This window comes from Azospirillum halopraeferens DSM 3675, from assembly GCF_000429625.1.
Taxonomy (GTDB): Bacteria; Pseudomonadota; Alphaproteobacteria; order Azospirillales; family Azospirillaceae; genus Azospirillum; species Azospirillum halopraeferens.
This window is the reverse complement of the sequence record NZ_AUCF01000030.1, coordinates 1-56,965: the sequence shown is the minus strand read 5'-3', so window position 1 is coordinate 56,965 and position 56,965 is coordinate 1. Positions and strand designations below refer to the sequence as shown.

The window sequence follows — 56,965 nt, the reverse complement described above, 5'->3', positions numbered from 1 at the left end:
CGACCGCCGCAAGGCCGCCTGGCTCTACGCCCAGTTCACCGTGGCCAAATCGACCTCGCTGAAGAAGACCATGGTCGGTCTGACGCCCATCCGCGAGTCCGACCTGCAGACGCAGGCGATGACCGACATGGCGCCCAGGCTGGGCGGCCTGGTGGAGTTCTACCGCAGCCCGGCCCGCGTGTCCTGGACGCCGACCGGCACCAACGTGCCCGACTATCCCAAGCTGGCGCAGCTCTGGTGGCAGAACGTGGCCGAGGCGGTGACCGGCGAGAAGACGCCCCAGCAGGCCATGGACAGCCTGGCCGAGGCCCAGGACGCCGTGCTGGCCCGCCTGGAGCGCGCCGGCGTGCAGGGCGAGTGCGGACCCAAGCTGAACAAGGTGCAGGACGCGCAGTTCTGGTTCGACCAGCCCGGCGCGCCGAAGCCGAAGCTGGAGAACGAGAAGCCCAAGGGCGAGACCATCGCCTATGATGCGCTGATCCGGGCGTGGAAGGAAGGCCGCGCCCGCTGATCGGTTCGCGGCGCCGATGGAGATCCTTCCCCGACTGACGACTCCGGGGTGGCTTCGGCCACCCCGACTTTCTGCTTGAGAGGCATTCATGACCGGACCGGCGCGCCATCTCCTCGCCATCGACCAGGGCACCACCTCGACCCGCGCCATCGTGTTCGCCGCCGACGGCACGGCGCGCGCCACGGCGCGGCGCGAGTTTCCCCAGCACTATCCCGACGACGGCTGGGTGGAGCACGACGGCGAGGACATCTGGCGCGACACCCTGACGGTGGTCCGCGAGGCACTCGGCACCGCAGGCCTGACCGCCGCCGACGTGGCGGCGCTGGGCATCACCAACCAGCGCGAGACGGCCATCCTGTGGGACCGCGCGACCGGGGAGCCGGTGCACCGGGCCATCGTCTGGCAGGACCGCCGCACCGCGCCCCTGTGCCGGGACCTGCACCGCCGGGGCTGCGAGCCGGAGATCCGCGCCCGCACCGGGCTGGTGATCGACGCCTATTTCTCCGCCTCCAAGCTCGCCTGGCTGCTCGACACCATCCCCGGTGTCCGGGAGCGGGCGGCGCGCGGCGCACTGGCCTTCGGCACCATCGACAGCTTCCTGCTGTACCGCCTGACCGGCGGGCGGGTGCACGCCACCGACGCCACCAACGCGTCGCGCACCATGCTGTTCAACATCCACACCCAGGACTGGGACGAGGAGCTGCTGCGCCTCTTCAACGTGCCGCGCGCCGTCCTGCCGGAGGTGCGCGACAGCAGCGCCGATTACGGCACCACCGACCCCGCGTGGTTCGGCGCTGCCATCCCCATCCGCGGCGTCGCCGGCGACCAGCAGGCGGCCGTGGTGGGCCAGGCGTGCGTGGCGCCGGGCATGGTCAAGTCGACCTACGGCACCGGCTGCTTCGCCCTGCTGAACACCGGCGACCGGGCGGTGGAATCGGCGCACCGCATGCTCACCACCGTCGCCTACCGGCTGAACGGCCGCCCGACCTACGCCCTGGAGGGCTCGATCTTCGTCGCCGGCGCCACGATCAAGTGGCTGCGCGACCGCATGGGGCTGATCGACAGCGCGGCGCACACGGCGGAGCTGGCGGTGACGGTCCCCGACAGCCACGGGGTGGTGCTGGTGCCGGCCTTCGTCGGGCTGGGGGCGCCCCACTGGGACCCCGACGCCCGCGCCTCGATCCAGGGCCTGACCCTGGACGCCGGACCGGAGCACATCGCCCGCGCCGCCCTGGAGGCGGTGGCCTTCCAGACCCGCGACCTGCGCGACGCCATGGCCGCCGACAGCCCGGCGACGCCGCGCACCCTGCGCGTCGACGGCGGCATGGTGGTGAACGACTGGCTGTGCCAGTTCCTGGCGGACATGCTGGACGCCCCGGTCGAACGCCCGGCCGTCACCGAGACGACGGCGCTGGGCGCCGCCCTGCTGGCCGGCCTGCAGGTGGGCTTCTACGACGGGCTGGAGGGGCCGAACGGCCTGGCCGCCACCTGGACCTGCGAGCGCCGCTTCGAGCCGCGCCTCGACCCGGCCCGCCGCGCCACCCTGTACGACGGCTGGCGGCTGGCGGTGGAGCGGGTGCGCTGGCCGGGGGCGGGCGGCGGCGCCTAGCGGCAGCGGTCGTAGAACGCCGCGTAGCCGCCGATGGAGATGCCGAGCCCGATCAGCGTCGAGAACCCTCCCAGCCCCACGAAGTAGGACAGGAACGCCGCCACGCCGCCGCCCAGGAACGTCAGGCGGGCCAGCGTGTCGCAGGACATGTTCGGCCGGCGCGGCGGCGGGGTTCGGCGGAGGCGGTGGATGTCGGCCATGGGCAAGGGCTCGGCGGCGGTTGGGTTCGGCCCGCCCACTATGGTCAGGCCGGGCGGCGGCGGCAAGCGGGGCGATGGGGGAGCGGCAGTGTCTCGGTCTGAATATCGCTGGTGGGCGAACCTTATTCGAAGAGCGTTCTCATCGAGCTGCGGGGCTCCGCAAGCTCGGCGGAAAGCATGGAACGGATTTGGCGTGCATACCCGGGAACAAGGCCGGAAGCGCTCCGACGACGTAACAGGGGCAGACACCTTATGACGACGATCGTCGCCGGGGAAACGTCGCAGACGGCCGGATGCGCGAGGTGACGCCGCCTCGGCCGGCGGCTACAATGCAGGCATGACGCAGTCAGCCTTCCTCTCTTCCAAGCCACGATAGCCCCGGCAGCGCCGCCCACGATCGGGCGAGACGCGCCGGGGCATCGAGCTTGGAGAGGCAAGATGTCCAAAGACATGAAGCGGGCGCGCCGCCGGCATGAACGGTGGCGCATGATCGCAAAGGCTCGCCGGTTTCGCCCTTGTGCCGAAGCTCCCCAGAAGATCGCCGACAATTTGGCGTCGTGCAGTTGTTGGATGTGCGGCAATCCCCGGCGTTACGGAATGGAGCCGACCATGCAGGAGCAACGGCAAGTCATCCGTGAAAGGGATTGGGATCTGTGAAGACGGAGGGGCGATGCGCGGTATCGGCATCGCCCCTCAGATTTCAAACTCGGAGACTCCCCGGGGAAAAGAGGCGCTTGGCCGGCGAGCGGCTTTCGGGTATGGTGCGCGCCATGACGAGCGCGATCCGCATCGTGCCCCTGATGGCACCCCGATACTTTGGCCGCTGGTTTCGACCGGCGGCATAGGTTCGCGCACACCCCGTAGCCGATACCGAAGCCGCCCGATACCGCAGCGGCTTCCATGCGCGACTTCCCTTTCTCGGCATCGGTCCTGTGGTTTCGGGCGGCCTTCCAACCCCAAGGAGGCCAGCATGTTCGATTTCGATGTCGTCACCGGACCCACCCAGCCGCCCCGTCCCGTCACGGACGATCCCGACGAGTCCACCGCCGGGGACCGCGGCGCCGACACGTCGGCCCCCGCCGCCGGCCCGACCGGCGCAGCACCCGCTCCCTGACGGGGCAACCCACACGCATGAGACGAAAACCCTCCATCCGCCGGGTGGAGGGTTTTTCGTATGGTGGAAACCAAAGTGCGACAATCTGCCGCACCTCTCCTCGTGTGCAGGGGGCTTGCCATGGCATCCTGTCCCGCCGGCCCCGTGGCTGCGGGGGCTTTGCGTCCCGGCCCCCCGCGGCCGGGCGGGCGGGGTGGCCGGGAAGCCTGCCCGACCGGGCAGGTTGTTCGTCAGGGAAACCAATTGCCCGGCGACCTTCTCTGGATTAGCCAGGACTTACGAGAAAAAAACACGCATGCGCCGTGTGCGTGTCAGGGAGTCGAGCCGGGAGGACGCCATGCCGATCCACGAACATCCTACCCTTGCCCAATTTCTGCTCCAGGATAAGCGGAGCCGCGGCGCCTTCGGCACCGACCTCGTCCAGCTTCTCCTCGACGTCGCCCAGGCGTGCAAGGCCGTGTCGCGCACCGTTGCCGGGGGGTCGCTGCGCGGCGTCTTCGGTTCGGCCAATGCGGTGAACGTCCAGGGGGAAACCCAGGCGAAGCTGGACGTGCTCGCCGACGAGATCTTCCGCGAGCGCACCGAGTTCGGCGGCCACGTCGCCGCCGTCGCATCGGAGGAACAGGAGGAACCGGTGCCGGTGCCGCAGGACTATCCTCGCGGCGACTTCCTCCTGCTCTACGATCCCCTCGACGGGTCGTCGAACATCGACGTCAACGTCTCCGTCGGTTCCATCTTCTCGGTGCTGCGGGCGCCGCGGCCGGGCGAGCCGGTGGAAGCCGCCGATTTCCTGCAGCCGGGCGCGCGCCAGGTCGCGGCGGGGTACGCCATCTATGGTCCCTCCACCAAGCTGGTGCTGACCGTCGGGTCCGGCGTCCACGGCTTCACCCTGGACCCCGTGCTGGGCGACTTCCGCCTCACCCGGCCCAACATGACCATCCCCGCGGCGACGAAGGAGTTCGCCGTCAACGCCTCGAACAGCCGCTTCTGGGAGGCCCCCGTGAAGCGCTATGTGGAGGAGTGCATGGCCGGGGCCGAGGGGCCGCGCGGCAAGGACTTCAACATGCGCTGGATCGCCTCGATGGTCGCCGAGGTGCACCGCATCCTGGTCCGCGGCGGCGTCTTCCTCTACCCGCGCGACAGCCGCCCGGGGTCCCGCAAGGGCCGCCTGCGCCTGATGTACGAGGGCAACCCCATGTCCATGCTGATCGAGCAGGCGGGCGGCCTCTCCACCACGGGAACCGAACGGGTGCTCGACATCGTGCCGGACGAGCTGCACCAGCGCGTGCCCCTGATCCTCGGCTCCGCCGAGGAGGTGGAGCGCATCCAGGCCTACCACCGTGCCGGTCCGGAGCCGGTCATCGACACCCCCCTGTTCAACGCGCGCGGCCTGTTCCGCACGGCCTGACACCCCGCAAGAAGGTGCACCTCCCATGTCCGAAAAGCACCCCATCATCGCCATCACCGGTTCGTCCGGCGCCGGCACCACCTCGGTGACCCGCACCTTTCAGGAGATCTTCCGGCGCGAAGGCGTGCGGGCGGCGATCATCGAGGGCGACAGCTTCCACCGCTACGATCGCGCCGAGATGAAGCAACAGATGGCCGAGCGGCTGCGCACCGGCGACACGCTGTTCAGCCACTTCGGGCCGGAATCCAACCTGTTCGAGGAGCTGGAGACGCTGTTCCGCACCTACGGTGAATCCGGCACGGGTCTGCGCCGCAAGTACCTGCACGACGAGGAGGAGGCCCGACCCTACGGCCAGCCGCCGGGCACCTTCACGCAGTGGGAGGAACTGCCGGAAAGCGACATGCTGTTCTACGAGGGGCTGCACGGCGCGGTGGCCACCGACACGGTCGACGTGTCCCGCCACCCCGACCTGAAGATCGGCGTCGTACCCGTGGTGAACCTGGAGTGGATCCAGAAGATCCACCGTGACAAGTCCACCCGCGGCTATTCCACCGAGGCGGTGACCGACACCATCCTGCGGCGCATGCACGACTACGTCCACTACATCTGCCCGCAGTTCACCCGCACCCACGTCAATTTCCAGCGCGTGCCGACGGTCGACACCTCCAACCCCTTCGTGGCCCGCCACATCCCGACGGCCGACGAGAGCTTCGTGGTCATCCGCTTCGCCAGCCCCAAGGGGATCGACTTCCCCTACCTGCTCAGCATGATCGACGACAGCTTCATGTCGCGCGCCAACACCATCGTCGTTCCCGGCGGCAAGATGGAGATGGCCATGCAGCTCATCTTCACGCCCTTCATCTGGCGGCTGATGGAGCGGCGCAGCCGGGTGCTGTGAGGACAGGCGACGGCACCGCAGGCCCCGCCGGCCGTTTCAGGAAGACACCGGCACACAACGCAAGGGGTTTTCCATGCCGATCATCCTGTTCCTCATCCTCGTTGTCCTGATTGCCCAGTTCGGCTTCTGGGACACGCTGCAGGGCGTGCTGGGCGCCGTCGGCATGGTCATCCTGCTGCTGGCCCTGCTCGCCGCCGCCGCATGGGCGACCGCCCGCCTGGCCTTCCGTCGCATGCGCGGCGGACGGTAATACCGGGTTCGGTTCGGACGCCATGACGGTCCGAACCCGGCATCACACGGTTTCCGCCTGAAGGCTTCAACCGTATGCCCCTTTCAATGAAGGCCTGCGGCCTTCATCTGTCGGGTTCGACGGCTTCCAACAGATCCTTCGGATCTGCCGGAAGCCTTATCACTCCGCCGCGGCGGTCGGCATGTCGTCGACCGCCAGGTCGAGCAGGGGCAGGAAACTTGCCGGTTCCTGGGCGCCGGACAGCGCGTAGCGGCGATTGAAGATGTAGCAGGGCACCGCCTGAAGGCCGAGCTGGCGGGCCAGCATGTCGGCGCTGCGCACCGCCGTCACCTCCGCGTCGGTGGCCAGCATGGTTTTCACCTCGCGCGGGTCGAGCCCGAGGGTGGCGGCCGTGGCCGCCAGCGCGTCGCGGTCGCCGATGTCCGCCCCGGCCGTGAAATAGGCGTCGAACAGCGCTTCGGCCATGGCGTCGCCCAGGCCGTGGCGGGACGCGTAGCGCACCGTGCGGTGTGCGTCGAAGGTGTTGGGGGTGCGCCGGATGCGGTGGAGATCGATGGGCAGCCCGTCGCGTTCAGCCGTTTCCTCCACCACCGCATAGATCTGCCGCGCCCGCTCCGTCCCGCCGAACTTGGCGGACAGATAGGCGTCGCGGTCCATGCCCGAGCGCGGCATCTCCGGATTGAGCTGGAAGGGTTGCCAGCGCAGCTCCGGCGTCATCCGCGGGCGCATCGCCAGGGCACGCCCCAGACGGTGCTTGCCGATGTAGCACCAGGGGCAGATCAGGTCGGCGAAGGTCTCGATCAACATGACGGGTACTATTCCCCATCCACCCCGCACCGGGCAACACGGGAGATGGGAAACGGTATGTTAACCCTTCCGCCGGACAGTCGGATCGCAGGGGTCCCGGCGCGGCCCCTCCAGAGGAGGCGGACCGCCATGAGCGACTCCTACATCGACACCAAGGTGCGCGAGGCGCTGACCGCCGCGCGCGGCAGCCACGCGGTGGCGCAGAAGATCCTGATCGCCTGGGCGGCGGACGACCACCGCCTGTTGCTCGGTCTGGCGCAGCCCTTCATGAAGGCCATCGCCGGCGCCGCGGTCGACCGGGCCGTGCGGCGCGGCGGCGCACCGCGCCCGCCGCAGGGGCCGGGCCGGTCGCAGACCGGCGGGCGCAGCACCGCGCCGGCCCTGTCGCGCGAGGCGCTGGAACGCGTGCTGAGCCGCATGGGCGACGACTCCGCGCCGGCGGCGCCCGCCGCCGCGGCCGCGGCCCGCCCGTCGGCCGCCGCCATCCTCGGCAAGGGGGCGCCCGCCGCGCCGTCGGGCGGTGCGAGCCACGAGAAATCCATGATGGCGATCGCCAAGGCCTTCGCCGTCAAGAAGATGGGATGATGCTTCCGGTGGACCGCCGGCTGCCGCCGCCCTAGAAAGGCCCGACACGAAGCCTTTGCAGGGAGCATCATTCCATGGCGATCCAGCGTTTCCACACCGGCCCGCGCATGAGCCAGGCGGTCGTGCACGGCGGCACCGTCTATCTGGCCGGCCAGGTCGCCGACGACACCTCCGGCGGGGTCGAGGCGCAGACCCGCAGCATCCTCGGCCAGATCGACCGCCTGCTGGCCGAAGCCGGCAGCGACAAGAGCCGCCTGCTGACCGCCACCATCTACCTGACCGACATCGCCACCTTCGCGGAGATGAACAAGGCCTGGGAAGCCTGGGTCGATCCCGCCAACACGCCCGCCCGCGCCACCGTCGAGGCGAAGCTGGCGGCGCCGCAGTACCTGGTGGAGATCCAGGTCACCGCCGCGCAGTGACCGGCAGCGCCGCGCTGATCGCGGCGCAGTGACCGATACCGCCGCGACGGTCGCGGACGTGCCCGTAACGGGCGCGGCCGCGGCCGGCGGCCTTCGCTTCGCCTGCCATGCCGTGCCTTGTCGAAAATATTAAACGCGTGTTACGGTCTCGCCGACGGTTTACGGCCCGCGGCATTTCGCGCACGATGGGCGACAACAGGGACGCGGCGGCAGGGACAACGGCAAATGGACGGCGGCATTCCCGTGGCGACCGATACGCTCGTACGTTTCGCCGGGGTGCAGAAGACCTACGACGGCGAGCATCTGGTCGTGAGGAACCTCGACCTGGACATCCGCCGGGGGGAATTCCTGACCCTTCTCGGCCCGTCCGGCTCGGGCAAGACCACCACGCTGATGATGCTGGCCGGCTTCGAGGTGCCGACCGAGGGCGAGATCATCCTGGACGGCCGCCCCATCAAGGACATGCCGCCGCACCGGCGCGGCATCGGCATGGTCTTCCAGAACTACGCCCTGTTCCCCCACATGACGGTGGAGGAGAACCTCGCCTTCCCGCTGTCGGTGCGCAAGCTCCCCAAGGCGGAGATCCGCGAGCGCGTCGCCGCCGCACTCGCCATGATCAAGTTGGAGCCGCTGGCCCGCCGCCGGCCGGGGCAGCTATCGGGCGGTCAGCAGCAGCGGGTGGCGCTGGCCCGCGCGCTGGTCTTCAACCCCCAGCTCGTGCTGATGGACGAGCCGCTGGGCGCCCTCGACAAGCGCCTTCGCGAGCACATGCAGCTCGAGATCAAGCACATCCACGAATCGACCGGCATCACCGTCGTCTACGTCACCCACGACCAGGGCGAGGCGCTGACCATGTCGGACCGCATCGCCGTGTTCAACGACGGCGTCATCCAGCAGATCGACCGCCCGGACGAGCTGTACGAGCGGCCGGTCAACAGCTTCGTCGCCAATTTCATCGGTGAGAACAACGTCCTGTCCGGCACCGTCGAGGCCGCGGGCGAGGGGCTGTGCACGGTCCGCCTGGATGCCGGCGGCGCCGTCACGGCCCTGCCGGTCGCGGTGAACGGGCGGGGTGCCCGCACCGCCCTGTCGGTGCGCCCGGAGCGGGTGCGCCTCTACCGCGAGGGCGAGACGCCGGCCGAGCCCAACGCGCTGCCCGCCACGGTGCTCGACACCATCTATCTCGGCGACCACTCGCTGGCCGTGCTGGAGGCCGCGGGCAATCCGGAATTCATGGTCAAGCTGCCGCCCGGCGTGCGTCTCGATCTGCGGCACGGCCAGCCGGTGACCGTGGCCTTCCGTCCGGAGGACTGCCGGGCGCTCGACCCCATCCGCCAACCATAACCGTACGAGGAACAGGGACCATGTGGACCAGGAGCAAGAGCGCGGGATTCGTGGCGGCGCTGTCCGCCGGTGTCTTCGGGGCCGGCCTTCTCGCCGGTGCGGCGCAGGCCCGCGACCTGACCGTGGTGTCGTGGGGCGGCGCCTACCAGGAGGCGCAGAAGACGGCCTATTTCGGGCCGTTCAAGGCCACCGGCGCCGCGCTGAACGACGAATCCTGGGACGGCGGCATCGGCGTGCTGCGCGCCAGGGTGCAGGGCGGCGCCTCCACCTGGGACGTGGTGCAGGTGGAGAGCGAGGAGCTGGCGCTGGGCTGCGAGGAAGGTCTGTTCGTGCCGCTGGAGTACGGCCGGATCGGCGGCGAGGAGCAGTATTACCGCGAAGCCGTCAACCCCTGCGGCGTCGGGGCCATCGTCTACAACTTCGTGCTCGGCTACGACCGGGACAAGCTGACCACCGCGCCCACCGGCTGGGCCGACTTCTTCGACACGCAGACGTATCCCGGCAAGCGCGCCCTGCGCCAGGGACCGAAGACGACGCTGGAGATCGCGCTGATGGCCGACGGCGTGGCGCCGGCCGACGTCTATACGGTTCTCGGCACCGAGGAGGGCATCGAACGCGCCTTCCGCAAGCTGGACACCATCAAGAAGGACATCGTCTGGTGGAAGGCCGGCGCCCAGCCGCCGCAGCTCCTGGCTTCGGGCGAGGTGGTGATGACTTCGGTCTACAACGGCCGCATCGACGCCGCCAACAAGACCGACAAGAAGAACTTCGGCATGGTGTGGAACGGCTCGCTCTACACCCTGGATAGCTGGGTCATCCTCAAGGGCAGCCCCAACATCGAGGCCGCCTATAGCTTCCTGGACTTCGTCGGCAAGGCGGAGAACCAGGCGAAGCTGTCGGAGAACATCGCCTACGGCACCTCCAACAAGAAGGCGGCGGAACTGGTGCCGGCCGCCGTGCTGGCCGACCTGCCGACGGCGCCCGACAACATGAAGAACGCCATCGAGATCTCCACCGGCTTCTGGCTGGAGAACATCGACCGGCTGACCGAGCGCTTCAACAACTGGGCGGCGAAGTAAGGCACCGAGCCCGTCGCACCGGGCCGCGTCGCCGGCGGCCCGGTGCGACCATGGTCGCATGAGGATTCCGTCATGACCGCCATCGCCGACGCGGGCGAGGTTCCGCTGGCGTTGCGCCTCCGCCGGGCGGAGCGCATGCGCCGCATGAAGGCGCTGGCCCTCGTGGTGCCGCTGCTGCTGTTCCTCCTCTTCACCTTCCTGGTGCCCATCGCCGGCATGCTGTGGCGCAGCGTCGACGACTGGGAGGTGGCGCAGGTGCTGCCGCGCACGGTGGCGGCGCTCGGCGCCTGGGACGGCCGCGACCTGCCGGGGGAGGACGCGTACGCCGCCCTGGCCGCCGACCTCAGGCAGGCGTACGCCGAGCGGACCGTGGCGGTGGCCGCCAAGCGGCTGAACTACGCCGTCAACGGCTTCCGCACGCTGCTGATGTCGACGGCCCGCGCCATCCGCGACGTGCCGGAGCCGGGTGCCGCGCGCGCCACCCTGGCGGCCATCGACCCCGCCTGGGAGCGGCGCGAGACCTGGGCGGCCATCCACGGGGCGCGCGGGCCGGTGACCGATTTCTACCTGCTGGCCGCCCTCGACCTGCGCCGCGACGCCGACGGCGCCGTCATCGGGGCGCCCGCCGACCAGTCCATCTACCGCAGCGTCTTCGCCCGCACCTTCGGCATCGGCCTGGGGGTGACGGCGCTGTGCCTGCTGCTGGGCTTTCCCGTGGCCTATCTGCTGGCGACGCTGCCGGCGCGCACGTCGAACCTCCTGATGATCTTCGTGCTGCTGCCGTTCTGGACGTCGCTGCTGGTGCGCACCTGCGCCTGGATCGTCCTGTTGCAGAGCCAGGGCCTGGTCAACGACGCCCTGCGCTGGACCGGGGCGATCGACGATCCGCTGCGCCTGATCTACAACCGCACCGGGGTCTTCATCGCCATGACCCATGTGCTGCTGCCCTTCATGATCCTGCCGCTCTACAGCGTGATGAAGGCCATCCCGCCCGCCTACATGCGCGCCGCGGCGTCGCTGGGTGCCCCGCCGGCGGTGGCCTTCGTGCGGGTCTACCTGCCGCAGACGGTGCCGGGGGTGGGGGCCGGCTGCCTGCTCGTCTTCATCCTCGCCATCGGCTATTACATCACGCCGGCGCTGGTGGGCGGGGCGGGCGACCAGATGATCAGCTATTTCATCGCCTTCTACACCACCGAGACGGTCAACTGGGGGCTGGCGTCGGCGCTGGGCGCGGTGCTGCTGGCGGCGACGCTGCTGCTGGCCGTCGTCTACGGCCGGCTGGTGCACGGGCCGTCGACCACCGGAGGACTGAAGACGTGAGCGACCACGCCCCCCGCACCGCCGGCCAGCGGATCGCCCGGGCGGTCACGGTGACCGCGGCCGCCCTGGTCCTGGTGTTCCTGATGGCGCCGATCCTGGCGATCATGCCGCTGTCCTTCAGTTCCGGCAGCTATCTCACCTATCCGCTGCCCGGCCTGTCGCTGCGCTGGTACGAGGACTTCCTGGGGTCCGAGCGCTGGATGCGCTCCCTGTGGAACAGCATGGTCATCGGCGTCGCCGCCACCGTCCTGTCCATGGTGCTGGGCACCCTGGCGGCGCTGGGCCTGGCCCAGTGGAAGAGCCGGCTGAAGCCGCTGGTGCTGGCGGTGGTGCTGTCGCCCATGGTGGTGCCGGTGGTCATCACCGCGGTGGGCGTCTATTTCTTCTTCGCGCCGCTGGGGCTGACCGGCAACTTCGCCGGCCTGATCCTGGCGCACACGGCGCTGGCCACGCCCTTCGTGGTGATCACCGTCAGCGCCACGCTCCAGGGCTTCGACACCAACCTGAGCCGCGCCGCGGCGTCCCTGGGGGCGCCGCCGCTGCTGGCGTTCCGCCGCGTCACCCTGCCGCTGATCGCGCCGGGCATGGCGTCGGGCGCCCTGTTCGCCTTCGCCACCTCCTTCGACGAGGTGGTGGTCGTGCTGTTCATGGCGGGGCCGGAGCAGCGCACCCTGCCGCGCGAGATGTTCAGCGGCATCCGCGAGAACATCAGCCCCACCATCACCGCCGCGGCGGTGCTGCTGACCCTGTTCTCGGTGCTGCTGCTGGCCACCCTGGAATGGCTGCGCCGCCGCTCCGAACGGCTGCGCGGCATGGACGGGCGGTGAGCGGTCCGGCCGTTACAGGTACGGCGGCGTGCAGGCGCTGACGATCTCGCACTCCTCGTCGCCGATGTTGCGGAACCGGTGGGGGATGCGGCTGTCGAACAGGTAGGCGTCGCCGGGGCCGAGGATCTCCTTGCGGTCGCCGACGGTCAGCTCGATGCGGCCGCGCAGCACGATGCCGCCCTCCTCGGACTCGTGGCGCAGCATGGTGCGGCCGGTGTCGGCGCCGGGGGCGTAGCGTTCGTGCAGGATTTGCAGCGTGTGGCCGCGCAGGTCGCCGACCTGACGGAACGAGATGGCGCCCGCCGCCCCGGCCAGCGGCTCCGCCAGTTCCACCAGTTCGTCGGGGCGGAAGACGATGCGGTCGGCGGGGGGCAGTTCGGCGGCGAAGAACTCCGCCAGGCTCATGGGGATGCCCTGCAACACCTTGCGCAGGGACGACACCGACGGGCTGCAACGGTTCTGTTCGATCAGCGAGATGGTGCCGTTGGTGACCCCGGCGCGCTGGGCCAGGGCGCGCTGCGACAACCCCTGCTTCTCGCGCACCTGCTTCAGGCGCGCCCCCACATCGAAGTCCATGTGCGCCGATCCCGATGGTGACCGCCCACAGGAGTAGCGCAAAGCGGGCGGGAGCGTCACCCGATTCCCGCCACCTCCCCGGCCAGTGCGGTGAAGGCCCGCACCAGCGGCGAGCGGTCGCCGCGGCGGTGCGCCAGCATCAGCGTGGTGTGGGCCGCCGGCGTGTCGAGGCGGCGGTAGACCACGTCGGCCACCGCCACCTGGCGCAGGTTGGCGGGCAGGATGGACACGCCCAGCCCGGCGGCGATCAGGCCGATGATGGTGAAGGCTTCGCGCGCCTCCTGGGCCACCGCGGGGCGGAAGCCGGCGCCGGCGCACAGGGCCATCACCTGCTCGTGCGTCGCCGTGCCGTACTCGGCGGGGTAGAAGACGAAGGGCTCGCCGGCCAGCGCCGTCAGGGGCACCGGGTCCAGCGCCGCCAGGGGGTGGTCGGCGCGCAGCACCGCCAGCAGCGGTTCGCGCAGGATCGGCCGGAAGCACAGGGCCTCGCCCGGCGGGTTCAGCGGTTCGCGGATGAACCCGATGTCCAGCCGGTTCTCCGCCAGAGCCGCCAGTTGCGGCTTCGACGGCATCTCCACCAGCGTCAGGTGCACGTCGGGCGCGGCGCGGCGGTAGGCGTCGATCAGCCGCGGCACCACCGGCTGGAAGGGGGCGGCGGCGGTGAAGCCGACGCGCAGCTCCCCCACCTCGCCGCGGGCGGCGCGGCGGGTCAGCGTCACCGCCCGTTCCGTGTGCGCCAGGATCGCCCGCGCCTCCGTCAGCAGGGTGTGTCCCGCCGCGGTCAGGGCGACGCGGCGGCGCGTGCGCTCGAACAGGCGCACGCCCAGGTCCGTCTCCAGGGACCGGATCGACTGGCTGAGCGGCGGCTGGCCGATGCCCAGGCGCAGCGCGGCGCGGCTGAAATGCAGCTCTTCGGCGACGGCGACGAAATGGCGGAGGTGGCGGAGATCCATGGCCCCCACTATGCCCGGGCCGGCGGCCGGGTCAACGCGGGGCGTCACGGCTCGCGCTATTGGCAGCATTTCGCGCAAATGCCGATCTTAAGAGATAATTTACCCATTAGCCCTTTCGGTTTCTTGACGCCGCATGGTAGACGCCGCACGCTCCGTCAAGTGCTGCGATGTGCTTTGAAACGCTTTGGTCTTGACATGCCAAAACGCGTGAAGGCTGTCGGCAACAAAAACAACCGCTTTGGGCGGAGGAAATCATGGCGGTGCTTCGGGGTACGAACGGAAATGACGCGATCTCGGGGACGGGATCGGCGGACATCATTTACGGCAACGGCGGCAACGACCGTCTTTGGGGGCTGGGCGGCAACGACACGATCTATGGCGGCGCCGGCAACGACACCATGTACGGTGGTGCGGGCAACGATACCTACTACGTGGGTGAGGCGGGCGACCGGGTGATCGACGACTCCGGGACGGCCGACCGGGTGTTCCTGTTCACGAGCTGGGACCTGCGCAACGCCACCGGCATCGAGCAGGTGCTGCTTCAGGAGGAGGCCGGCCGCGCCACCGTGCTCGGCGCTGCGGCCAACGACTCCATCGTCGGCAATTCCTTCGCCAACCGGCTGGAAGGCGGGGCGGGCAACGACAAGCTGCGCGGCGGCGGCGGCGACGACACCCTGGTCGGCGGCACCGGCAACGACCAGCTCTACGGCGGTGACGGCAACGACCGGCTGGTGTCCGTCAGCGGCCACGACACCCTGCACGGCGGCCCCGGGGCCGACACCTTCTACATCGACCCCATCGACCCCAACGACATCCTCCACATCCATTTCGCCGATTTCCGGCCGGAGGAGGGGGACCGCATCATCATCGACATCGGCGGCGCACCCCACGAGATCTGGCAGGGGTCGAGCACGGACAACGGCCCGCCCGCACCGGGCGAGCCCGTCTCCACCATGATCGAGGCGTACGGCGGCACCGGCACCGTGTTCATGCACTTCGCCGGCCACAGCTACGGCATCGACCCCTACATCGACTGGATCTGATGCGGCCGGGAAGAGATCCTTTCCAATGGCGTCCGGCCGACAGGGTGCTGCCGGGGGGAGCGACTTATATGCGGAACAGATAAGTTTCCCCCCGGAAATGTATTGGACCCATGAAAGCCTCCTGAGCCACTCTGCCGTCACGGTGGCGCCGCCCGGGCGCCGTGATCGCAAAAAGGAGGATGACCGGTGGGGAAGACGGCTGAGACGCGCGCGACGTTCGCCTGGGACGATCCGCTGCTGCTGGACGCGCAGCTCACCGACGACGAGCGCATGATCCGCGACAGCGCGCGCGCCTACTGCCGGGACAGGCTGATGCCGCGGGTGCTGGAGGCCAACCGGCACGAGACCACCGACCCCGCCATCTTCGCCGAGATGGGCGAGCTGGGCTTCCTGGGCGCCACCCTGCCGGAGGAGTACGGCTGCGCCGGCGCCAACTACGTCTCCTACGGCCTGATCGCGCGGGAGGTGGAGCGGGTGGACAGCGGTTACCGCTCGATGATGAGCGTGCAGTCCTCGCTGGTGATGCACCCCATCCACGCCTACGGCACCGAGGAACAGCGCCGCAAGTACCTGCCGAAGCTGGCCACCGGCGCATGGATCGGCTGCTTCGGCCTGACCGAGCCCGACGCCGGCTCCGATCCCGCGGGCATGAAGACGCGGGCGCGCAAGTCCGCCGACGGCTGGGTGATCTCCGGCGCCAAGATGTGGATCACCAACTCCCCCATCGCCGACGTCTTCGTCGTCTGGGCCAGGGATGACGCCGGCGAGATCCGCGGCTTCGTCCTGGAGAAGGGCATGAAGGGCCTGTCGGCCCCGAAGATCGAGGGCAAGTTCTCCCTGCGCGCCTCCATCACCGGCGAGATCGTCATGGACGAGGTGGCGGTGGGCGAGGACGCGCTGCTGCCCAACGTCAAGGGCCTCAAGGGGCCGTTCGGCTGCCTCAACCGTGCCCGCTACGGCATCGCCTGGGGCGCCATGGGGGCGGCGGAGTTCTGTTTCCACGCGGCGCGGCAGTACCAGCTCGACCGCAAGCAGTTCGGCCGGCCGTTGGCCGCCACCCAGCTCTCCCAGCTCAAGTTCGCGGATATGGAGACGGAGATCGCGCTGGGCCTTCAGGGCGCCCTGCGCGTCGGGCGGCTGATGGACGAGGGGCGGGCGGCGCCGGAGATGATCTCGCTGATCAAGCGCAACAACTGCGGCAAGGCGCTGGCCATCGCCCGGGTGGCGCGCGACATGCACGGCGGCAACGGCATCGCCGACGAGTACCACGTCATCCGCCACGCCATGAACCTGGAGGCGGTGAACACCTACGAGGGCACCCACGACATCCACGCCCTGATCCTCGGCCGGGCGATCACCGGCATCCAGGCGTTCACGGGCTGATCGCGCCATGACCGGACCCCTGGCGCATGTGCGCGTGCTGGAGCTGAGCCGCGTCCTGGCCGGCCCCTGGGCCGCCCAGACCCTGGCGGACCTGGGCGCCGACGTCATCAAGGTCGAGCGGCCGGGCAGCGGCGACGACACCCGCACCTGGGGTCCGCCATGGGCGGGCGAGGGGGAGGCGCGGGAATCCGCCTACTTCCTGTCGACCAACCGCGGCAAGCGCTCCGTCACCATCGATTTCGAACAGCCGGAGGGGCGGGACCTGGTGCGCCGCCTCGCCGCCGCGTCCGACGTGGTGATCGAGAACTTCAAGGTCGGCGGGCTGCGCAAGTACGGGCTGGACTACGATAGCCTGCGGGCGGTGAACCCGCGCCTGGTCTATTGCTCCATCACCGGCTTCGGGCAGAGCGGGCCCTACGCGGCGCGCGCCGGCTACGACTTCATGATCCAGGCCATGGGCGGGCTGATGAGCGTCACCGGCCAGCCCGACGGCGAGCCCGGCGGCGGTCCGGTCAAGGTGGGCGTGGCGGTGACCGACCTGTTCACCGGCCTCTACGCCGCCATCGGCGTGCTGGGCGCCCTGGCCCACCGCGACCGCACGGGGGAGGGGCAGTGGGTGGATCTCGCCCTGCTCGACGTGCAGGTGGCGGTGCTGGCCAACCAGGCGATGAACTATCTGGTGTCCGGTGCGGCGCCGCGGCGCCTGGGCAACGCCCACCCCAACATCGTCCCCTACCAGGCGTTCGCCACCGCCGACGGCTACATGATCCTGGCGGTGGGCAACGACGGCCAGTTCGCCAAATACTGCACCGCCGCCGGCCGGCCGGAGCTGGCGCAGGACCCCCGCTTCGCCACCAACCCCGCCCGGGTGGCCAACCGGGCGGAGCTGGTGCCCGTCGTCGACGGGCTGATGCGCACCCGCACCACCGCCGACTGGCTGGCGGTGCTGGAGCCGCTGGGCGTTCCCTGCGGTCCCATCAACGACCTGGCGCAGGTGTTCGCCGATCCCCACGTGATCGCCCGCGGCCTGCGGCGCGACCTGCCGCACCCGGCCCTGGGCAGCGTGCCGACGGTGGCGAGCCCCATCCGCTACTCCGCCACGCCGGTGGAGCACGGCGCGGCGCCGCCGGCGCTGGGCGGCGACACCGACGCGGTCCTGGAGGAGCTGCTGGGCCTATGCGCGGCGGACAGGGAAGCGTTGCGAAGCCGGAACGTGATTTAGCGCGCCCGGCCCGGCATCAAGGTGCCGTCCGCCCGCCCGCGACCGCCTCCCCCACACCCGATGGTGCCCGACATGTCCGACACCCGCCGCGGCATCCTGATGATGCTGGTGGGCATCTCGCTCTTCACCATCAACGACGCCCTCGGGAAATGGCTGGTGACGGAGCACGCGGTGGGGGTGCTGCTCGCCGTGCGCAGCCTGTTCGCCGCCGCCGTGCTGCTGCCGTTCATCCGGCGCCGCGGCTGGCGCACGGTGTTCGCCGTGCGCCGGCTGCCCCTGCATCTGCTGCGCGTGGCCGCCGCCTGCACCGAGATCGCGTGCTTCTACTGGGCGGTGCGCTATCTGCCGCTGGCCGAGGTGATGACCATCTACATGGCCGCACCGCTGATCCTCACGGCACTGTCGGTGCCGCTGCTGGGCGAGCATGTGGGCTGGCGCCGCTGGGCGGCGGTGGTGGTGGGCTTCGCCGGCGTCGTGGTCGTGCTCAACCCCGCCGGCGACTTCGATCCGCTGCCCAGCCTGGTGGCGGTGTTCGGGACGGTGGCCTACGCGCTGAGCATGATCGGCACCCGCTTCCTGCGCGCCGACGGCAACCTGACGCTGGTGTCCTTCAGCACCTTCGGCACCGGGCTGGTGGGCACGGCGACCCTGCCGGTGGTGTGGTCGACGCCGGGACCGCTGGATTTCCTGCTGCTGGGGCTCCTGGGCCTGGTGGCGCTGGCCGGCCACGCCGCCGTCAACCGCTCCCTGCAACTGAGCCCGCCGGTGGTGGTGGCACCGTTCCAGTACGTGTCGATCCTCTTCGCCGTGGTGATCGACGCAGTGATCTGGAACCACATGCCGACGGCGTCGGTGGGCATGGGCGCGGCGCTGATCATCGCCAGCGGCCTGTTCGTCTTCCACCGCGAACAGGTGGTGAAGTCCGGCGCCGCCGCGGCCGCCGGCACCACCATGGGGCCCGGCGAATAGAAATCGGGGTATGGCGATCCGCGCAACCCGTCCGTCCGTTTGACTCCCTGACGGGATTGACGGGGACGGGACGCGCATGGCCGTCGTGAAATGGGTGGGGCTGACTCTTCTCGGGCTGGCGGGGCTGACGGCGGCCGGCATCGGCGTGGCGGCGCTGGTGTGGGACTGGAACGACGCGCGCGGATTTCTGGCCGCCCGGGCCGGCGAGGCGCTGGGCCGCCCGGTGAGCCTGGACGGCGACCTGCACGTCCGCCTCGGCAACCCCGTCCGCATCCGTGCCGAGGGGGTGCGGATCGCCAACGAGCCCTGGGGGCGCGACCCGTGGCTGGCGGACATCCCCGTGCTGGAGGTCGGGCTGCGCCCGTGGCCGCTGCTGCGCGGCGACGTGGAACTGACGGACATGGTGCTGACCGGCCCGGTGGTGAGCCTGGAACGCAGCGAGCAGGGCGAGGACAACTGGGATCTCGGCGCGGAACCGGCCGATGACGGGGCCGGACCCGATCACCGCGGTGAGATGCCCGTGGTGGAGCGGCTGCGCGTCGAGGACGGCCGGTTGCGCTACCGCAACCCGCAGAGCGACGTGGACCTGGACAGCACCATCAGCACCGCCGTGGGGGCGGAGGGGGACGACCGCGTCCACCTGCAGGGGGAGGGGACCTTTGCCGGTGAACCCTTCTCCCTGACCCTGGAGGGCGGGTCGCTGCGCTTCCTGCGCGACACCTCCGCGCCCTATCCGATCCGCGCCGAGGCGGCGGTGGGGCCGACCCGCGGGGTGGTGGAGGGAACGCTGAACGACCCCGTGCGGTTCGAGGGCGTCGACCTGGCGGTGGACCTGAAAGGCGACGACCTCTCCGCCGTCTTCCCCATCTTCGGCATCCCGGCGCCGCAGACCGGCCCCTACGACCTGCGCGGCACCCTGACGCGGGACGGGCCGATGTGGCGGGTCACCGGCCTGACGGGCCGCGTCGGAGGCACCGATCTGGACGGCACCGTCACCATCGACGCCGGCGGCGACCGCACGCGCGTGACGGCCGAACTGGTGTCCGAGCGCCTGGTGCTGGCCGACCTGGCCGGATTCGTCGGCGGCGCGCCGGAGGAGGGGGACGACTATCCGGTCAAGGAGCCGGGCCGCATCCTGCCGGACACACCGGTCAACCTGGACCGCCTGCGCGCCACTGACCTGGAACTGCGCCTGCGCGGGCAACGTGTGGAATCGGCGGCGGCGGCGCTGGACAATTTCGGCATGGTGCTGACGCTGGACAACGGCGTCATCACCGTGGATCCCTTGTCCTTCGGCATGGGTGACGGCCGCATCCTGGGGGCGGTGCGCCTGGACGGGCGCGAGCGAATCCCCGCGGTGGCGGTCGACCTGACCGTGCGTGGCATCCGCCTGCCCGACCTGTTCGCCGGCAGCGGGCTGGAGGACCGGATGGGCGGCGTGGCGACCGGGCGCATCGCGCTGGAGGGGCGCGGCGCCACCCTGGCCGACGCCGCCGCCGTGGCCGACGGCTCGATCGGGCTGGCGGTGGACGGGGGCACCGTCGGCAGCCTGATCGTCCAGGGCCTGCAAACCGACATCGTGGAGACGCTGGGCATCGTCCTGACCGGCGAGGAGCCGGCCCCCTTCAACTGCTTCGTCGTCGATCTCGCGGTCGAGGGCGGGGTGGGGCGGACGCAGGCGATGGTGCTGGACACACCGGAGACGCTTCTGGTCGGCGAGGGGACCATCGACCTGGGTGTGGAGACGCTGGACCTGACCGTGCGCGGCCGGCCCAAGCAGCCGGGCGTGCTGTCCACCGAGGTGCCGGTTCATATCCGGGGCCGCTTCGCGTCGCCCGACGTGTCCCTCGATCCCACCGAAACGGCGGCCCGCGGCGCCGCCGCGGTGGCGCTGGGCGTGCTGCTGACGCCGCTGGCGGGGCTGCTGCCCCTGCTCGACCCCGGCACCGACGAACAGCCCCATTGCGGCACCCTGATCCGCAGCGCGCTCACCCCCGACACCGAAGCCGCGGAACCGGACGGGAACGGAGCGCCGGCCCCGCGCTGAGCCGATCATCACGCGGTTCTCCCATTCAAAAGACGACGGGGTTCATGACGACCGAACAGGTACTCGCCTTCGCCATCATCGGTGCGGTCATCGCGCTGCTGGTGTGGGACCGCTTGCGCTATGACGTGGTCGGGCTGCTGGCCCTGGTCACCGCCATGGCGGTCGGCCTGGTGCCGGAGGAACAGGCGTTCCGCGGCTTCTCCGACGAGATCGTCATCATCGTCGGCGCCGCCCTGGTGGTGAGCGCCGGTGTGGCGCGCTCGGGCGTGGTGGAGGTGGCCATGAAGCCGCTCTCGGCCCGCATGCGCACCCCCGCGATCCAGGTCATGGTGCTGGCCGGCGCGGTGACCGTGCTGTCGGCGGTCGTCAAGAACGTGGGGGCGCTGGCCATGCTGATGCCGGTGGCGGTGCAGATCGCCGCCCGCACCGGCACCCCGGTGTCGCACCTGCTGATGCCCATGGCCTTCGGGTCGCTGCTGGGCGGACTGATGACGCTGGTCGGCACCTCGCCCAACATCATCGTCTCGCGCATGCGCCAGGACATCCTGGGGGAACCGTTCCGCATGTTCGACTTCACGCCGGTGGGGGCGGTGCTGGCGGCGGCGGGCGTGGCGTTCCTGGCGGTGGGCTGGCGGCTGCTGCCGCAGCGCCGCGCCCGCGCCGCGGCGGAGGCGTTCTCCATCGACGACTTCACGGCCGAGGCGCGGCTGCCCGCCGGCTCCCCTTTCGTGGGCCGCACGGTGGCCGAGTTCGAGGAGATGGGCGAGGGCGACGTCACCATCGCCGCCATCGTGCGCGAGCGGCACCATCGCTATGTGCCGTCCGGCCACTGGGTGCTGTACGAGGGCGACCTGCTGGTGCTGGAGTGCGACACCCGGGCGCTGGCCCGCATCGTCCGGAACGCCGGGCTGGAACTGTCCGAAGGCCGCACATCCGACGCCGCGCGGGGCAGCGATGTGCCGACGGTGGTGGAGGCGGTGGTCACCCGGGGCTCGCCGCTGATCGGCCGCACGGTGGAGGATCTGGCCCTGCGCGGGCGTTACGGCGTCAACCTGCTGGCCCTGTCTCGCCGGGGCCAGCCGATCCGCCAGCGGCTGCGGCGCATCCGGTTCCGGTTCGGCGATCTCGTGGTGTTCCAGGTCCGCGCCGACGACGCGCACGAGACCCTGGCGACGCTGGGCTGCCTGCCGCTGGCCGAGCGCGACCTGCCCATCGGGCGGCCGCGCAAGCGGCGCCTCACCGTCGCCATCGTCGGGGTGACGGTGGTCCTGGTGGCCACCGGCACGCTGCACGTCGCGCCCGCCTTCTTCGGCGCCGCCGTGGCCATGCTGCTGTTCGGGGTGCTGACGCCCGGCGAGGCGTACGAGGCGGTGGAATGGCCGGTGCTGGTGCTGTTCGGTGCCCTGATCCCCGTATCGGAAACCCTGCAATCGACCGGCGGGACCGAACTGATCGCCGGCTGGCTGTCGGTCGCCGCCGGCGCCCTGCCGCCGGTGGGGGCGCTGGCGCTGATGATGGTGGCGGCCATGGCGGTGACGCCGTTCCTCAACAACGCGGCCACCGTCCTGGTGATGGCGCCCATCGGCGCCAGCCTCGCCGCCCACCTGGGGCTGCGCCCCGACGCCTTCCTGATGGCGGTCGCCGTGGGGGCGGGGTGCGATTTCCTGACCCCCATCGGCCACCAGTGCAACACCCTGGTGATGGGCCCCGGCGGCTACCGCTTCGCCGACTACTCCCGGCTGGGATTGCCGCTGTCGCTGCTGGTGATCGTCATCGGCACCGCGGCGATCGCGCTGGTGTGGCCGCTGGCGCCGGGGTAGGGCGGTGCGGCGCCCGGGTCGGCGGCGCTCAGCAGGGGGCGTTTCAGGCGGCCGGCGGCGATGTCGGCGCGGATCGTCTCCGGCGACGCCGCGCGGATGCGCTCCAGCTCGGCCCGGTTGGCGGCCAGGAAGGGGTTGGCGTCGCTGCTGTTGAGGGGGCGGGCGTGCTCCAGGTGGAACAGCGGGCCGGGCACCCGCTCCACCCGCTGGCCGAGGCGGCGCATGCGCTCGACGATCTCGTCGTCCTCATAGCCCCAGGACAGGAACCGCTCGTTGTAGCCGCCGGCGGCCAGCAGGGCGGCGCGGTCGAAGAAGGCGCTGCCGCCGGGGGAGTTGCTGTGCATCACCGGGTGGCGGTGGGCGACGGCCAGCAGCGCCGCGCTGGACAGGGTGCGGGCGAACTGCTCCACCGGTGCCTGTCCCATGATCCAGAAGAACAGACCGTTGTAGGGAAAGACCATGGCGGCCCCGGCGCGCACGGCGTCGCGGGCCAGCACGTACTGAACGGGATCGACCACCACGTCGGTGTCGTGCAGGGCCACGACGGGGGTCTGCGCCGCCTCGACCATGCGGTTGATGAGGAACGCCTTGTGGGTGAACGGGGTGGCGTTGCCGGTGAGGTGCAGGTGGCGGCAGCGGGCCGCCAGCTCGGGACCCAGCGCGTCGGCGGCGTCGCCGGGGCCGTCCCTGTCCTCGCCGATCAGCACGGTGGTGTCCGCGTGCTTCAGCAGGTGGCCGACGATCAGGCGCAGGTTGCGGGCGCGGTCGTCGCTGTCCCGGCGGAAGGGCACCAGGACGGTGACGTCCCGCAGATCGTGGCGCCCGTCGGGTCCCGCCGCGTCCAGGATGGTCCGGCGCCGGGCGAACACGGCGAGCTGTTCGGCAAGCTGGTCGCGCGCCGCCGTGTCGCCGGGGTCGAGGGCCACAGCCTCTTCAAGGAAGGCGACCGCCGCGCCGGGCCGGCCCAGCGCCGCCTCGATGGAGCCGCGCTGGCGGCGGGCCCGCTGGTGGTCTGGGTGACGTGCGGTCAGCCTCTCCAGCACCTCCAGCGCCTCGCCGATGCGGCCCATGGCCTGCAACGCCTCGCTGAGGTGGTACTCGGCATCGGGAAAGTCGGGGCGGCGGGCGACGGCGCGGCGGTAGCAGGCGATGGCCTCCTCGGTGCGCAGGACGATGTGGTGCAGGACGCCCAGGTTGAACAGGGCGTCGGGATCGGCGTCGTCGCGCGCCGCGGCGCGGCCGATCAGCGCGGCGGCGGCGGCGGTATCGCCGCGGCGGGCGTGGACGAGGCCCAGGCGGTGGAGCGCCTCCGGCTCCTCCGGCTCGACGTCGAGGATTCGGGTGTAGAGGATCTCCGCCTCGGCGAGACGGCCGGCCCGGAGATGGTCGAGGGCGGCCGCGAGGGCTTCGGCGACGGTGGCCATGGGGGCGGGCTCCGGGTGCTCGTGCCGGGGAGGGGAGAGCCCGAGCCTACAGGAATCCCCTTTGATTTGCCGCCCTTATCGGCGACAGTTTCGCGAACCGAGAACACGCCGGGAGGGATCATCCGCCATGTCCAGCGACACCACACGCAACGATCTTGCTCGCCGTCCCGCCCCCTCCGGGCTGACCCGCCGCCGCTTCGGCCAGGCCGCCGCCGCGGCCGGCGCGCTGGCCGCCTTCGGCACGGCGCCGGCCTTCGCGCAGGCCACCACGCTGAAGGTGGGGGTGCTGCTGCCGCGCTCCGGCCATCTGGCCCAGGCCGGCCAGGCCTGTCAGCGCGGCGCCGACATCGCCCCGGCGGTGCTGCGCGACATGGGCTACGCGGTGGAGATCCTGTCGGCGGACACGGAATCCAACGTGGACGTCGCCCGCTCGCGCACGGAGAAGCTGATCAACGACGGCGCCAACGTCATCGTCGGCGCCTTCGACAGCGGCCAGACCGCCGCGGCCGCCCAGGTGTGCGAGCAGCGCGGCGTGCCGCTGGTGATGAACATCGCCGCCGCCGACCGGCTGACGGAGCAGGGCTATCGCACCGTGTTCCGCAACTTCCCCACCAGCACCATGCTGGTGACCAACGGCCTGGCGCTGATGAAGGAGCTGTTCGCGGTCACCGGCGCCACGCCCAAATCGGCGGTGTTCCTGCACGCCAACGACACCTTCGGCATGGCCAACAAGGCGGCGATGGACGCCCTGTTCCCCAAGCTGGACATGCCCTTCGTCATCGTCGACAGCATCTCCTACGATCCCAAGGCGCAGGATCTGGCGATCGAGGTGACCAAGGCCAAGGCGACCGGTGCCGAACTGGCGATCGTCACCACCCGCGCCACCGACGCCATCATGATGATCAAGGAGATGGTGAAGCAGCGCTGGCAGCCCATGGGCATCGTCTCCCCCGGCTCGCCCGGCCTGTATGACGAGCAGACCTACAAGGTGCTGGGCAAGTACGCCGACTACGCCATCACCAACCTGCCCTGGTACGACCCCAGGGCGGATCTCACCCGCCGCGTCGAGGCCGCCTTCCGCAGCGCCTTCCCCAACGACCGCTTCGAGGGCTACGCCTTCAACGTCGCCTTCACGCTGGAGGCGATCCTGGTCGCCGCCGATGCCTTCAAGCGGGCCGGCACCCCCGAATCGGAGGCGATGCTGCAGGCCCTGCGCACCACGAATCTTCAGGAGAAGATGATGGTCGGTCCGGCCATCACCTTCGACGAGAAGGGGCAGAACGTTAACCTCGCCTCGGCCTGCGTGCAGAACCGCGACGCCCGTCCCACCGTGGTCCTGCCCAAAGGCTCGGCGGAGATGGAGCCGGTGTTCCCGATGCCCGGCTGGCAGAAGCGCACCTGATCCGACAAACGCAGTGAGTGTGGCGCGAAGGGGATCTTCCCCTTCGCGCTTATTTTGTATACGGAATGAGTTGCCTTCCCCCCGGTTGCTCCGGCATCACGGATTCGACCGGCGGTGCCCGACACCGTCCCATGACCGGAAGAGGGGAGAGGCAAGACATGACGGCGTGGCCGAACGATCCGTTGTTCCAATACCAGTGGCACCTGCTGAACCTCGGCCTGTTCGGCGGCGTGCGCGGGGTGGACCTCAACGTCGTCCCGGTCTGGCGGGACTACACCGGGAAGGGCGTCACCATCGGCGTCTATGATTCGGGCGTCGAGTATGACCATCCCGATCTGGCGGGCAATTACAATCCCGGCCTCCACATCGTCCTGCCCGACGAGACGATCCACGACCCCTATCCCACCGGCTACGACGACTGGCGCAACGCCCACGGCACGGAGGTGGCGGGCATCATCGCCGCCACGGGCAACAACGGGGAAGGCGTCATCGGCGTCGCACCCGGTGCCACCCTCACCGGCGTCAACATCCTCGATGCCGGCACCTTCATGACCGACGCGGCCCGCGAGGCCGGCGCCATGTTCCTGGCCATGGCGCAGCAGGCGTCCTTCGACGTGGTGAACCACAGCTGGGGCCCGATCGTGCCCTTCAGCACCTTCACCAACTTCTATTTCGAAGGGCTGTTCAACTTCACCCTTCCCATCCGCTACAGCCTGGAAGAAGGGCGCGGCGGGCTGGGCACCATCATGGTGGTGTCGGCCGGCAACTCGCGCGATGTCGGCGACAACGTCAACTATTCCAACTTCGGCAACGACCCCGGCGTCATCACCGTCGCCGCCGGCACCAACCAGGGCGACATCAACTATTACAGCACGCCCGGCGCCTCGATCCTGGTGACCGCCCCCGTCGACCGGCATCTGGCCGACACGCGACCGGACCTGCCGTTTCCCCGCTGGACCACGACCACCGACTGGATGGGCGGCAACGGCGCCTCGCCGAGCGAGCGCTCCGTCGGCTTCGACGGCGGCGACTACACGGACATGATGAACGGCACCTCGGCCGCGGCCCCCATGGTGTCGGGCGTCGTCGCCCTGATGCTGGAGGCCAACCCCGGCCTCGGCTACCGCGACGTGCAGGAGATCCTGGCGGCGACGGCCCGCGACTTCCGAAGCGGCAAGGGGGAGTTCGAGCTGTATTCCTGGCAGACCAACGGCGCCACGGAATGGAACGGCGGTGGCATGCGCTTCAGCCACGACTACGGCTACGGCTTCGTCGACGCCCGCGCCGCCGTCCGCCTGGCCGAGACCTGGGACCGCCAGTCGACCACGCAGAACGAGGTGTACGCGGAATACACCTCGCCGACGGCGATGGGAGCGGTGATCCCCGACGGGGATGCGAACGGCTGGTCCTATTCCTTCACCCTCGACAACGCCATGGAGGTGGAGTGGGTCGAGCTGGACTTCCACGCCCACCACACCTGGTACGCCGATCTGGTGGTGACGCTGACCTCTCCCCACGGCACCGTCAGCACGCTGGTAAACCGGCCGGGCCTGCCGACGAAATGGGTGACGCCCGACCCGGAGAACCCCGCCTACACCCCCGACGGCTTCGCCGGCGAGGGTGATCTCAGCTACATCTTCTCCTCGGTCGCCCACTGGGGCGAGAACAGTGCCGGGGTGTGGACGGTCACCGTCAAGGATCTCGGGCCCGGCGGCACGGGGTATGTGGACGAGTTCTCGGTGCTGGCCTACGGCCGCCCGCACCGGGACGGCGAGATCTTCGTCTACACCGACGACTATGCGGAACTGCTGATGCAGGACCTGCTGCGCCTGGACATCGTCGGCACCGCCGGCATCGACACGCTGAACGCCGCGGCGGTCTCGTCCAACAGCATCATCGACCTGCGGCCGGGCACCATCTCCAGCCGGATCGACGGCAAGGCCGTGTTGATCGGCACCGGTGGCGGCGTCATCGAGAACGCCTATGGCGGCGACGGCAACGACATCATCATCGGCAACGCCGCGGACAACGTGCTGGCCGGCGGCCGCGGGGCGGACACCCTGACGGGCGGGGCCGGAGCCGACCGTTTCGTGCTCAACCGCTTCACCGACACCGACGTGGTCACCGACTTCAACGCCGCGGAGGGCGACCGAATCCTCGTCGCCGACGGGCTGAGCTGGACCGTGATCGACGCCGGCCGCGGCGCGCTGATCGACGCCGGTTCCGGCAACGCCCTGCTGCTGCTGGGCGTGCCGGCTTCCGGCGTGCGGGACGACTGGTTCCTGGTGGCGTAAGGGTGCTGCCGGCCCGCCGCCGGGCTCTTACCCGGCGGCGGCGGCTTCGCGGCAATAGGCCAGGAGCTGCTCCGCCGACCGGCGGCGGTCGCCGACGGCGGCGAAGCGGTCGCGGGCCGCCGCGGCTTGGGCGGCGTGCAGGGCCGGGTCGGTGGCCAGGGCCCGGGCCCGGTCGAGAAGGGCGGCGTCGTCGGCGACGGTGAAGTCGGGCCCGGCCACGCGGGCGACATCCCCCGCCGCCGGCGTCACCACCGGCAGCCCTTCGGCCAGGGCGAAGGCGGCGCTGCCGCCGCCGCCCTGGCGCCGCGGGTTCAGCAGGGCGGTGGCGATCCGGTAGAGGGCACGGATCGCCTCGACGTGGCCGAGGCTGCGGGCCCGGCCGGCGTTGCGCAGGCCGGCCAGGCGGCCGGGCAGCGTCGTCACCTCACCGGCGAAAGCCACCACCGCGTCGGGCAGCCGGTCGAGCAGCCCGTCGACCAGGGCGAGGAAGGCGTCGTCCACCTCCGCGTCCAGCCGGTTGCCGACCACGACGAACAGGGCGCCGGTGTCCGGCAGGCCCAGCTCACCGCGGCTCAGCACGGCGTCCTCGGGCGGCGGCGTCCAGCCGAAGGCGTGGGGGCGGAAGCGTGCCGCCAGCTCCGCGGGCCAGCCGTCCGGCCGGTCGGCCGCGTCATAGCCCAGCACCAGGTCGGCGTGGCTGTTGGGCACGCCGGAGGAGGTGGGCAGCAGCACCACCGCGCGGGTGTCGGCGAACAGGTCGGCGATGATGTTGGAGCCGCCGAACGCCACGATGGCGTCGGGGTCGAAGCCCTCCACATGGTCGATGATGGCGTGCACCTTCTCCTCGTCGAAGCGCAGGTGCGGGAAGGAGGCCATGCGCACGCGCGCACCGTACGCCTCGATCATCTGAACGCCGCTGTAAGCTTCGGTTACGTTGTACGAGAAGGCGGGGATGAAGCCGTTCTCCGGTGTCGCCGCCATGGTGTTGGCGTTGACGATCAACACCTCGACCCCGCACTCGTCCTGGAGGCGGCGGGCGTAGTCGAAGGCGTCCAGCGTCGGCTGGTGGCCGGCGCCCAGCATCTGGTTGGTGATCAGGGCGACCCGCCGCACCTGCGGGCGCGGTCCGGCCGGGCGCATGCGGGCGGCGGTGGCGTAGCGCAGCGCCGTCTCGTCCACCAGCAGGTCGTAGAGCCGGGCAAGCTCGTCCGCCACGAACTCCGCCAGGGGGCCGGAGCGGGCGGCGCCCACGAACACCTGCATGGAGATGCCCCAGTAGGCGTAGTGCAGCGACGGCACGGTGAAACGCGCCGGCTCCGCCAGGATGGCCCGCACCAGTTCCCGGTAATAGCGGATGTCGCCGGTGAGATAGAAGGGCAGGGACAGCCGGCGCATGACATCACCCAGCGCGTAGTCGCGCGACACGATGTCGGCCGCCGCCCGGCGGCTGTCCGGGTCGTAGCGCTGGATCAGCGCCGACAGGGAATTGATGCTGTTGCCGGGGTTGTCCCCGCTGTTGCACACCAGGACCAGGGCGCGAGCGAAGCTTTCCGCCGCATCGCGCGGGCGCCCCAGGGCGTGCAGGGCGTGGCCCAGGTTGGAGTGGAACACCGGCGACTCCGCGTCGGCGGCGACCGCCCGGGCGATCAGGTCCGCGGCTTCCGCCGGGCGCCCGGCCTGGAGCGACAGCACGCCCAGCAGATGCAGCGCGTCGGGGTGCCCGGGTGAGCGGTCCAGCACCTCCCGGTAGAGCCGCTCCGCCTCGGCGGTACGGCCGGCCTTGTGGTGCTCGGTGGCGACCGCCAGGGTCTGATCGATGGTCTCCATGGCACCTCGTCCCGATCGTCGTATCCGGTTCGTCCTGCGCGCGGCAGTCTACAAGCAACACGGCGGGATTGGCGAACCCTTTTCCGATCGGGCGCACGCCCGGTTTAACCGGCCCTTAGGGGAATTCGCGTTCCCTTGCCGGCCATGGACGCGCGGATCATCGCCCGGTGCCGGCCGCCATGGGGGGCGGCCCTGCTGCTGCTGCTGCTGGCCCTTGCCGCGGCGGGCGGGGTGCTGCGGCCGGCCGCGGCGGCGGAGGTCACGGGCATCACCGTCAGCCTGGCCGACCGCCGGCTCTACGTGCATGAGGCCGGCGGGCCGGTGCGGTCCTATCCGGTGGCCATCGGCCGGCCGGGCGTCGCCACGCCGCTCGGCGACACCGCGGTGGTGCGCAAGCGCCGCAACCCCACCTGGCACCCCACCCCCGCCCAGCGCCGCGCCGACCCGGACCTGCCCCGCTCCGTGCCGCCCGGTCCCGGCAACCCGTTGGGCCGCTATGCCCTCGACCTGGGCTGGCCGACCTACGCCATCCACGGCACCAACCGCCCCGACTCCGTGGGGCAGCGGGCCAGCGGCGGCTGCTTCCGCATGCTGCCCGCCGACATCGAGGCCCTGTTCGACTCGGTCCCCGTCGGCACCCCCGTACGCGTCATCCGAGAGGCGTATACCGCGGCACCCGATCGTCCCGCCACCGTCCCGGTCCGCCTGCCGGTGCCGGTGCCGGAGGCCGCGGCCGCGCAACCTCCTCCGTCGCCGCCTCCACCTTTGCCGTCCGTCGTGCCGGACCCCGGCTGCGCCACGGCCACGGCGCCGCTGCGGCGGATGCTGTGCGACGATCCGGATCTGGCGGTGCTGGACGGCCGGGTCCGCGGCCTGGCGCAGGACCGGCTGGCCCGCCTGCCGGCGGACGCCCGCGCCGCTGCCGCCATCGCCCTTCACCAGGAGGAACGCCGCTTCGCGGAGCGCCTGGGGGCCGTCTGCTGGATACGACGCGGCAGCGAAGCCGACCCCGCCGTCGCCGCCGCCGCCCGCACCTGCCTGCGCGCCGCCCTGACGGCGCGCCTGGACGACGCGGCCCGCTGAGCGCGGCGTGCGGGGCGTGCTGAAGACCGGCGCCATCCGGGTCCCGGCTGCCGGAGGACCAGAGGATATCAATGAGCGTGACGGAAGATCTTGATGGCGGAAACCAGCAGGATCACACCGAGAAGAGTCATCAGCATGTCGGTCGGCACCACCCCCAGCAACAGGCCGCCCAGGGCGGCGCCGAGGATCGAGCCGGCCACCATCCAGCGGAACAGCGATTGCTCCCGTCTCAGGATATGGACGGCATCGGATCGGGTGTAGCGGGCGAAGCCGACGATCATGGTGGGCAGGCTGACCACCAGGGACAGGCTGCCCGCCAGCTTGATGTCCAGGCCGTAGAGAAGCACGATCGCGGGGATCAGCAGTTCGCCGCCGGCCACACCCAGCAGGGCCGCCACGACGCCGATGCCCAGCCCGGCCGCCAGTCCGGCCACCAGGCGCAGCGGCCCGGCGTCGACGATGGCGCCGCCGCCGTCGTGCAAGCCGATCAGGGATTCCGACAGCATCACCAGGGACAGGCCCGCCAGCAGGACCATGATGATCCGGTTGAGCCAGGCCCGTGGCATGGTGAGGGCATGTCCGGCGGCCCACCACGCCCCGACGAGACTGCCGGCGAGCAGGTTCAGCGCAACGTCGAGGTGATCGGTGAGCCGGTCGAACGGAATGGCATTGGCGCGGAAGACCAGGGCCGCGGCCACGACCACCAGGCTCACGGCCTTGTTCAGGATCACCGCTTCCAGGGTGGAGAGCTTGAAAACCCCGACCAGCACCGGAAGGCGGAATTCCGCCCCGCCCAGGCCGATCAGCCCGCCCAGAGTGCCGATCAGCGTTCCGGCGACGAAGCTCTTGCCGTTGCGGCTGCGCATCGTCAGGCGCCCGGCGCTGCGGTTCGGCCGGGAAGCGAATAGCCGTACGTCACCATGACCGCCGGTCCATCGCGGATGGGAGATCAGCCGCCGCGGCAACCGGTCCCGTCTCTACGGCAGTGACGGCGTCCTTCGGTTGGTTGCGGGCGGAGAATGTCATGATGTGAAATCCTTGCAGCCCCGACGCGTCGAAGTCCAGGGGGGATTGTAATCGGCGTTCTGCCTTGTCATCAATCACATTTATCGGATTCAATCATGTAATATTTGCAGAGATGCCGGATGTCAGCGTAAATTACAAAGAGGATGCATATTCCTGCAAATATTCCGTGGTGCACGGAAAGTCGCACCAACCGCCCTGGATTTGCAAATCCCACCGCCGCCGCCATAATGGCGTCCGTCGAGCCCGCCTGTCGGCGGGAACGCCCCCGGAGCCGTGCGATGAGCCAACTGTTGAACACGCGGGAGATCGCGGACTACCTGCGCCTCAAGCAGCGCAAGGTCTACGATCTCGTGCAGCGGGGCGAGATCCCCTGCACCCGCGTCGGCGGCAAGTGGCTTTTTCCCAAGGATCAGATCGACCGCTGGCTGTCCACGCGCAGCGGCGCGGAGTCGGTCGTCTCACCCGTTGCCCGACCGGCCGCCGCGGCGCCTCCGGTGATCGCCGGCAGCCATGATCCCCTGCTGGAATGGTGCGTCGCGGAATCGGGATGCAGGCTGGCCCTCATGGGCGGGGGGAGCCTGAGCGGGTTGGATCGCTTTGCCGAAGGGGCGGCACTGGCCTGCGGCCTGCACGTCCTGGACGAGGTGAGCGGTGAGCACAACGTCCCCTTCGTCCGGCGATGCCTCGGCGACCGTGATGTGGTGGTGATCGAATGGGCGCAGCGGGAGCAGGGATTGGTCGTCGCCTCCGGGAACCCCCTGAGCATCCGCACCGTCGCCGATTTGCCGGCGGTGCGCGCCCGCATCGTGCGACGGCAGCCCGAGGCCGGTGCGCAACGTCTGTTCGATCACCTCATTGCCCGGGCCGGGCTGCGCTGGGATGACCTGGCCACGCTCGACCGCCCGGTGCAGGCTGAAATGGACGTCGGGCTGGCGGTGCTCGGCGGGCAGGCCGATGCAGGACTCGCCGTCCGGGCCGTCGCGCATCAGTTGCGGCTGGATTTCGTGCCATTGCACCGGGAGCGCTACGATCTGATCATGCACCGCCGCGACTTCTTCGAACCGCCGTTGCAGAGGCTGTTCCGATTCGCCGCCTCCGCGGCGGCATCGGCCAAGGCGGCGGACCTTCGGGGCTATGATCTTGCCGGGCTCGGCACCGTCCATTTCAACGGTCCGTAGGGTGGTCGTGACGAGGCGTCCGGCATGGTGCGGGTCCGCATGGGGTATCGTCGCGGACCGCAGTGGCCGCCACGCCCATTGCCTGCGGCGGATCTTTCTTGCCCGAGCCGGGCCGGGCTGCTAACCCGGCAGGCGGAGCCTTGCGGATTGACCGGACATGCCTCTGGACGTCTATCTCAACATCGTCGCGTCCGGTCTGCTGACCGGGCTGGTGTACGGGCTGGCGGCGCTCGGGCTGTCGGTGATCTTCGGCGTGGTGCGCGTCGTCAACTTCGCCCACGGCGAGATGATGGTGGCCGGCATGTACGGCGCCGTGCTGCTGTTCGCCGCCTTCGGGCTCGACCCCGTGTTGTCGGCGCCGCTGGTGGCGGCGGTGCTGTTCGCCTTCGGCTACGCCTTGCAGCGCGGCCTGGTGAACCGCTTCGTGGAGCGGCCGGAGCACATGCAGTTCATCCTGCTGCTGGGCGTGGCGACCATCCTGCTGAACGCGCTGCTGATGATCTTCGGACCGGATTCCCGCGGCGTCCACGTGGATTACGCCTTCGACGCGGTGGAGATCGGGCCGCTGATGCTGGACGCCGTGCGCGTCCACGCCGGCATCGGCGCCGTGGTCGTGGCGGCGGCCCTGTTCGCCTTCTTCCGCTACAGCCGCACCGGCAAGGCGATCCGCGCCTGCGCCGACAACCCGCTGGGGGCGCGGGTGGTCGGGCTGAACCTGGACGGGCTGTACGCCTTCACCTTCGGCATCGGCGCCGCCGTGGTCGGCATCGCCGGCACGCTGATGACGCTGATCGTCGAGGTGCGGCCGCAGGCGGCGCCGGAATACACGCTCCTGTCCTTCATCATCGTCATCGTCGGCGGCCTGGGCAGCCTGCCCGGCGCCCTGCTGGGCGGCGTGCTGATCGGGGTGACCGAGGCGCTGGCCGGCTTCCTGCTGGTGCCCTCCATGAAGACGCTGGTCAGCTACGCCGTCCTGATCCTGATCCTGTTGCTGCGCCCGCAGGGGCTGCTGGGGAGGCGCTCGTGACCCGCCGCGGCGCGCTGCTGTTCGTCCTGTTCGTGGCGGCGTTGCTGGCGGTGCCGCTGGTCGCCGACCGCTATGTGGTCAGCGTGCTGACCACGGTGCTGTGGTTCGCCTATGTCGGGCAGGCGTGGAACGTGATGATGGGCTTCTCCGGCCTGCTGTCGCTGGGGCATGCCCTGTACGTCGGGCTGGGGGCCTACGTCAGCGCCGCCCTGTTCGTGCATTTCGGCATCGGGCCGTGGCTGGGCTTGTGGGCGGCCATGGCGGTGGCGGTGGCGGCCGGCGCCTTCATCGGCTTCCTCGGTTTCCGCTTCGGCGTGCGCGGGGTGCATTTCGCCCTGCTGACCATCGCCTTCGCCGAGGTGGCGCGCATCGCCTTCGATCATCTCGCCTGGACCGGCGGCTCGGGCGGCTTCTTCATCCCCGTCGATGCCGCGGGCGGCGACGACCTGCTGAACCTGCGGGGCTCGCCGACCCTGTTCTACTATGTGGCGCTGGGGCTGACGCTGGGGGCGCTGGCGCTGGCGCGGGTGCTGCTGCACAGCCGGCTCGGCTACCGCTGGCTGGCCGTGCGCGAGGATGCGGAGGCGGCCGAGGCGGTGGGGGTGAACCTGTTCGCTGCCCGCATGTGGGCGGTCATGGTGTCGGCCGCGCTGACGGCCGTGGGCGGCGTGTTCCAGGCGTTCTATTTCAACACCCTGTTCCCGGAGCAGGTGTTTGCCATGGGCCGCTCCATCGAGATCATCCTGCCCGCCATCGTCGGCGGCATCGGCACCCTGTTCGGGCCGATCCTCGGCGCCTTCATCCTGACCCCGCTGGGCGAGGGGCTGACCCACGCCATCGCCCTGACCGGCGTCGACGTGCCGGGGCTCAAGCTGCTGTTCTACGGCACCGCGCTGGTGGTCATCGTGGTGTTCCTGCCCGACGGCGTTTGGCCGTGGCTGGCCGCCAGGCTGCGCCTGACCCGGCGCCCCGGAGAGGATGACCCGTCATGACCGCGCTCCTGGAGGTCGAGGGCCTGTCCAAGCGATTCCGCGGCCTGAAGGCGGTGTCGGACGTCGGCTTTGCCGTGCCGCAGGGCGCCATCGTCGCGCTGATCGGCCCCAACGGTGCCGGCAAGACCACCACCTTCAACCTGATCGCCGGCGTCTTCCCGCCCGACGAGGGCAGCGTGCGCCTGCAGGGCCGCTCCATCGCCGGGCTGAAGCCGCACCGGGTCTGCGCCGCCGGCATCGGCCGCACCTTCCAAATCGTCAAGCCCTTCGGCAACCTGACGGTGGAGGAGAACGTGGTGGTCGGCGCGCTGGCCCGTGAATCCGCCGTGGAGCCGGCGCGGCGCCTGGCGCGCGCGGTGCTGGCCCGCCTGGGCCTGGCCGACCAGGCGTCACGCCCGGCGCGCAGCCTGACGCTGCCCGACCGCAAGCGGCTGGAGGTGGCGCGGGCCCTCGCCACCCGGCCGACCCTGCTGCTGCTGGACGAGGTGCTGGCCGGGCTGCGGCCGACCGAGGTCGACCGCATGGTCGAGGTGCTGCGCGACCTGAACCGCAGCGAGGGCCTGACCATCCTGATGATCGAACACGTCATGCGCGCCGTCATGGCCCTGTCGGACCATGTGGTGGTGCTGGACCACGGCGAGAAGATCGCCGAGGGCAAGCCGGACGCCATCGCCGCCGACCCGCGGGTGATCCGGTCCTATCTGGGGACGGAGGCCCTTTAGGGAGGTTCACGCCATTCGGAACTGCGGGTGCCGGTCGCAGCCGCTGGATGCCGCCGGGCGGCGGGGCAGGGCGGTGGCGGGCGGGTCGCCCTCGGGGGGCAGCACGATGTGCAGCGCCTCCGCCGTGTCCTCGTGCAGCGCGATGGACACCCGCGGCGACAGCACCAGCTTGAACTCCGCCTCCAGCGTGGCGCGGGGATCGGCGTAGAGGCGCGCCCGGAACGTCGGGTCGTCGGCCAGCTTTTGGCGGATCCTTGCTTCCACCTGCGATCGATGCAGCACGGTTGCCTCCCATATTGTTCGTTTCGTAAACATTATCACGGGGACGCCGCCCGGGTCGGTGGCGCAAACTGTCACAGCCCGTTCGGGGGGGATGCATGCTGCCTCAAGGAGGTACCTACGACGCGATCACCGCGCGTTTCCGCTGGTCGGTGCCGGAGCGTTACAACATCGGCGTCGACGTTTGCGACCGACCGGCCGAGCGCAACCCCGACGCCACCGCCCTGATCGTCCGCCGGCGCGACGGCGCCGTGGTCGAGCACAGCTTCGCGGACATCCGACGGGAGTCGAACCGGCTGGCCAACCTGCTGCGCGCCGGGGGCGTGCGCCGGGGTGACCGGGTGGCCGTCCTGCTGCCCCAGGCGCCGGAGACCGCCATCGCCCACGTGGCGGTCTACAAGATGGGCGCCATCGCCGTGCCGCTGTTCGTCCTGTTCGGGGTGGAGGCCCTGCTGTACCGGCTGGCCGACAGCGGTGCGTGCGCCGTGGTCACCGATGCGTCCGGCGCCGCCAAACTGGCCGCCATCCGCCCGTCGCTGCCGGCCCTGAAGACGGTGCTGTGCATCGACGGTCCCGCTGACGGGGCGGCGGACCTGCACGCCCTGCTGGCCGGGCAGCCCGACGCCTTCACGCCCGAGGACACCCGCGCCGACGATCCGGCGCTGATCATCTACACCTCGGGCACCACCGGCCAGCCCAAGGGCGCGCTGCACGCCCACCGCGTTCTGCTCGGCCATCTTCCGGGGGTGGAGATCTCCCACGACCTGTTCCCGCAGCCGGGGGACCGCATCTGGACGCCGGCGGACTGGGCGTGGATCGGCGGGCTGCTGGACGTGCTGCTCCCCGCCTGGCACCACGGCGTCGCCGTCGTCTGCCACCGGTTCGAGAAGTTCGACCCCGAGGAAGCCTTCCGGCTGATGGCGGAACTGGGCGTGCGCAACGCCTTTCTGCCGCCGACCGCGCTGAAGATGCTGCGCAGCGTCGAGAACCCCGCCGCCCGCCACGCCTTTCGCCTGCGCTCGATCGCCTCCGGCGGCGAGACGCTGGGGGCGGAGCTGCTGGACTGGGGCCGCCGCACCTTCGGCCTGACCATCAACGAGTTCTATGGCCAGACCGAGTGCAACATGATCGTCTCATCCTGCGCCGCGATCATGCCGGGCAAGCCGGGGGTGATGGGGCGGCCGGTGCCCGGCCACAGGGTGGCGGTGATCGACGATGACGGCACCGTGCTGCCGCCCGGCCGGCAGGGCGCCATCGCCGTGCATCGCCCCGATCCGGTCATGTTCCTGGAATATTGGGGCAACCCGGGGGCGACCCGCGAGAAGTTCATCGGCGATTGGCTGGTCACCGGCGACCAGGGGGTCGCCGACGCCGACGGCTACATCCGCTTCGTCGGGCGCAGCGACGACGTCATCACGTCGGCCGGATACCGCATCGGCCCCGGCGAGATCGAGGACTGCCTGCTCGGCCACCCCGCGGTGCGCATGGCCGCGGTGGTCGGCGTGCCCGACCCGCTGCGCACCGAGATCATCAAGGCGTACATCGTCCTGCAGGACGGCGCCACGCCGGGTCCGGAGCTGGAACGGGACATCCGCGACCATGTGAGGACGCGGCTGGCCGCCCACGAATACCCCCGCGCCATTGCCTTCGTCGACAGCCTGCCCATGACGACCACCGGCAAGGTCATCCGGCGGGAGTTGCGGGAACGGGCGGTGCGGGAGGCCGGCGGGGAAGGGCGGTGACGGGCCGCCGGGCCCGTCATGTCCTTTGCGCGCAGGCCGCGTCGTACAATGGCGTCCCGTCGTCGGAGACCCAGGCGTCGGGCGGCGGCAGACCGTCCGGTCCCAGCGCGGTGGTGGCGGGGGCGCGGCGGCGGCGGGCGCAGTCGACGAATTGCTGCAGGGTCAGCGTCTCCTGGTGCTCCTCGATCAGGCGGGTGGTGACCAGCAGCACATCGGGGTGGTCCGGATTGCGCCGCGTCGCCGCACCGTCCAGCACCACGAGCCCGGCGGTGCGCGGGAAGACCAGAGCCCACGGCTCCAGCACGCCGTGGTAGGGCAGCCGGTCGACCACGACGAAGCCGGCCGGCAACCCTTCGATGGTGCGCTCGGCCCAGGTGTAGCGCAGCCATATGGTGAAGCCGATCATCGCCAGCGCCGCCACCATCGGCAGCACGTACTTCGGCAGGCGGATGCGCAGCAGCCGCCCGGCGATCAGCACCGCGCCGGCGGCGGCAAAGGCCACGCTGATGATGGAAATCAATTCAAAGAACAACGGTTCGGCGTCCCTTCGTCGCAAGCCCGCCGGCGGTATCCGGCCGGACCATAATGGAAGTGATCTTTCCCGGGCCGTGTCAGAAGCGGCCGAGCTGGTAAGTGGCGGCCATGGAGGCCTGCATGGTCTTGACCACGGTGAACGCGGCCTTCAGGTGGCTGCGCTCGAAGCTCGACAGCTCGTCGGGCTCCAGAAAATTGTCGGCCTTGCGCCCTTCGCGGATCAGCCGTGCCTGGTGGCGCAACCGCGTCAGGCTGATGTATTCCAGCGCGTCGATCAGGTCGAGCGAGCCCTCCTTGCTCAGGGTACGGGCCGACGTGGCGGCGGTCAGCCGTTCGAAGGTGTTCACCGCCTTCACGCCGCCGGCCAGCGCATAGACCCGCGCCAGGTCGACGATCGGCACCACGCCGGTGTGCTTGAGGTCCAGCGCGTTGCGATGGTCGCCCCCGCTGGCCAGCACGAAATTGCGGAAGAATCCGATGGGCGGCTGGTGCGACAGGGCGTTGCGCGCCATGTACGCCTGGAAGATCCGGTTCTTGCGCGACTTCTCCAGAATGCCGGTCGACAGGTCCTCGTACAGCGACGCATCGCCGTGGACCGGGCGCAGGTCGAAGAAGACGCTGGACAGCATCAGCGCCCGCGGCTCCGGCTCCTCGATCCAGCGGCGGAAATACTCCTTCCACACCGCCAGCGGCTGGCGCCACTGGTCGGTCATGGCCATCATCTCGCCGGGACAATGGATGTAGCCGCAGGTGTTCAGCCCGTCGCACACGAAGCGGCTGAGATCGCGGAAATAGGCGCCGTGCTCCGCTTCCCGGAAATCGTCGGACAGGATGAGACAGTTGTCCTGGTCGGACAGGGCGGTCTGCTCCTGCCGGGCCTGGGATCCAGCGGCCATCCAGACGTACGGTACGGGCGGCGGCCCCAGCCGCTGCTCCGCCAGGTGCAGCAGGCGCAGCGTCGTGGCGTCGGTCAGGGTCGTCACCACGCGGCCGATGCCGCGCGCCGTGCCGCCCCAGTCGGCCATCTCGTGCACCAGGTCGGGAACCCGCAGGATCACCGCCCGCAGCTCCTCGGCGGTGGTGCAGGTGTGAATGTTGCGGGCAAGGAAGAGCGGCGACGTGGTGTGGCTGTCCACCAGCGCCGAACCCGTCAGGCAGCCGGTGACCGCGTCGCCGTCCATCACCGGCAGATGGTGGATGTTGTGGCGCGTCATCAGGAGAAGGGCGTCGAACGCGTGGTCGGATGCCTGCACCCGGTGCGGCCCGTGCGTCATTACGCGGGCGACGGGGGTGGCGTAGTCCAGCCGCTCCGCCACGACGCGGCCACGCAGGTCGCGGTCGGTGAGAATGCCGGTCAGCGCGCCGCCTTCGGTTACCAGCACGCAGGACACCCGCTGGTCGCGCATCACGCAGGCGGCCTCGTGCACCGATGCGGCCGCGTCGATCGTCACGGGGCCGCGGGTGATCAGCGCCCCCACCCGCTTGGTCAGCAGGTCGAGATTGCGCGGCGCGCCGGTGGACTCGTACGAATCGCGCAGGCGTCCGCCGTCGAAGGCGGCGAAATGATAGGCGAAGGGCGGGTGGTCGCGGCGCAGCCGGTCGAACACGGCAACCGGCAGGCGGAGCAGGCGCGCGTCCTCGATCACGTCGCTGCGGTTGACGGCGACACCGCCCCGCAGAATGGCGCGGACACCGAAGCACTCGCCCTCGCCCAGGCGCGCCAGGAGCTGACCGTCGGGGTCCCGCGTCTCCACCGCGCCGGAGCGCACCACGTACAGGCAGTCGACCGCGTCGCCCGGATTCATCACGACGGTGCCGGGGGCCAGGTCCACCGCGGTCACCGTACCGGCGATCTCCGCCAGCACATCGGCCGGCAGCAGGTCGAAGGGGTGGTGGACGCCGAGAAAGGCGCTGATATCGGTTTTGGCGGCGTCCATGACGGACCTGCTCCGGATCGCTGGGGCGGTGGAATCGTGCGAAAGTTATACAGCCCTTCGCCCCGAAAAAGAAGACGGGCCCCGAGGAAACCTCGGGGCCCGCTTGCGATGGCCGGACCGGATCGGTCGCGGTCGATCAGTGGCTGTGCGCGGAGCCGGCGCCGGCCGGGAGGCGGATCTGCTCGATCAGCTCCTGGACTTCCTGCGGCGGGGCCGCGGTCACCTTGCTGACCGCGTAGGCGACCACGAAGTTGATCAGCATGCCGACCGAGCCGATGCCCTCCGGCGAGATGCCGAACAGCCAGTTGGCCGGGATGTCCGCCGCGAACGGCGTGATGAACACACCCTTGAAGTACAGGATGTAGCCCATCGTGAACACCAGGCCGGTGATCATGCCGGCGATGGCGCCCTCGCGGGTGATGGTCTTCGAGAAGATGCCCATCAGGATCGCCGGGAAGAGCGACGCGGCGGCCAGACCGAAGGCGAAGGCCACCACCTGGGCCACGAAGGCCGGCGGGTTGTAACCGAGGTAACCGGCGATCATGATCGCCACCGCGGCGGCGATGCGGCCCGCCATCAGCTCGCTCTTTTCCGTCATGTTCGGTATGAGCGTGCTCTTGAGCAGGTCATGCGAGATGGCGGCGGAGATCACGAGCAGCAGACCGGCGGCGGTGGACAGCGCCGCGGCGATGCCGCCCGCGGCCACCAGCGCGATGACCCAGTTCGGCAGACCGGCGATCTCGGGGTTCGCCAGCACCATGATGTCGCCGTTGACGGTCAGCTCGTTGCCGCGCCAGCCGTAGGATTCGGCGGTGGCAGCGAACGCCGGGTTCTTGTCGTTGTAATACTGGATGCGGCCGTCGCCGTTCTTGTCCTCGAACTTCAGGAGGCCGGTCGGCTCCCAGCGCTTGAACCAGTCCGGACGCTCGGCGTAGGCGAGGTTGCCGTCGGGCGAGCCGACTTCGCCGGTCTGGATGGTGGCCGTCAGGTTGTAGCGGGCCATGGCGCCCACGGCCGGGGCGACGGTGTACAGCAGCGCGATGAAGATCAGCGCCCAGCCGGTGGAAGAGCGAGCGTCACGCACCTTGGGCACCGTGAAGAAGCGCACGATCACGTGCGGCAGACCGGCGGTGCCGACCATCAGCGCCAGGGTGATGGCGAAGATGTCGATCGTGGACTTGTTGCCCTGGGTGTACTCGTTGAAGCCGAGGTCGGTCACCACCTGGTTCAGGCGGTCCAGCATGTAGCCGCCCGAGGTCAGCTCCGAGCCCATGGCGATCTGCGGCACCGGGTTGCCGGTGAGCTGGAAGGCGATGAACACGGCGGGGACCGTGTAGGCGGAGATCAGCACGACGTACTGCGCCACCTGGGTGTAGGTGATGCCCTTCATGCCGCCCAGCACGGCGTAGACGAACACCACCGCCATGCCGACCACCAGGCCGGTGGCGATGTCCACCTCGAGGAAGCGGGAGAACACGATGCCGACGCCGCGCATCTGGCCGGCGACGTAGGTGAAGGAGATGAAGATCAGGCAGACGACCGCGACGAGGCGGGCCGCCTTGGAGTAATAGCGGTCGCCGATGAATTCCGGCACCGTGAACTTGCCGTACTTGCGCAGGTACGGAGCCAGGAGCATGGCGAGCAGCACGTAGCCGCCGGTCCAGCCCATCAGGTACACCGAACCGCCGTACCCGAGGAACGCGATCAGGCCGGCCATCGAGATGAACGACGCGGCGCTCATCCAGTCGGCCGCCGTGGCCATACCGTTGGCAACGGGATGCACGCCCTTGCCGGCCACGTAGAATTCACCGGTGGTGGACGCCTTCGCCCAGATGGCGATCGCGATGTAAAGCGCGAAGCTGGCGCCGACGACGAGATAGGTAAGAGTTTTCAGATCCATGGTCCGCCGTCTCCCGGTCAGTCTTCGTGCACGCCGTGGTCACGGTCGATCTTGTTCATGCGGATCGCATAATAGAAGATCAGCACGATGAACACGTAGATCGACCCCTGCTGGGCAAACCAGAAACCCAACTGGAACCCACCGATGCGGATGCTGTTGAGAGCATCGGCAAACAGGATTCCGGCGCCGTACGACACGAGGAACCAGACGACGAGGCAGCCGAGGATCAGACGCAGCGACTCCTGCCAATAGGCCGCTGCGGAATTTGATTTGTCCACATTGTACTTGTGGTCATTCATGGAGTGTCCTCCCACGACGCAATGTTTGTCGTTCCACACCGCCGGGCCTGCGGTGGGTAATAGCCCGGCGATGCCCCCCGGGGCGGTAGCCCCAACACGCCACAACCCAATACAGGATTTCTCTGCGCGCGTCGAGAAAAACGCTGCGTCTGAATCGTATTGGCATGAAATCGTGCCGGGATGGGCTTTCCGCGGCAGCGGCAGTCGGAAATGCTTGGTCTGCGAGCAGAGGAAGTCGAGAGATCGGCGCCGTACCGGCCCTGTAAATCAGCAGGAATAAAACCACTATATGCGGTGCACAAACGGGCGAATCGGTCCGCCAAGTCAGAACTTGCGCTTTAAATAATGCCATTGGTGATACTGCCCCGAAGGGCGCGGGCAGAGGTCGTAACCGGCCATGAGGTTGACGGAATCGGAGCGAGTGTGTACGGTCAACTGGTGCGGGAGTCAGGGTGCTGCGGAAGCGGCCGATCGGCGCCGCGCGCCGGGCGCCGCGGTGCGGCTCGCCCATGTGCAAGATCATCTGCCACGCAGGGGCTGCCTGCTGTCGGGTGGTTGTTTTGTACTACTGACGCAGATTTCAGGCGGCAGTAGTTTCTAGCGTTATCTTGCAGTGTTGACCTCTGATTTAAACTCGTCTTCACCTCGGCTTCGGCCGGGGTGGGGCTTTTTTGTCCGCAATTGAAATAGTCACATTCGGAAATGGTTCGTCCCGCTTCACCGGTGCGGGGTGCCGGTCGGCGGCGGCGCTCAGAACAGGGAAAGCTGGTCGCCGGGCGCCGGCGGCGGACGGAAGCGCCCGGTATCGAGCCCGCCCCAGCGCTCCCCCAGTCCCAGGCGGCGGCAGGCGAGAGCGAAGCGCCGGGACAGCATGGCGGCGTAGGCGCCGCGGCCGGTCATCCGCCGGCCGAATCCGGATTCATAAAGGGCACCGCCGCGGCAATCGCGAATCAGGCTGAGAACCCGCTCCGCGCGCTCCGGCGCGTGCTCGTGCAGCCACGCGTCGAACAGGGGCCCCAGCTCGCGGGGCAGGCGGATGAGGATGGTGTTGGCCCCGCGCGCCCCGGCATCGGCCGCCGCCTCCAGGATCGTCTCCATTTCATGATCCGTCAGGCCGGGCACCACGGGCGACACCAGCACGGCCACCGGCACTCCGGCCCCGGCCAGGCGGCGGATGGCGTCGAGGCGCCGCGCCGGGGTGGGCGCGCGCGGCTCCATCCGCCGTGCCAGATCGCGGTCCAGGGTCGTGACGGACACGCACACATGGACCAGGCGGCGTGCCGCCATTCCCGACAGCAGGTCGATGTCGCGCAGCACCAGATCCGACTTGGTGACGATCCCCACCGGGTGCTCGAAGCGGTCCAGCACCTCCAGGATGCGGCGCGTCAGGCCCAGCCGGCGCTCCACGGGCTGGTAGGGGTCGGTGTTGGCGCCCAGCGCGATGGTCTGCGGGCGGTAGCCCTTTGCGCGCAGCTCGCGTTCCAGCAGCGCCGGGGCATCGGGCTTGTGGAACAGCCGCGTCTCGAAGTCCAGCCCCGGCGACAGGCCGAGATAGGCGTGGCTCGGCCGTGCGAAGCAGTAGATGCAGCCGTGCTCGCACCCGCGGTAGGGGTTGAGCGAGCGGTCGAACGGCACGTCCGGCGACTCGTTGCGGGCGAGCACGGTGCGGCTGGTGTCGACGGTGAGCGTCGTGCGCAGGGGCGGCAGGTCCGGGTCGCAGGCCGACCCCCAGCCGTCATCGGCGGCGACCCGCGTCTGCCGCTCGAAGCGGCCGTCGGGGTTGCCCACCGCCCCGCGCCCCTTGTGCGCCCGATCCGGCAGCTCGTCCATCATGGGGGAAACATGCCCCCTCAAAACGAACAAATCAAGAACAAATCCGGCGGTGGTCGGGGCGCCGCGACCGCTCAGGCGGATCGGGTGGACGGCAGGGCGCACACCTCCCGGACGCACTCACGCAGCCAGCGGTGCCCCGGATCGGCGTCCATCCGCGGGTGCCACAACAGCGATACCGTGATGTCCGGCAGCGATACGGGCAACCCGAACAGGATCATGCCGTCGCACAGGCGACCCGCGTACCGTTCGGGAACGTCGGCGATCAGGTCCGATGCGCGCGCCAATGCCAGCGCTTCGGAGAAGCTGGAGACCACCGTGGCGATGGTTCGTGCCAGCCCCGCGGTGGCAAGAGCCTCGTCGATCGGACCATGTTCGTGCCCGCGCCGGGATACCAGGACGTGCCGGCCGGCCGCGTAGCGCTGCGCCGTCACCGGCCCGGTGCCGAGCGGGTGTCCCGCGCGCACCGCCCCGACGAAGCGGTCGCGGAACAGCGTCCGCGCCCGGATCTCCGGCCCGGTGGCATCGCCGATGACACCGGTTTCCAGGTCGATGCCGCCGTCGCGCAACGGCGCGCTGTCCCTGTCCGGCTTCGGCACGAATCGCAACCGCACCCCCGGCGCCTGTTCGCCGATGCGGGAGATCAGGGCCGGCCCGAACGTCTCGACGAAGCCTTCCCGGTTCCTCAACGTGAAGGTTCGCACAAGCCGGCCGGGGTCGAGGGGTGCCGCCGGCCGCAGAACCGCTTCGGCGTCATGCAGAAGCTGACCGACGGACCGGCGCAGTTCGAGGGCGCGGGGTGTCGGGACGAGCCCGCGTCCGGCCCGGACGAGCAGCGGATCACCGGTGGCGTCCCGCAGGCGTGCCAGCGCGCGGCTGGTTGCCGACGGGCTCAGGCGCAGGCGTCGTGCGGCCCCCGCGACGCTGCCTTCGCCGAGAAGCGCATCGAGGGTGATCAGCAGGTTGAGGTCGGGCCCGGCCATGGCGCGACCATAGCACCGATCGGTCCGCATGGGGCGTTCCATGCACGAATAATCTGCAAAGCGTGCGCGTTCCGCACGGTTCCGGGCCATGCCAGGGTTTCGTGCGCTCCGATCGGGGAGCGCCGGTCGATGGAGGTCAGGGGTGAAGCCTGTCATGGCGAAGGGAGACGCGCAAACCGGGGCCGCAGCGGCGCAGGAATCATCGGCTCGGTGGGCACTCGGCGCACTGGCGCTGACGATGCTGCTGCCGTCGCTCGGCATCAGCATTTCGGGGGTTGCGCTGCCAGCGGTGTCGCGGGCGTTCGACGCCTCCTTCCGGGAGGTTCAATGGATCGTCATCATCTATCTGATCGCGACGACCGTCACGATCGTCGGCGCCGGGCGGCTGGGCGATGTTGCGGGGCGCCGGCGGATGCTGTCGGCGGGGTTGACGCTGTTCACGCTGGGGTCCGTCCTGTGCGGCATCGCACCGACCCTGTGGATGGTCATTGCGGCCCGGGCCGTGCAGGGACTTGCGGCGGCCGTCCTGATGGCCCTCACCGTGGCGCTGGTGCACGAGGTGGCCGCAAAGGAACGGACCGGGCGGGCCATGGGGCTGCTCGGGTCCATGTCCGCGCTCGGCACGGCGCTCGGCCCGTCGCTGGCCGGCGCCCTGTTGGACGGGCCCGGCTGGCGGGCGGTCTTTCTCGTGATGGTGCCGCTGGGAATCCTGAACCTGTTCCTCGTCCGCCGCTGCCTGCCCCCACCCGTTCCCGCCGCCCTGCCGACGAACACGGCCGGAGGGGAGCGGTTCGACGGTACGGGCACGCTTCTCCTCGGTCTGACGCTCACCGCCTACGCCCTGGCCGTCACGGCCGGACGCTCCTTCGGCGCGGTCAACGCCATCCTGCTGGTGGCTGCCGTATCGGGGGCGGGCCTCTTCGCGCTGGTGCAGGCTCGGGCGGAATCGCCGTTGATCCCCCCGTCTGTGTGGCGTGACGGGAGCCTGAGGATCGGCCTGGTGACGAACGCGGTCGTTGCATCGGTGATGATGGCAACGTTGGTGGTCGGGCCGTTCTATCTGTCGCTGGCGCTGGGACTGTCCGAGTCCGGTGTCGGCATCGCGATGTCGGTGGGGCCGGTCGTATCCGTGCTGAGCGGCGCCCCGGCGGGCCGGATGGTCGATCGCCGGGGGGTGCGGGCGGTGGTCATTGCCGGGCTGGTCATCCTGGCCGCCGGGGCGTTCGGTCTGGCCGTCCTGCCGGAGCGCTTCGGGCTGGCAGGCTATATCGCGGCCATCGTCGTGCTGACTCCGGGGTACCAACTGTTCCTGGCCGGGAACACCACGGCGGTGATGAGGAACGTCCCTGCCGACCGGCGCGGTCTCGTCTCCGGGGTGCTCAATCTGTCGCGCCAGATCGGGTTGATCACCGGAGCATCGGCCATGGGCGCGCTGTTCGCGGTGGCATCGGGGGCGGGCGACGGTGCGACCGCGGCACCGGAGGCCGTTGGCACGGGTATACGGGCCGTGTTCGCCACCGCGGGCGTGCTGATCGCCGCCGCGACCGTTGCGGTTCTCCGTGCCGGCGCGGGGCGTCCGGCGCTGCCGGACGGCAACCGGTGAGGGCCGTCACACCGTCGGGGATTGCACCCGGGGGGGGGCGGCGCACCCGTCCCTCCCCCACGACCGGGCGCGGGGGAGGGTGGGGCGAACCCGGCTTTGGCGGCGCGGCACCGTCAGCGGGTTGCCCGGTTGGCTGCGCTGACCAGGGCGCGCAGCGAGGCGGTGACGATGTCCGGGTCGATGCCGACGCCGAACAGGGTTTTCCCGTCGCCGGCGCGGACCTCAACATAGGCGGCGGCCTGGGAGTCCTCGCCGGTGGTGACGGCGTGCTCCCGGTAGTCCACCACGTGGATGTCGATGCCCATATCGCGGCGCAGGCTGTCCAGGAAGGCGTCGATGGGCCCGGTGCCCCGGCCCCGGATGGTCACCGGCCGGCCGTCCCGCATCACCACCGACGTCAGCGTACGCGGCCCCGACCCCGGCCCGCGCGGCTCGGTCGCGTGCTCGACCAGGGCCAGGGGCCGTTCGTTGTCCAGGTACTCCGTGCGGAACGCGTCCCAGATCCGGGCGGGCGTCAGCTCCTTGCCGGTTTCGTCGGCGATCCGCTGGACGATCCCGGAGAACTCGATCTGCAGGCGGCGGGGGATCTGCAGCCCGTACTCGGTTTCCAGCACATAGGCGATGCCGCCCTTGCCGGACTGGCTGTTGATGCGGATCACCGCCTCATAGCTGCGGCCGATGTCCTGCGGGTCGATGGGCAGGTAGGGCACCTCCCACTTGCCGGAATTGGACGTGGCCAGCGCCTTCAGCCCCTTGTTGATGGCGTCCTGGTGGGACCCGGAGAAGGCGGTGAACACCAGTTCGCCCGCATAGGGGTGGCGCGGGTGGACGGGCAACTGGGTGCAATGCTCCGCCACCCGGCGGATGGCGTCGATGTCGTCGATCACCAGGCCGGGATCGACGCCCTGGGTGAACAGGTTGAGCGCCAGGGTGATGACGTCGACGTTGCCGGTGCGCTCACCGTTGCCGAACAGGGTGCCCTCGACCCGGTCGGCGCCGGCCAGCATCCCCAGTTCGGCGGCGGCGACGCCGGTGCCGCGGTCGTTGTGGGGATGCAGGCTGATGATGAAGCGCTCGCGCCCCTTGATGGTGCGGCAGAACCACTCGATCTGGTCGGCGTGCACGTTGGGCGTCGACATCTCCACCGTCGCCGGCAGATTGATGATCATCCGCTTCTCCGCCGTCGGCTGCCACACCTCGGCGACCGCTTCGCAGACCTCCACGGCGAAGTCCAGCTCGGTGCCGGTGAAGCTCTCCGGCGAATATTGCAGGACGATCTCGGTCTCCGGGCAGGTTGCCGCCAGTTCCCGGATCAGCCGGGTGCCCGCCCGGGCGATGTCGATGATCCCCTGCCGGTCCATGCCGAAGACGACGCGGCGCTGCAGCTCCGAGGTGGAGTTGTAGACATGGACGATGGCGCGCTTCGCCCCGCGGATGCCTTCGAAGGTGCGGCGGATCAGCTCCTCGCGCGCCTGGGTCAGCACCTGGATGGTGACATCGTCGGGCAGGCGGCCGCTCTCGATCAGGTCGCGGCAGAAGTCGAAGTCGGTCTGCGAGGCGGCCGGGAAGCCCACCTCGATCTCCTTGAAGCCCATGCGGACGAGCTGGTCGAACATCGCCCACTTGCGATCCGGCCCCATGGGTTCGATCAGCGCCTGGTTGCCGTCGCGCAGATCGACCGAACACCACATGGGCGCCCGGTCCAGGGTGCGGTTCGGCCATTGGCGATCGGCCAGCGTCACGGGCCGGAAGGGCGTGTACTTTTCGGTCGGCATGCGTCGGGTGCCGGCGGCGGCGGCGGGATCGGTGATGTGGTTCATGGCGCTGCTGCTCCGTGGGTCCCGCCGATGGGGCGGGGGCGTCTCGTCTCGGTGCCGCCCCGTCAGGCGGCGATGGAACGACCGGCGCGGCTCACGGCCGCCGAGCCGCCGGGAGGGCTCGGCGACCGCCCGTAAGTCGCAGCGCGCGCAGGGTTCCGGTGGGCCGGGAGATCGGACGTCGACAGTGGGCGCTCATGGGACAGGGATGCTTCGACCTGTTGCAGGATTAAGGGAACACGGCTTGCCCGGACGCCGTCAGAGCGCCGGGTCGGTAAGTCGAAGCGTGTTCGTGCGGTCGAAGTGTCGCATGGCCGGTAATCTGCTGACGCCTGCGGCACCTGTCAAGCCGCGTTGCGGCATGGCTGGGTCCGGCCCCCGGCCGAAGGGGCGGCAAGGGGATCCGCCGGGCCCCGCGGGACGAAGGCGGCGTCGCGCCTGTTGTTGGTTGCGCAACGACACCATCACGATAGGGCGACCATGCTGAAGAAGATCTCGGTCGACACCGTCAGACGCGCCGCCGACCTTGCGTCGGACGCCGCGGCGGACCGCGAGCGCTACCTCGCCGGCATGTACAACATCGAACTGGAGGAGCAGCGCCGGGAGCGCGGCTCGCGCAACCCTACCGACCTCGACGCCCTGAACATCATGTCCGACGGCGCCAGCGCGGCGCTGGACGAACTCCAGAGCATGCTCGCCGGTCTATCGGCGGAGGAACGCACGGAGCTGCGCGCCGTCATGCTGGTAGGGCGCGGCGATTACGCCGGCAAGGAATGGGACGATGCCCTGGCCGAGGCCGGGCGCCCGCCCGACGCCTCCGACTATAGGGACATCGTGGAGAAGGTGGATCTGCACGCCTACCTGACCAAGGGGCTGTACGAGCTGAAGCTCGCCGGCAACGGCGGCGGCGGAGGAGGGCGGTGATCGGCACGGTCCGGCGGTCGGCCGGACACGGCATGGCCGGGACCGCCGAACGCTGGACCGCCATCATGGGCGGCGTGGTGCTGGGCCTTGCCGGAGCGCGGCGTGGTGACTGGCTCGGCCTCGCCCTGGCGGCGGCGGGTGGCGGCCTGGTGCTGGCGGGTGCCGGCGCGGTGCCGCTGGCGGAGCGGGTGCGCGACGCCGCCGCCATGCGGCGCGCGCACCCGGAGCCGCGCACCGTGCAGGCCAACGTCACCATCCGGGCGGGACGGGAGGCGGTGTTCCGCCATTGGCGCAACCTCTCCCATCTGCCCCGTCTGATGGACCATCTGGACCGGGTGGAGGTGTTGTCGGCCACCCGGTCGCGCTGGGTTGCCCGTGGCCCCGGCGGCGTGCCGGTGGTCTGGCATTCGGTGATCGACAAGGAGCGGCCGGACGAACTGATCTCCTGGCACACCGAGGAGGGTGCCGACCTGCCGCACCGCGGGTCGGTGCTGTTCCGCGACGCGCCGGGCGGCCGCGGCACCGAGGTGAGCTTCACCCTGGCCTACGATCCGCCGGGCGGCGCCGGCGGGCGGGCCGTCGCCGCGCTGTTCGGCGCCGCGCCGGAGCAGCAGGCCCGCGAGGCGTTGCGCCGCCTGAAGTGCTTGATGGAGACGGGCACGCAGCCCACCATCGCCGGCCAGCCCCGCGGCGGCCGTGCCCCGGGGGACAGGAAACGATGAAAGCGCTCTGCTGGAACGGCATCGACGATCTGCGGGTGGAGCGGGTGCCCGACCCCGCCATCCTCGATCCCGGCGACGCCATCGTCCGGGTTCGGCTCTCCTCGGTCTGCGGGTCCGACCTGCCCCTGATCTCCGGCCGCATGCCCACCATGAAGCCCGGCGACATCCTCGGCCGGGAGTTCCTGGGGGAGGTGGTGGAAACCGGTCCCGCGGTGCGCCATCGCGGGCGCGGCGACCGGGTCATCGTTGCCGCCGCCATCGGCTGCGGCAAGTGCCGGTTCTGCCAAACCGGACGATCGGCGCTGTGCGACAACTCCAACCCGCAACCGGAGTGGACGGAGAGCGCGTACGGCCATGGCACGGGCGGTGCCTTCGGTTCCGGCCATGCCTTCGGCGGCTACGCCGGCAGCCATGCGGAGTATGTCCGCGTGCCCTTCGTCGACCACAACGGCATCAGGGTGCCGGACGGCATTCCCGACGAGACGGCGGTGTTCGTGTCCGGCGCCGTGCCGACCGGCTTTGCGGCCGCGGACATGGCGCGGATCGAACCGGGCGACGTGGTGGCGGTGTGGGGTTGCGGCGGCGTCGGCCAGATGGCGATGCGTTGCGCCCGCCTTCTCGGTGCGGCGGGGGTGATCGGCATCGACCGCCGCCCGGACCGTCTCGAGGCGGCGCAGATGAAGGCCGGAGCCGAGCCGCTGGACGACACACGCGTCGACTTGTTCGACGCGCTGCAGGCGATGACCGGCGGGCGCGGTCCGGACGTGTGCATCGACGCGGTCGGCATGACGGCAGAGGGGACGGAAGGGGCGGTGCTGCGCGCCATGGTCGCGTGCTGCCGCAAAGGCGGCACGCTGTCCGTTATCGGCGACCACGCCGGCCATATGGACCGGTTCCCCATGGGGGCCGCTGTGAACAAAGGGCTTACGATCCGCATGGGGCCGCCCGACGGTCGGCACACCGCCGAGCGTCTGTTCGGGCTCATCGGGTCGGGGGACCTCGATCCCTCCTATCTGATGACGCACAAATGGCCGCTCGACGACGCAGCGCGCGGCTACCACATGTTCAGAACCAGGACCGACAACTGCATGAGGGTGGTCTTCGCACCGTGAAGGCCGCGAACAGGATGAACATCATCTACGCCTATCCCAGCGACCGGGGCCATTCGGTCCAGTCCGACGTGCTCGGCCTGCTGCGCGCCCGCTTCGGCGGCGTGGAGACGCGCGCCACCGAGGTGCGCGATTCCCTGCACGGCAACGGCACCGACACGGTGGTGACGGTGGAGGTGGGCGAGGTCCACCGGGAGGCCGCCATCGCCACCATCCGCTCCCATCCCGACGTCATCGACGCCGCACCCGAGAGTTTCGGCGAGCGGGCGTGACCGCAGGGGCCGGCATTTCCGTCACCCGCCGGCCGGCAGCACGATCTCGAAGCGGGCGCCGCCGGCGGTCGGCGGGATGCGCAGGTCGGCGCGGAGCTGTTGGGCCAACGATTGCAGCACCCGCATGCCCAGCCCGGCCGAGCCGGAAATGGTGAAGCCCTCGGGCAGGCCCGCGCCGTCGTCCTCCACCGCCAGCCGCAGGCGCCCGCCGCCGGCGCGGTCCAGCGTCACCCGGATGGCGCCGGGCGGTTGCCCGGCGTAGGCGTACTTGACGGCGTTGGTGACCAGCTCGTTCACGATGAGGCCCAGCGGGGCCATGACGTCGGCCGGCAGGTGCGCCGCAACGGCGTCGACGGTCAGGTGCCCCGGCGGCAGGCCCAGGGTCTGCGCCAGGTCGCGGCCGAGGTCGGCAAGATAGGCCGCGGCGTCCACGTCGGCACCGATCTCGGTCCGGTACAGGCGTTCATGGATCAGCGCTATGGTGGCGATGCGGGCGGCGGTTTCCTCGAACCGCCGGTCGGTGTCGCCGCCGGCCCGGTTGGATGCCTGGAGCATGACCAGGGCGGCCACCATCTGCAGCGAGTTCTTGATGCGGTGGTTCATCTCCCGCATCAGCAGATCCTTCTGGACGAGCAACTCCTCCCGTTCGGCTTCGGCACGTTTGCGGTCGCTGACGTCCTGGACGACGGCCACCGTGTAGGGCGGCCGGCCGGGCGGTGCCACCGGTGCGGTGGACAGACTGGCCCACACCACGCCGCCGTCCTTGCAGCGCAGGCGCGTCTCCATGGTGAAGGCCGGCAACTCGCCGGCGTAGAGGCGGCGGGTGAAGGCGGCGGCCACGGGCCGGTCGTCCGGGTGCATGATGTCCTGGAGCCGCAGCGTCGCCAGTTCGTCGCGGCCGTAGCCGAGGATGGACCGCAGGCGTCCGTTGGCCGCCAGGAACCAGCCGTCGCCGGCGATCTCGGCCAGACCGACGGCCGCCTGTTCGAAGGCGGCGCGGTAACGCGCCTCGCTCTCCGCCAGGGCGTCGCGGATGCGGCGCTGCTCCTCCTCCAGGCGGCGCTCCTCGTCGGTGGCGTGAAAGGTGCTGACCGCCAGGACCCGCGTGCCGGCGGCGTCGTGCACCGGCGCGGCACTGACCAGCAGATGGGTCAACCGGCCGTCGCCGCGGCGGTAGAGCATGGGCTCCAGCTCCACCGTCTCACCGGTCATGACGGCGCGGGCGATGGGGTATTCGGCGGGGGCGTAGGGGGTGCCGTCCGGGTGCAGGGCACCGTAGCGCGCGTAACCCTCATAGCTGTCGGTGTCCAGCATGGGGTGGCCGAGCAGCGCGATGGCCCGGGCGTTGTGCATCAGCAGCCGTCCCGACGGCGCCTCGGCGATCGCCACGCCCGCCGGCATCTGGGCCAGCACCGCGTCCAGACGCGCGCGCTCCAGGTGTTCGCGCTCGCGCGCCGCCACGCGCGCCACTGCGGCGCTCAGCAGGTTGGCGATGCTGCGCACGAACAGCACCTCGTCCTCGCGGAACGCGCGGGGCTCGCGCGAATCGGCCTCCACCACCCCCCACGGTCCGCCGTCGCCGTCGATGGGCACGTTGAGCACGGCGACGATGCCGTGTTCGCGCAGCAGGTCGGTGCGGTGGAGTTCGGCGGAGGGCGCGCGCAGGTCGGCCACCGCGACGGGTTCATCGCGGGCCAGGGCGCAGCCGGCGGCCGTGGCGGGATCGTCGGGCACCGTGGCACGGCCGACCACCCCGGACGCCCAGCCGACCCCGGCCACCACCAGCAGATCGCCGTGCTCCGGCCGCCGTTGCATGATCTTGGCAAAGGTGGTCTCGAGTCCTTCGGCGATGCGTTCCGCCGCTTCCCGCAGGAGCGTGGGCAGGTCGGGTTCCGCCAGCGCCTGCGTGCCGAAGCGCGTCAGCAGTCTCTGGTGGCGCAGGCAGGCTTGCAGCCGGTCCGGCAAATCGGGGGTTGAGGGCATACGGCGGTCCGACGTCGTTCCGGTGCCGGCGCGCGGGCGTCCGGCGTGCCCTGAGGTTAACGCGGGATTCGTCCGACGGTTTCCTGCGCCGGGTCGCGCAACCGTGGTGGATTACGGCCGGGCCGGCGTGCCGTCGGCGAGGGGGCCGTAGCTCTCGCGGCGGAACTCCTCCAGGCTGTGCTCCACCGCGTCGGCGGTGACGCCGGCCGAGCGCAGGGCCAGACCGGCCAGTTGCAGGCTGGCCTCCATGGTTTCGGGCACCACGGCCGAGGCGCCGGCGGTTTCCAGCGCGCCGCGCTGGCGCAGGTCGTGGGCGCGGGCGATGATCGGCAGGCGCGGCGCATGGGTGTGGATGGCGTCCACCGCCTTCTCCGCCGCCGACGGGCGGTTCAGCGTGATGACCGCGGCGCGCGCCCGGTCGATGCCGGCGGCGCGCAGGACGCCCGCCTGGCTGGCGTCGCCGTAATAGACGGGAAGCCCCGCCTCGCGCGCCGTGACCACCCGCTGCGGGTCGAGGTCAAGAGCCACATGGGGGATGCCGTGGCGGGTCAGCACCCGGGCCACGGCACGGCCGACGCGGCCGTAGCCGGCGATCAGCACATGGTCCTTGAGGTCGCTGGTCTCCATGCGGAACGCCTCGGTGCCCCAGCGGCGCTCGTGCCAATGGGCCAGGCGGTGGGCCAGCGCGCCGATGGCCGGAGTCAGGGCCATGGAGAAGGCGACGGTGGTGGCCAGGAGCTGCCCGGCCTCCCGGTCGAGCACGCCCAGTTCGCCCGCCCGTGTCGCCACGACGAAGGCGAACTCGCCCCCCTGGGCGAGCAGCAGCCCGATTCGCAGCGACGTCGCCGTGCCCAGCCCCGACAACCGGCACAGGGCGAACAGAAGGATGCTCTTGCCCGCCAGCAGGGCCACGGTCAGCAGGGCGATGACGGCGATCTGCGAGACCATGAACGGCAGGTCGAGCGTCATGCCGATGGTCATGAAGAACAGGCCGAGCAGCAGCCCGCGGAACGGCTCGATATCGGCTTCCACCTGGTGGCGGTAGGCGGTGTCGGCCAGCAGCAGGCCGGCCAGGAAGGCGCCCAGCGCCATGGACATGCCGGCCTCCGCGGTCAGCCAGCCGACCGCCAGCACCAGGAACAGATTGGTGGCGGTGAACACCTCCGGACTTTTGGCCGACGCGACGAACCGGTAGAGCGGCCGCACCACGAATCGGCCCAGCAGCATGATCAGGCCGATGGCGACCAGCGCCTTGGCAAGCGCCGTGGCCAGCGCCAGGGGAATCGAGGTGCTCTCGGCCGCCAGCAGCGGCAACAGCGTCAGCAGCGGCACCACCGCCAGATCCTGGAAGATCAGCACCGCCACCGACACGCGCCCGAACCGCGCCACCGTCTCGCCGCGGTCCACCAGCATCTTCAGGACCGTCGCGGTGGAGGAGAAGGACAGGGCGCCCCCCACCACCAGGGCTGCTTCCGCCGGCAGCCCCAGCGCATAGGCCGCGGCGGCGATCACCGCCGTGGTCAGCAGCACCTGCAACAGGCCCAGCCCGAAGATGAAGCGCCGCATCGCCTGCAGGCGCGACAACGGCAGCTCCAGCCCGATGGCGAACAGCAGGAAGACGATGCCGAACTCCGCCAGCACCTGCGGCACCGTCTGATCGACCACCGGTCCGGGGGTGTGGGGGCCCAGCGCCACGCCGGCCACCAGATAGGCGAGCACCGAAGGGATGCGCAGCGCCTGGAACAGCGGCACCAGCAGGATGGCCGCCAGCAGCAGGTACAGCGTGTCGAGAAGCAGGTGCGTGTCGTGCATCGGGCCCGCGGATTCAGGATGGCGCGAGAGCGGCGGAGCCCGTCGAATGGCCGATTTGCGCGGCCGCGGTCAAGCGCCGCGGGCGGCCAGCAACTCGTCGATGGCCGCGATCAACTCTTCGTTGTCGAAGGGTTTGAAGAGCAATCGGTTGGCACCGTGCATTTCCGACATCTTGAGCGAGGCGGCGGCCGGGAAATCCTCGGTCCCGCCGGACATGGCGATGATCGGTGACCCGTATCCCCCCGCCCGCAGGCGTTTGACCGTCTCGATGCCGTCGACGCCCGGCATCATCATGTCGACGACCACCAGGTCGAAGGGCTCGCGGCGCACCAGATCGAGACACGCCGCTCCGTCGCGCGCCTCGGCCACGCTGTGGCCGCTGTCCTCCAGCGCAACACGCAGCAACGCCGTCACCGCGGGCATGTCGTCGACGACCAGGATGCGGGCCATGGCGTGTGTCTCTCCCGTTTGCGGTGACCACCGTCGCGGTGCCCCGCCGCCGGTTGGGTCCAGTGATAGCCGGTGCACAAGCCCCCGATCAAGCGGCGGTCATCAGGCCGCCGCCTCGGGTTCGGCCCTGTTGCGCCGGCCGTTGCGCCCGGCCCGGCGCGCCAGCAGGGTGCGCAGGATCTGGTCCAGCGCCGCCGCCATGGCCCTGTGGTCGTGTTCGCCCAGCGTGCCCACGGCCGCGGCCAGTTCGTTCAGGGGATCGTGGGCCAGCAGCCCGCGGCCTTCGTCGGTCAGCACCAGGCTGATGGTGCGGCGATCCCGCTCCCCCTTGTGCCGTTCCAGCAGACCCTTCTTGAGCAGGGCGGCAATGGTCTGGCTTGCCGTGCCCTTGGTGGTGCCGTGATACCGGGCGAAGGCGACGACGCTGCGCGCACTGGGATTCGCCCCGGCGAAATAGCGCAACGCCGCCCATTGGGCGGGATTGAGCCCCTCGGTAAAGGCGAGGCTGGCCGTGGTACGCAGCACCTGTGCCATGACCTCGGCCGTCGCGCGCGCGCTTGGGCGCATATCTCATAAACCCCTGGCTGTTCGGGCGGCGGCTAAGCGGCGTCGGGACGAAGCATAACGGCGACCGGACGGTTGATCCAGCGGGAGGACGCAGGGGACTCTGCGCCCCCGCCGGGAAACCCCGAGGGCCATGCCTCATGCGCGCATCATTATTCTCTCACCGCGCCGGTATGACAAGGACGCCGACGTCCGCCGGGCGGGTCGAAAAAAAGCCTGGACAGGCCCGGCAGGCCCGACTATACACCCGCTCCCGGCCGGACGGCAGGTCACCCCGCAAGGGGCGGCGCGCCACGGCCGGAGCCCCACGGAACAGATGCGGGGGGCGACGGGTGGACGAAGCGGCGACGACGTCGAAAAATAGGCTTGACGGCCTGCGGCGAACTTGCTAAAAAGACCATCCGCTGCGAGCGACGGTGTCGTTCGCGCCCCGCGGACACTTCCAGACCCAGGCAGATCCCAACCGCCGGATTTCCGGTGGTTCGGTGCGTCGGTCGGTTCCGCTGCGGGATGGATCTTTGACAAGTGAAGACGTGATTTGAGAAGGGATGCGCAGGCGGACGGGCACTGTGGTCCGGTTCACGGGAGTGGATTGGATTGTCGGGTCGTTCGCAAGTCGCATCTTGAAGGTAAGTTCAGAATCGAGCTTAGGTTTGAGGTGTGTCGCTTGAGGGCGGCCCCGAACGAGCGGTTGGGTTACGGCCCGACCGACTTGAACCTGAGAGTTTGATCCTGGCTCAGAACGAACGCTGGCGGCATGCCTAACACATGCAAGTCGAACGAAGGCTTCGGCCTTAGTGGCGCACGGGTGAGTAACACGTGGGAACCTGCCTTTCGGTTCGG

50 protein-coding genes and 1 rRNA gene (1 of these 51 cut by a window edge) are annotated in these 56,965 nt (G+C 70.3%); 32 read left to right on the top strand and 19 right to left on the bottom strand.

Annotated features, from left to right (window positions below):
- Both G472_RS0120815 and glpK read left to right on the top strand, forming a co-directional pair.
- A protein-coding gene (locus G472_RS0120815; RefSeq protein ID WP_425387994.1) for an ABC transporter substrate-binding protein crosses the window boundary here: on the top strand, positions 1-511 show its 3' portion. The gene continues 1,259 nt to the left of window position 1, outside the view; 511 of the gene's 1,770 nt are visible here — the last part of the coding sequence; its start codon lies off the left edge, out of view; its stop codon occupies positions 509-511.
- Between the two features lie 88 nt (positions 512-599).
- Positions 600-2,120: a glycerol kinase GlpK gene (gene glpK, locus G472_RS0120810; protein WP_029009917.1), complete on the top strand. Its 1,521-nt coding sequence runs from the start codon at positions 600-602 to the stop codon at positions 2,118-2,120.
- On the opposite strand, the gene G472_RS0120805 is transcribed toward glpK, so the two are convergent.
- Positions 2,117-2,320, bottom strand: a complete 204-nt coding sequence (locus G472_RS0120805) for a hypothetical protein (RefSeq protein ID WP_029009916.1) — start codon at positions 2,318-2,320, stop codon at positions 2,117-2,119. The two genes, glpK and G472_RS0120805, sit on opposite strands and share 4 nt — an antisense overlap.
- A gap of 970 nt (positions 2,321-3,290) precedes the next feature.
- Between G472_RS0120805 and G472_RS39025 the strand changes: the two genes are divergently transcribed.
- From G472_RS39025 to G472_RS39530, 4 genes are all read left to right on the top strand, one after another.
- Positions 3,291-3,434 (top strand): hypothetical protein, encoded by a 144-nt coding sequence (locus G472_RS39025; protein WP_156927195.1) that lies wholly within the window; start codon positions 3,291-3,293, stop codon positions 3,432-3,434.
- A gap of 337 nt (positions 3,435-3,771) precedes the next feature.
- Positions 3,772-4,842: a class 1 fructose-bisphosphatase gene (locus G472_RS0120795; RefSeq protein WP_029009915.1), complete on the top strand. Its 1,071-nt coding sequence runs from the start codon at positions 3,772-3,774 to the stop codon at positions 4,840-4,842.
- Between the two features lie 25 nt (positions 4,843-4,867).
- On the top strand, positions 4,868-5,740 hold the full coding sequence (locus tag G472_RS0120790) for a phosphoribulokinase (RefSeq protein WP_029009914.1): 873 nt from the start codon (positions 4,868-4,870) through the stop codon (positions 5,738-5,740).
- Between the two features lie 73 nt (positions 5,741-5,813).
- The gene (locus G472_RS39530; protein WP_169732840.1) at positions 5,814-5,990 is read left to right on the top strand and encodes a hypothetical protein; all 177 of its coding nucleotides are present in this window, start codon (positions 5,814-5,816) and stop codon (positions 5,988-5,990) included.
- A gap of 159 nt (positions 5,991-6,149) precedes the next feature.
- Here G472_RS39530 and G472_RS0120780 read toward each other — a convergent pair whose 3' ends face one another.
- Positions 6,150-6,797 carry a DsbA family oxidoreductase gene (locus tag G472_RS0120780; protein ID WP_029009913.1) on the bottom strand — a complete coding sequence of 216 codons (648 nt, stop codon included), beginning with the start codon at positions 6,795-6,797 and terminating at the stop codon, positions 6,150-6,152.
- Between the two features lie 129 nt (positions 6,798-6,926).
- Here G472_RS0120780 and G472_RS0120775 point away from each other — a divergent pair, with 129 nt between their 5' ends.
- From G472_RS0120775 to G472_RS0120750, 6 genes are all read left to right on the top strand, one after another.
- On the top strand, positions 6,927-7,382 hold the full coding sequence (locus G472_RS0120775; RefSeq protein WP_029009912.1) for a hypothetical protein: 456 nt from the start codon (positions 6,927-6,929) through the stop codon (positions 7,380-7,382).
- A gap of 74 nt (positions 7,383-7,456) precedes the next feature.
- Positions 7,457-7,804, top strand: coding sequence for a RidA family protein (locus G472_RS0120770; RefSeq protein ID WP_029009911.1), 348 nt, complete (start codon positions 7,457-7,459; stop codon positions 7,802-7,804).
- 225 nt (positions 7,805-8,029) lie between these two features.
- Entirely contained in the window at positions 8,030-9,148 is a 1,119-nt protein-coding gene (locus G472_RS0120765) for an ABC transporter ATP-binding protein (protein ID WP_029009910.1), read from the top strand.
- Between the two features lie 20 nt (positions 9,149-9,168).
- Positions 9,169-10,227, top strand: coding sequence for an ABC transporter substrate-binding protein (locus G472_RS0120760; RefSeq protein ID WP_029009909.1), 1,059 nt, complete (start codon positions 9,169-9,171; stop codon positions 10,225-10,227).
- Positions 10,228-10,299: 72 nt separating this feature from the next.
- A complete protein-coding gene (locus tag G472_RS0120755) occupies positions 10,300-11,547 on the top strand; it encodes an ABC transporter permease (RefSeq protein WP_029009908.1) in 1,248 nt (415 codons plus the stop codon).
- Positions 11,544-12,374, top strand: coding sequence for an ABC transporter permease (locus G472_RS0120750; RefSeq protein ID WP_029009907.1), 831 nt, complete (start codon positions 11,544-11,546; stop codon positions 12,372-12,374). The genes G472_RS0120755 and G472_RS0120750 overlap by 4 nt, the downstream gene beginning before the upstream one ends.
- 12 nt (positions 12,375-12,386) lie before the next feature.
- Here G472_RS0120750 and G472_RS0120745 read toward each other — a convergent pair whose 3' ends face one another.
- Entirely contained in the window at positions 12,387-12,950 is a 564-nt protein-coding gene (locus G472_RS0120745) for a cupin domain-containing protein (protein ID WP_029009906.1), read from the bottom strand.
- A 56-nt stretch (positions 12,951-13,006) separates the two neighbouring features.
- Complete coding sequence (locus G472_RS0120740) at positions 13,007-13,903, bottom strand: LysR substrate-binding domain-containing protein (RefSeq protein ID WP_029009905.1); 897 nt, start codon at positions 13,901-13,903, stop codon at positions 13,007-13,009.
- 254 nt (positions 13,904-14,157) lie between these two features.
- Here G472_RS0120740 and G472_RS34655 point away from each other — a divergent pair, with 254 nt between their 5' ends.
- The 6 genes from G472_RS34655 to G472_RS0120710 all read left to right on the top strand — a co-directional run bounded on the left by G472_RS34655 (position 14,158) and on the right by G472_RS0120710 (position 22,387).
- Positions 14,158-14,946, top strand: coding sequence for a calcium-binding protein (locus G472_RS34655; protein ID WP_051341095.1), 789 nt, complete (start codon positions 14,158-14,160; stop codon positions 14,944-14,946).
- Between the two features lie 186 nt (positions 14,947-15,132).
- Entirely contained in the window at positions 15,133-16,329 is a 1,197-nt protein-coding gene (locus G472_RS0120730; protein ID WP_029009904.1) for an acyl-CoA dehydrogenase, read from the top strand.
- 7 nt (positions 16,330-16,336) lie between these two features.
- On the top strand, positions 16,337-17,551 hold the full coding sequence (locus G472_RS0120725; RefSeq protein ID WP_029009903.1) for a CaiB/BaiF CoA transferase family protein: 1,215 nt from the start codon (positions 16,337-16,339) through the stop codon (positions 17,549-17,551).
- A gap of 72 nt (positions 17,552-17,623) precedes the next feature.
- Complete coding sequence (locus tag G472_RS0120720; RefSeq protein WP_245593542.1) at positions 17,624-18,520, top strand: DMT family transporter; 897 nt, start codon at positions 17,624-17,626, stop codon at positions 18,518-18,520.
- 76 nt (positions 18,521-18,596) lie between these two features.
- Complete coding sequence (locus G472_RS0120715) at positions 18,597-20,567, top strand: AsmA family protein (protein ID WP_035693271.1); 1,971 nt, start codon at positions 18,597-18,599, stop codon at positions 20,565-20,567.
- Positions 20,568-20,611: 44 nt separating this feature from the next.
- A complete protein-coding gene (locus tag G472_RS0120710) occupies positions 20,612-22,387 on the top strand; it encodes an SLC13 family permease (RefSeq protein ID WP_029009900.1) in 1,776 nt (591 codons plus the stop codon).
- Here the strand turns inward: G472_RS0120710 and G472_RS34650 are convergent.
- The gene (locus G472_RS34650) at positions 22,297-23,811 is read right to left on the bottom strand and encodes a glycosyltransferase family 2 protein (RefSeq protein ID WP_084536812.1); all 1,515 of its coding nucleotides are present in this window, start codon (positions 23,809-23,811) and stop codon (positions 22,297-22,299) included. The genes G472_RS0120710 and G472_RS34650 overlap by 91 nt on opposite strands.
- 127 nt (positions 23,812-23,938) lie before the next feature.
- Between G472_RS34650 and G472_RS0120700 the strand changes: the two genes are divergently transcribed.
- Together G472_RS0120700 and G472_RS34645 are read left to right on the top strand one after the other, a co-directional pair.
- On the top strand, positions 23,939-25,213 hold the full coding sequence (locus tag G472_RS0120700; protein ID WP_029009899.1) for an ABC transporter substrate-binding protein: 1,275 nt from the start codon (positions 23,939-23,941) through the stop codon (positions 25,211-25,213).
- A gap of 158 nt (positions 25,214-25,371) precedes the next feature.
- On the top strand, positions 25,372-27,507 hold the full coding sequence (locus tag G472_RS34645) for a S8 family serine peptidase (protein WP_051341094.1): 2,136 nt from the start codon (positions 25,372-25,374) through the stop codon (positions 27,505-27,507).
- A gap of 27 nt (positions 27,508-27,534) precedes the next feature.
- Here G472_RS34645 and G472_RS0120690 read toward each other — a convergent pair whose 3' ends face one another.
- Positions 27,535-29,334: a tetratricopeptide repeat protein gene (locus tag G472_RS0120690; RefSeq protein WP_029009898.1), complete on the bottom strand. Its 1,800-nt coding sequence runs from the start codon at positions 29,332-29,334 to the stop codon at positions 27,535-27,537.
- Between the two features lie 144 nt (positions 29,335-29,478).
- Between G472_RS0120690 and G472_RS37465 the strand changes: the two genes are divergently transcribed.
- Positions 29,479-30,417 (top strand): L,D-transpeptidase, encoded by a 939-nt coding sequence (locus G472_RS37465; RefSeq protein WP_084536810.1) that lies wholly within the window; start codon positions 29,479-29,481, stop codon positions 30,415-30,417.
- A gap of 68 nt (positions 30,418-30,485) precedes the next feature.
- Here G472_RS37465 and G472_RS0120680 read toward each other — a convergent pair whose 3' ends face one another.
- Positions 30,486-31,283, bottom strand: a complete 798-nt coding sequence (locus tag G472_RS0120680) for a sulfite exporter TauE/SafE family protein (RefSeq protein WP_035693269.1) — start codon at positions 31,281-31,283, stop codon at positions 30,486-30,488.
- 438 nt (positions 31,284-31,721) lie between these two features.
- Between G472_RS0120680 and G472_RS0120675 the strand changes: the two genes are divergently transcribed.
- The 4 genes from G472_RS0120675 (at position 31,722) to G472_RS0120660 (ending at position 35,362) form a co-directional block, all read left to right on the top strand.
- A complete protein-coding gene (locus G472_RS0120675; protein WP_029009896.1) occupies positions 31,722-32,621 on the top strand; it encodes a helix-turn-helix transcriptional regulator in 900 nt (299 codons plus the stop codon).
- A gap of 157 nt (positions 32,622-32,778) precedes the next feature.
- The gene (locus G472_RS0120670) at positions 32,779-33,648 is read left to right on the top strand and encodes a branched-chain amino acid ABC transporter permease (RefSeq protein ID WP_029009895.1); all 870 of its coding nucleotides are present in this window, start codon (positions 32,779-32,781) and stop codon (positions 33,646-33,648) included.
- The gene (locus tag G472_RS0120665; RefSeq protein WP_029009894.1) at positions 33,645-34,640 is read left to right on the top strand and encodes a branched-chain amino acid ABC transporter permease; all 996 of its coding nucleotides are present in this window, start codon (positions 33,645-33,647) and stop codon (positions 34,638-34,640) included. The genes G472_RS0120670 and G472_RS0120665 overlap by 4 nt, the downstream gene beginning before the upstream one ends.
- Positions 34,637-35,362 carry an ABC transporter ATP-binding protein gene (locus G472_RS0120660; RefSeq protein WP_029009893.1) on the top strand — a complete coding sequence of 242 codons (726 nt, stop codon included), beginning with the start codon at positions 34,637-34,639 and terminating at the stop codon, positions 35,360-35,362. The genes G472_RS0120665 and G472_RS0120660 overlap by 4 nt, the downstream gene beginning before the upstream one ends.
- A 6-nt stretch (positions 35,363-35,368) precedes the next feature.
- On the opposite strand, the gene G472_RS0120655 is transcribed toward G472_RS0120660, so the two are convergent.
- Entirely contained in the window at positions 35,369-35,644 is a 276-nt protein-coding gene (locus G472_RS0120655; protein ID WP_156927194.1) for a hypothetical protein, read from the bottom strand.
- Between the two features lie 95 nt (positions 35,645-35,739).
- On the opposite strand from G472_RS0120655, the gene G472_RS0120650 reads away from it, so the two are divergent.
- Positions 35,740-37,383, top strand: coding sequence for an acyl-CoA synthetase (locus tag G472_RS0120650; RefSeq protein WP_029009891.1), 1,644 nt, complete (start codon positions 35,740-35,742; stop codon positions 37,381-37,383).
- A 16-nt stretch (positions 37,384-37,399) separates the two neighbouring features.
- On the opposite strand, the gene G472_RS37460 is transcribed toward G472_RS0120650, so the two are convergent.
- From G472_RS37460 to G472_RS0120620, 6 genes are all read right to left on the bottom strand, one after another.
- Complete coding sequence (locus G472_RS37460; RefSeq protein WP_051341093.1) at positions 37,400-37,915, bottom strand: hypothetical protein; 516 nt, start codon at positions 37,913-37,915, stop codon at positions 37,400-37,402.
- Positions 37,916-37,994: 79 nt separating this feature from the next.
- Positions 37,995-39,854 (bottom strand): putative nucleotidyltransferase substrate binding domain-containing protein, encoded by a 1,860-nt coding sequence (locus G472_RS0120640; RefSeq protein ID WP_029009890.1) that lies wholly within the window; start codon positions 39,852-39,854, stop codon positions 37,995-37,997.
- A 136-nt stretch (positions 39,855-39,990) separates the two neighbouring features.
- Positions 39,991-41,754: a sodium:solute symporter family protein gene (locus tag G472_RS0120635; protein ID WP_029009889.1), complete on the bottom strand. Its 1,764-nt coding sequence runs from the start codon at positions 41,752-41,754 to the stop codon at positions 39,991-39,993.
- A 17-nt stretch (positions 41,755-41,771) separates the two neighbouring features.
- Positions 41,772-42,053, bottom strand: coding sequence for a DUF4212 domain-containing protein (locus G472_RS0120630; RefSeq protein WP_035693267.1), 282 nt, complete (start codon positions 42,051-42,053; stop codon positions 41,772-41,774).
- A 750-nt stretch (positions 42,054-42,803) separates the two neighbouring features.
- On the bottom strand, positions 42,804-43,886 hold the full coding sequence (locus G472_RS0120625; protein ID WP_425387993.1) for a PA0069 family radical SAM protein: 1,083 nt from the start codon (positions 43,884-43,886) through the stop codon (positions 42,804-42,806).
- A gap of 71 nt (positions 43,887-43,957) precedes the next feature.
- Positions 43,958-44,896 (bottom strand): LysR family transcriptional regulator, encoded by a 939-nt coding sequence (locus tag G472_RS0120620; protein WP_342667952.1) that lies wholly within the window; start codon positions 44,894-44,896, stop codon positions 43,958-43,960.
- A gap of 124 nt (positions 44,897-45,020) precedes the next feature.
- Between G472_RS0120620 and G472_RS0120615 the strand changes: the two genes are divergently transcribed.
- Positions 45,021-46,469 carry an MFS transporter gene (locus G472_RS0120615; RefSeq protein ID WP_035693266.1) on the top strand — a complete coding sequence of 483 codons (1,449 nt, stop codon included), beginning with the start codon at positions 45,021-45,023 and terminating at the stop codon, positions 46,467-46,469.
- Between the two features lie 113 nt (positions 46,470-46,582).
- Here G472_RS0120615 and leuA read toward each other — a convergent pair whose 3' ends face one another.
- The gene (gene leuA, locus G472_RS0120610) at positions 46,583-48,289 is read right to left on the bottom strand and encodes a 2-isopropylmalate synthase (RefSeq protein WP_084536809.1); all 1,707 of its coding nucleotides are present in this window, start codon (positions 48,287-48,289) and stop codon (positions 46,583-46,585) included.
- Between the two features lie 477 nt (positions 48,290-48,766).
- On the opposite strand from leuA, the gene G472_RS0120605 reads away from it, so the two are divergent.
- The 4 genes from G472_RS0120605 to G472_RS0120590 are packed head-to-tail and all read left to right on the top strand — an operon-like array spanning position 48,767 to position 51,313.
- Positions 48,767-49,210 carry a DUF3775 domain-containing protein gene (locus G472_RS0120605; protein ID WP_029009883.1) on the top strand — a complete coding sequence of 148 codons (444 nt, stop codon included), beginning with the start codon at positions 48,767-48,769 and terminating at the stop codon, positions 49,208-49,210.
- Between the two features lie 32 nt (positions 49,211-49,242).
- Entirely contained in the window at positions 49,243-49,932 is a 690-nt protein-coding gene (locus G472_RS34630) for an SRPBCC family protein (RefSeq protein WP_156927193.1), read from the top strand.
- Positions 49,929-51,044, top strand: a complete 1,116-nt coding sequence (locus G472_RS0120595) for an alcohol dehydrogenase catalytic domain-containing protein (protein WP_029009882.1) — start codon at positions 49,929-49,931, stop codon at positions 51,042-51,044. Before G472_RS34630 ends, G472_RS0120595 begins: the two co-directional genes overlap by 4 nt.
- A 14-nt stretch (positions 51,045-51,058) precedes the next feature.
- Complete coding sequence (locus G472_RS0120590; protein WP_029009881.1) at positions 51,059-51,313, top strand: hypothetical protein; 255 nt, start codon at positions 51,059-51,061, stop codon at positions 51,311-51,313.
- 21 nt (positions 51,314-51,334) lie between these two features.
- Here G472_RS0120590 and G472_RS0120585 read toward each other — a convergent pair whose 3' ends face one another.
- From G472_RS0120585 to G472_RS34625, 4 genes are all read right to left on the bottom strand, one after another.
- Entirely contained in the window at positions 51,335-53,296 is a 1,962-nt protein-coding gene (locus tag G472_RS0120585; RefSeq protein ID WP_029009880.1) for a PAS domain S-box protein, read from the bottom strand.
- Between the two features lie 111 nt (positions 53,297-53,407).
- Complete coding sequence (locus G472_RS0120580) at positions 53,408-55,108, bottom strand: monovalent cation:proton antiporter-2 (CPA2) family protein (protein WP_029009879.1); 1,701 nt, start codon at positions 55,106-55,108, stop codon at positions 53,408-53,410.
- A 69-nt stretch (positions 55,109-55,177) separates the two neighbouring features.
- Positions 55,178-55,558, bottom strand: a complete 381-nt coding sequence (locus tag G472_RS0120575; protein WP_029009878.1) for a response regulator transcription factor — start codon at positions 55,556-55,558, stop codon at positions 55,178-55,180.
- A gap of 102 nt (positions 55,559-55,660) precedes the next feature.
- Positions 55,661-56,092, bottom strand: a complete 432-nt coding sequence (locus G472_RS34625) for a MarR family winged helix-turn-helix transcriptional regulator (protein WP_245593541.1) — start codon at positions 56,090-56,092, stop codon at positions 55,661-55,663.
- 744 nt (positions 56,093-56,836) lie between these two features.
- Between G472_RS34625 and G472_RS0120565 the strand changes: the two genes are divergently transcribed.
- Positions 56,837-56,965, top strand: a 16S ribosomal RNA gene (locus G472_RS0120565); the annotation flags it as partial.

Bases quoted from the DNA above. Each gene is read 5' to 3' on its own strand.
- glpK (WP_029009917.1), top strand. From the start codon at position 600: ATGACCGGACCGGCGCGCCATCTCCTCGCCATCGACCAGGGCACCACC.
- G472_RS0120805 (WP_029009916.1), bottom strand. From the start codon at position 2,320: ATGGCCGACATCCACCGCCTCCGCCGAACCCCGCCGCCGCGCCGGCCG.
- G472_RS39025 (WP_156927195.1), top strand. From the start codon at position 3,291: ATGTTCGATTTCGATGTCGTCACCGGACCCACCCAGCCGCCCCGTCCC.
- G472_RS0120795 (WP_029009915.1), top strand. From the start codon at position 3,772: ATGCCGATCCACGAACATCCTACCCTTGCCCAATTTCTGCTCCAGGAT.
- G472_RS0120790 (WP_029009914.1), top strand. From the start codon at position 4,868: ATGTCCGAAAAGCACCCCATCATCGCCATCACCGGTTCGTCCGGCGCC.
- G472_RS39530 (WP_169732840.1), top strand. From the start codon at position 5,814: ATGCCGATCATCCTGTTCCTCATCCTCGTTGTCCTGATTGCCCAGTTC.
- G472_RS0120780 (WP_029009913.1), bottom strand. From the start codon at position 6,797: ATGTTGATCGAGACCTTCGCCGACCTGATCTGCCCCTGGTGCTACATC.
- G472_RS0120775 (WP_029009912.1), top strand. From the start codon at position 6,927: ATGAGCGACTCCTACATCGACACCAAGGTGCGCGAGGCGCTGACCGCC.
- G472_RS0120770 (WP_029009911.1), top strand. From the start codon at position 7,457: ATGGCGATCCAGCGTTTCCACACCGGCCCGCGCATGAGCCAGGCGGTC.
- G472_RS0120765 (WP_029009910.1), top strand. From the start codon at position 8,030: ATGGACGGCGGCATTCCCGTGGCGACCGATACGCTCGTACGTTTCGCC.
- G472_RS0120760 (WP_029009909.1), top strand. From the start codon at position 9,169: ATGTGGACCAGGAGCAAGAGCGCGGGATTCGTGGCGGCGCTGTCCGCC.
- G472_RS0120755 (WP_029009908.1), top strand. From the start codon at position 10,300: ATGACCGCCATCGCCGACGCGGGCGAGGTTCCGCTGGCGTTGCGCCTC.
- G472_RS0120745 (WP_029009906.1), bottom strand. From the start codon at position 12,950: ATGGACTTCGATGTGGGGGCGCGCCTGAAGCAGGTGCGCGAGAAGCAG.
- G472_RS0120740 (WP_029009905.1), bottom strand. From the start codon at position 13,903: ATGGATCTCCGCCACCTCCGCCATTTCGTCGCCGTCGCCGAAGAGCTG.
- G472_RS34655 (WP_051341095.1), top strand. From the start codon at position 14,158: ATGGCGGTGCTTCGGGGTACGAACGGAAATGACGCGATCTCGGGGACG.
- G472_RS0120725 (WP_029009903.1), top strand. From the start codon at position 16,337: ATGACCGGACCCCTGGCGCATGTGCGCGTGCTGGAGCTGAGCCGCGTC.
- G472_RS0120720 (WP_245593542.1), top strand. From the start codon at position 17,624: ATGTCCGACACCCGCCGCGGCATCCTGATGATGCTGGTGGGCATCTCG.
- G472_RS0120715 (WP_035693271.1), top strand. From the start codon at position 18,597: ATGGCCGTCGTGAAATGGGTGGGGCTGACTCTTCTCGGGCTGGCGGGG.
- G472_RS0120710 (WP_029009900.1), top strand. From the start codon at position 20,612: ATGACGACCGAACAGGTACTCGCCTTCGCCATCATCGGTGCGGTCATC.
- G472_RS34650 (WP_084536812.1), bottom strand. From the start codon at position 23,811: ATGGCCACCGTCGCCGAAGCCCTCGCGGCCGCCCTCGACCATCTCCGG.
- G472_RS0120700 (WP_029009899.1), top strand. From the start codon at position 23,939: ATGTCCAGCGACACCACACGCAACGATCTTGCTCGCCGTCCCGCCCCC.
- G472_RS34645 (WP_051341094.1), top strand. From the start codon at position 25,372: ATGACGGCGTGGCCGAACGATCCGTTGTTCCAATACCAGTGGCACCTG.
- G472_RS0120690 (WP_029009898.1), bottom strand. From the start codon at position 29,334: ATGGAGACCATCGATCAGACCCTGGCGGTCGCCACCGAGCACCACAAG.
- G472_RS37465 (WP_084536810.1), top strand. From the start codon at position 29,479: ATGGACGCGCGGATCATCGCCCGGTGCCGGCCGCCATGGGGGGCGGCC.
- G472_RS0120680 (WP_035693269.1), bottom strand. From the start codon at position 31,283: ATGCGCAGCCGCAACGGCAAGAGCTTCGTCGCCGGAACGCTGATCGGC.
- G472_RS0120675 (WP_029009896.1), top strand. From the start codon at position 31,722: ATGAGCCAACTGTTGAACACGCGGGAGATCGCGGACTACCTGCGCCTC.
- G472_RS0120670 (WP_029009895.1), top strand. From the start codon at position 32,779: ATGCCTCTGGACGTCTATCTCAACATCGTCGCGTCCGGTCTGCTGACC.
- G472_RS0120660 (WP_029009893.1), top strand. From the start codon at position 34,637: ATGACCGCGCTCCTGGAGGTCGAGGGCCTGTCCAAGCGATTCCGCGGC.
- G472_RS0120650 (WP_029009891.1), top strand. From the start codon at position 35,740: ATGCTGCCTCAAGGAGGTACCTACGACGCGATCACCGCGCGTTTCCGC.
- G472_RS0120640 (WP_029009890.1), bottom strand. From the start codon at position 39,854: ATGGACGCCGCCAAAACCGATATCAGCGCCTTTCTCGGCGTCCACCAC.
- G472_RS0120635 (WP_029009889.1), bottom strand. From the start codon at position 41,754: ATGGATCTGAAAACTCTTACCTATCTCGTCGTCGGCGCCAGCTTCGCG.
- G472_RS0120630 (WP_035693267.1), bottom strand. From the start codon at position 42,053: ATGAATGACCACAAGTACAATGTGGACAAATCAAATTCCGCAGCGGCC.
- G472_RS0120625 (WP_425387993.1), bottom strand. From the start codon at position 43,886: ATGATGGACGAGCTGCCGGATCGGGCGCACAAGGGGCGCGGGGCGGTG.
- G472_RS0120620 (WP_342667952.1), bottom strand. From the start codon at position 44,896: ATGCGGACCGATCGGTGCTATGGTCGCGCCATGGCCGGGCCCGACCTC.
- G472_RS0120615 (WP_035693266.1), top strand. From the start codon at position 45,021: ATGGCGAAGGGAGACGCGCAAACCGGGGCCGCAGCGGCGCAGGAATCA.
- leuA (WP_084536809.1), bottom strand. From the start codon at position 48,289: ATGAACCACATCACCGATCCCGCCGCCGCCGCCGGCACCCGACGCATG.
- G472_RS0120605 (WP_029009883.1), top strand. From the start codon at position 48,767: ATGCTGAAGAAGATCTCGGTCGACACCGTCAGACGCGCCGCCGACCTT.
- G472_RS34630 (WP_156927193.1), top strand. From the start codon at position 49,243: ATGGCCGGGACCGCCGAACGCTGGACCGCCATCATGGGCGGCGTGGTG.
- G472_RS0120595 (WP_029009882.1), top strand. From the start codon at position 49,929: ATGAAAGCGCTCTGCTGGAACGGCATCGACGATCTGCGGGTGGAGCGG.
- G472_RS0120590 (WP_029009881.1), top strand. From the start codon at position 51,059: ATGAACATCATCTACGCCTATCCCAGCGACCGGGGCCATTCGGTCCAG.
- G472_RS0120585 (WP_029009880.1), bottom strand. From the start codon at position 53,296: ATGCCCTCAACCCCCGATTTGCCGGACCGGCTGCAAGCCTGCCTGCGC.
- G472_RS0120580 (WP_029009879.1), bottom strand. From the start codon at position 55,108: ATGCACGACACGCACCTGCTTCTCGACACGCTGTACCTGCTGCTGGCG.
- G472_RS0120575 (WP_029009878.1), bottom strand. From the start codon at position 55,558: ATGGCCCGCATCCTGGTCGTCGACGACATGCCCGCGGTGACGGCGTTG.
- G472_RS34625 (WP_245593541.1), bottom strand. From the start codon at position 56,092: ATGGCACAGGTGCTGCGTACCACGGCCAGCCTCGCCTTTACCGAGGGG.